The following is a 57671-nucleotide window of genomic DNA, read 5'->3' on the forward strand; positions in this document are numbered from 1 at the left end:
GATCGGTTCCCGGAAAACGCCGTTGCCCGAACTGGGCAGGCGGAGGTTCTGCGCGATCTTGGACGGTTCAGCGAGGCTTTGGCCGCCTATGACGCGGCGATCGATCGGTTCCCAGAAAACGCCGTTGCCCGAAACGGGCGGGCGAACTTGCTCGGATCCGTTGGCGAACTTGATCAGGTTGTTGAAATGCTTTCCGATGTCGCTTCTTCGCCAAAGAGACGGAGTGATTGGGTCGCAGTACACATTCTTGGAATGGCGTACCTCCAGGTAGGAGACCTGGATAAAGCGGACGAAATGCTGTCACTCGGTTTGACGAGTTGCCCGTTTTTGGATCAGCGATCGTATTTCTCTTCAGCCTATGCTGTCCTCTCGCTAACGATGGACAAAGCACCAGAAGCTGAAAACCAGCTTTCGGAGTTGGCGAATGCCAAAAACATTCCCCAGGCGATGAAACGGAATGTCATTCTGCTTCACGCGCACGCATTGGCCAGTTGCGGAAGAGTTGAACGAGCCAGAGAAGCCCTAAATAACCCTCAAATAGTCGATTTTGCAACCGAGCGGCAAAAGCGACTTGCGCGCTCGATAGATGACAGGTTTGGCTTGGAGGGCATCTCAAATAATTCTACTGAAGAGAATGGGATTCTGGACGAAAAGATCCTGTCCTTGGAGGTTCAACTAATTGGCGCACCGAATTTCGGAGTATCACGCCCGAAGAGTTTCGCAGTCTAGAACTACTGAATGACCGCTTTGCACCAACATATTAGTGGCGGTACCGGCAAGCTGCGGGTGGCGCAGCAATGGGAGTTCAAAGCGACCCCGATGATCAGTGGCGTTTGTCACGAAAGCCGACTCTGCCGACCAACATCGGTTGGGTTCTCGTTGTCCCGCGATCCTTGAGATTGTACCCCACCGGATTTCGCACACGCGGCGAATGTCGGGAAAGCGGGCTGCGTCTGCAGCAATCTGACCGGTCGGTGAATGGCTGGAGTGGGCCGATCGCTACGTTCGTCACAAAGGGCGGAAACCAGACTTTAGATGCGTCTGCTTAGTTTCCGTACTGGACGGGCAAAAACGGCCAATCAACCGCAAGTGGCCAGGCCTTCGATGCGGCACAGGCCACCAAGGGCAGCTGTGCGCAATAGCGGGAGGTGCAAGTTTGAGACCTCCGGGCTTTGAGTTGGCAACTCGCGCGGCCGTGTCGAACGCGATTGCCGCTTTTGGCCGTTGGTTAAGTGTCTTAATATGAACCAAGTCGTGCTGGTACTTTTTGTTTCTGCGAACTTCTCACAGTACAAAATGAAAACTCCTTGTCAGGGGAGCGGGCCGAAAACCAGCGTTTTCACGCCAATTCCCAAGTGTGTCATTGCCCAACCGCCATTGTAAGGCACCCCTCATTTAACCGTTCCCCGGCGCACCTTAGGCGCGCCGGGGTGAGTTTTAACTAGTGACCGAACTTCTTGATTTCACCTTTTTCAAGTCGTTCCGCGTAGCTATTAAGCTCCACGCGAACGAGCTTCATCAGGAAGTACAGAGCAAGAATGTTCACAACCGCCATGGCGAAAATCGCTGCATCAGAGAAGTCGATAACTGGTCCAAGCGACGCAGAGGCGCCAATCACGATAAAGATGCAGAAGATGATTTTGAACACCAGTTCAACGGTTTTCCCTTCACCAAAGAGATACGTCCAAGCCTTGAGGCCATAATAGCTCCAAGAGATCATGGTCGAAAAGGCAAAGAGGATTACAGCGATTGCCAGCACAAATGGGAACCAGCTGATTGTGGATCCAAAGGCCGCCGACGTCAGCGCAACGCCTGTGTTACCGTCCACTGTCGCGATGGCCGTGCCAGCCTCGTTGAGCATATAGACGCCCGTGGTTTCATCGATGATCAGCTGTTGCGAAATCACGATAACCAGAGCCGTCATGGTACAGATCACAACGGTATCGATCAGCGGCTCAAGCAACGACACAAAACCTTCGGTGATCGGTTCTTTTGTCTTTACAGCAGAGTGCGCAATAGCCGCAGAGCCAACGCCAGCTTCGTTCGAAAACGCCGCCCGCTTGAACCCTTGGATCAAGGCTCCGACCATGCCGCCAGCAACGCCCAGACCGGTAAATGCCCCGGCAAAGATCTGGCCAAAGGCCCAGCCAATCATGTTGTAGTTGGCAATCAAAATGATCAAAGCCGCACCGACATACAAAATACCCATCAACGGCACGACTTTCTCAGTCACTGTTGCGATCGATTTGATCCCACCAACAATCACCGCAAAGACAACAGCCGCAAAGATGAGGCCGGTGATCCAACCGGGATAGTCACCAACAATACCCGAGATTTGCGCATGCGCTTGGTTGGCTTGGAACATGTTACCGCCGCCCAAGGCGCCCAAAATGCAGAAGATCGAGAACAAGACAGCCAAGATTTTGCCGCCGGGCAAACCCAACTCGTTGAACCCTTTTGAGATGTAATACATCGGGCCGCCAGATACGGTGCCATCTTCGTACTCGTTGCGATATTTTACACCGAGCGTACATTCGGTGAACTTTGACGCCATCCCAAGCAGACCCGCGAGGATCATCCAAAAGGTTGCACCCGGCCCACCGATACCCACGGCAACCGCGACACCGGCGATATTCCCAAGACCTACAGTGCCCGACAACGCGGTTGCAAGCGCTTGGAAGTGGCTAACTTCACCCGCATCGTTTGGATCGGAATAGTCGCCTTTGACCAACCCGATGGCATGGCCGAAAAAGCGAAACTGAACGGCACCAAAATAGATGGTAAAAACCGTCGCCGCGATCACCAGCCACATCACAATCCACGGAAATCCAGTTCCGGGAATGGGGGCAAAAATGAAGGAAACAAAGGGGCCCGTTGCGGTTGCAAAGGCTTGGTTGACTTGCTCGTCAATTCCTTGAGCGAACGCAGCTGGTGCCGCCAGGCTGGCGATGGACGCAGCCAAAAGTGTTTTATAAGCTTTCATAACTAACCTCTATCCAACAACCGTGACAGGTACGCTTGCGTGCATGACCAAGTTTTGCGTTGAGCTACCGAAAATGCGCTTGGTGAAGCCATCATTGGACACACGCCCGACGATGATTTGGGACGCGCCATGTTCCGTGGCAATCCGGTTAAGGGTTTCAGCGACGTCTCCGTGCTGAACCACACCTTGGGCTTTGATACCCGCGTCTTTCAAGGCTTCGACAGCAGGTGTAACGACACGTGTCGTTGCGATATTGATCTCTTCATCGCGCCTTTTATGGCGTTTTTCGTTCTCTTCCGCCGTCTGGAAAGTGAATGGGGACCATTCGATGACATAGGTCACGATCAACTCGCAGTTTTCGATACGAGACGCGAGGTCTCGAGCGAAGGTTAACGCGCGTTCACCAGTATCCGTGCCATCCAGTCCAACTGTTATTTTAACTGTCATTGGTCAGGCTCCGTGTTGGTTCTTCCTTTGGTTGCCCACCCTATCAAACGTGGTTAATAGCGGTGGAAACACCTAAAAGAATAAGTGATTATCACTAGCTATTGGGGATGAATGCAGGGTATTAACTAAAAAATTACCCAAAATATGGCGTAAAATTAGGAAAAATCACCAATGAGCAGGGAAATCGACAGCATCGATGCCAGAATTCTTGAAGAGCTCGAATCAGACGGACGGCTTTCAATTGTGGAGCTTGCGCAGAGGGTGAATTTAACCAACACCCCTTGCTCAGAGAGGGTCAAAAGATTGGAGCGATCCGGTTACATCACCGGGTATCGTGCGATGCTGGATTTGGACAAACTTGGCTTGGGTCACCTGACCGTGGTGCAAGTTTCGCTTGCTGCAACTGGGGGGGACAACTCACTTGATGCGTTCGGCAAAGCGGTCCACTTGATCCCTGAGGTTGAGAGCTGTCTGATGTTGGCCGGGGCTTTTGACTATTTGTTGACGGTGCGTACGAAAGACATGCGGCATTTTCGCGAAGTTCTGGGCGACAAAATCAACAAGCTGCCCGGCATCCTTCAAACGAACTCCTTTGCTGTGATGGAAATTGTCAAAAAATAGCCGGAGTCTCTTGGATGGCATCAAGACGGACTCGTCGGGTGTTCGCTCGGAAAGCCAGCCCTAGTATTGCCCAAATCCGGTTGGGGGCGGTTCCATGGATATCGGTCGAGAAACTGACCGGTTTGGGCCCGCACCATTCAATTGTGGTTCGGTGGCGGACGTATTTTTAATCTTTTTTTCTGGTTAGGTGTTCAAAAAGTATACTTAACACCTCGCCTAACCAGAAGATGCAAGAGATGATACCGATGACTAATGCTGTTTGTCTCTCAATCATTCCTATATTTAACGCCACAACCACCAACAGCAATCCGAGGCTGAACCAAAAAACCGATTTAAAGAGTTTCGAACCTATCATTCGTCTTTTCATTTTGAAGACCTAGACAGCAAATCAAACAAGTGGCTCATCTTTTGCGTGTGATACTCTACAAACACTGTTCATTCCTTTAAAATGGGAAGCAGCGGTTGTTTTCGACGCCACAGGCCAGTACCCAAAGACTCCGATGTCCGCTTTGGACAGGCATTCGCCTTCTATAAGGTTGCGCTTGTGCAAATGTGGTTATAAAAATTTCTCTTTTGTGCTACGATGTGAACACACGGGAATTCATGTGTAGTTTTCTTAGGTAACACATTATGTTGGAATGGTCGATTAATGAAACTGTAAATCTGGTGATCTTGGGCGCTTTAGTAGCCTTCATTGGGTTTGTAGTTGTTTGCGTAAAACGCTCAAAACAACACGCGCCTCCGGTTCACTTTCCCCACAACCCTGTTCCGACAATCGACAAGACAGCGGCGATGCGCGCAAACGCTGAAGGTCAATCGGTCAGCGGAAACATTTGGGGTTAGTCAGCACACAAAAATCGTTTCTAGGTTCGTGCAGCACCGACTTCCCGATGTCATGTCCGCCTCGGGCTGGTACTAGTCACTGCGCAGCGGCGATCACACGTAATTTCGCTGCAGATGCTCTGCGCTGCCGCAAGGCGGCTTAGAGCCCGAGTTGCCACCGGAGAGGATTAGTGATCAAACCGATCATGCGGCCGGCATCCCTCTTCTTCCATGTTCGGTCGGCAGGCCCTTATCGCAGAAATGTATTGGATTAAAAAATCGGGGGCATCTGCCGCTTCGGAAGCTCTATTCAATCGTATCTCAGCTTCTTCGGCTCTGTCTGACGCCATAAGCACATATCCAACAATAGCTTCAAGAAATGGCTTGTCAGTGTCGGAAGCGCGTTCCAATTCACCGTCAGCTTCGGCCAAGAACCGTTCGAGAATATCGTCATTACCTAAAAAATCCTCAGTTTCATACCACATCGAATTAAGCAACAGTCCAAATGCTGTTGTTGTGCCTGACTGACCAAGATGCTCTGCAACACCGTATGCTCTTTGCCATGGGGGAAGTTGCTTTAGATGAGCAAAATCGGGCGTTTCTAAGAAAACCTCCAGGTCTGAAACCTGTTCATCGGAAAATTCCCGATATACTGGCAAGCCATTGGTCGGGCAGATAGGTAATCTTGTGACAAAATCGCAAGAAGTAAAAGGTCTGAAGGACATTGCCCTACCTTGAGTAGAACAACTTAACGTTCCAGTTATTGTGAGCTGCTCACCACCCACGGGACAAACAATGGTTTCGTCTATTGGCGTTCCCGACCAAGATAAACTTGGAGTAAGAAATAGAAAGCCGAACATGGCAACTGTGAAAAATTTCATCTGATATCCCACTCATTACCTGTCTATTCTGTAATGTGTCGAGAAATGGCAGCGAGATCAATCCCGCTCTTGAACCAATTGGTGGCCAAAGGCAGCTCCGTCTGGAATCCAACCTATGGCCAGGAGTTCCTCAATCAGGTTCTGACCGGTGCAACACAGCTGCGGCAGGCACAACATGGTTGGGAGCATATTTCCAAAGCGGCACAAAGATTGAAAATCGGCCCCGGCAAAATCATCGAAGCTATCGTTGACCACAAGATCACCCGCGTCGCCAATAGAATAGGCTGGGAAGGATTTTCTGCGATCCATGTCTGTCATGACGACGTCATAGCCGCTCTGCGGCCAGACCCACCCAAAGCAAAAAGCATAGAAGAATTTGCCAACACTTTCGGGATCAATCAGCCAGCCCACCTGAAGCGTATGATCGAGGACAGATTTGTTCAATCAACAATTCTGCGGAACCTGATCACCTAGGTCAAGCAGTCCTACTTTGAACACGAAGCTGCGTTCCATGCCAAGTTTGTGACCCCAAGAACCTTGGCCAAAGAAACCGATCAAACTTTGCAAAAGGTGTCCCAGCAACTTCGTACGGCTTCCGTTCACCCATTCTCGCCAAACGGAAATCACTAAGGACGCGTGTTTCTAAGGTTGGAAACCCAAGAACTACTGCCTTGATCATTGAATTTAAATAGAAATAGCAGCGTAGGATCCTTCCTGCGCTGCTATTCATGTTTCTAGTAAACCAGCGTTCTTCAGAAATCCGGAAGGCTTATGGTGTGACTCCCGGAAAACCTATGAAGTAACTGACAACTCGTGTTGTGTGCCCGTTAAATATTCCTGAGGCTGCACCTAGCCCATTGATTTAATTGGCAATAAACACTCTCTTAGCAAATACCGTTTTTTGGACCCATAGGCGCTGACGTCAGACGGCTTGTGTTGTGGTGGTCAAAAACAAGACGAGAAGGAATGCGGAAAAATTCGAATTGACTATATCTCGACATCCTCGCTTTGCAAAAGACAAGTGGCAGGCCGTAGAAAACAACCCACCACCCCATTGGTATCAATTGGGCATCGTGTCATATTCGATGACAAAGCCCTTGTTGTACCCACTGGGCATGCCACGTTCACCATACTGGGCGACGGTGTCCCAATAGTCGCCCCATGTGGGGACTGGCACGTTCAGCTCGCCGAAGCCCATGACGTTTTGCCGCCCTGCACCGTTTGGCTGAGTGTTGTTGCGCGGATCCCGATCGGTAACGCCATCATTCAAGTTTTGCGCCCAGTTGCTGTAGTCCCACGGTTCGCCTGACAGCCATTGCCACCCAGCCAGTGAGTCCTCGGTGTCCGACACCCGAACCCCGCCAAGAAAGGGGCCGATCTTGATGCGATAGTGGCTATCGGGAGTGTAGTCGTCAGGGAACTCCCAGAAGTATTTGTCATCGTCCACAAGACTAAAGACAAAGGCATTTTCTTCCGCACTTGTTAGAGAAGCAAGGTATCCTCCTTCACCCTGTGCGAGGATCGCAGCCTGCACCCAGCTGATGTTCATGCTGTTGACCAACACAACCTCGTAGTAATGCGTATCGCCCTCGGGTCGCTCGAAGCTCTGGACTGGTTCACGGATCAAATCGACGTCTTCGGGAAGCGCGTCGAAATTGTCGAAGATTGGGTAGTTGACGGTGAAAGTGGCCGGGCCGACCTGAACGTCTTCCATTTGAACTTCCCCCAGCGGCGGCGGCCCCGAAAGCTTGCCTTGGCCGGGCTTCGGTCCCCCTTGTACGAACATTCCGGTGTCGGGTTGATCGCTCAGGTCATAATACCCCTCGGCCGGGGTGTAATCCTGCGCAACGGCCTGTGTGGCTAGCAAAGCAGTGGAGGTCGCGAGCGCGATGAGGATATGTTTGGAGGTCATGTGAAACTCCTTTCGGTTGGATTTGATCAGTTGGCGCGGATTGCATCGGCGCGGGATTGCAGGCTGTCACGTATGGCGGCCTCGTCATCTGTGATGCCGTCCGCCAGAAGGTCGACGGCCTCCATCGGGTCGGCGGCAAGGTCATAGAGCACTGGCTCGGCCCCTTCGACTGCGACTAACTTGTGATCGCCCATCCGAAGCGCCCAACCAAAGACATCGCTGGTCTTGGGTTCGTACTCTGAGAAATGCTCGACATAGATATGGTCGCGCTGGGTGGTCCCGCCCGCCAAAACCGGCGCAAAGTCCACGCCATGTGTGGCAAGCGCATCGGCCCCGGTTATCCCAGCAATGGTGGTGAACAAGTCGGTCGTCTGGACAAAGGCATCCGTCCGCCCAGCGTCGATCCCCGGCCCGGTTACGACGAAAGGCACATGGGTGCCGCCTTCATAGATCGAGCCCTTGGCGCCGTGATCGCCATAAAACCCGCGCGTCACCTGATTTGGCGAGCCATTGTCGCCGATAAACATGACGATCGTATCGTCGTCCAGCGTGGAGAATAGGCGGCCGATTTCGCTGTCCAGTGCCTCAAGCATGGCATTGTAATAGGTTAGCTGATCGGCCTTGATGCTGTCTTCATCCGTGGGCAGATCGCCCGCCGAATGCAAATGCGCAGGTGGCAGGTGAAACGGTGTGTGAGGCGCGTTGTAAGCCAGCCAGAGGAACCACGGCCTGTCCGCGTCCTGCGCCCCGATCCAGTCAATCGCTCGGTCTGTAAAGGCGGTGGTGGCATATTCGGTCACGTCAATCGGAGTGCCATTGTCCACGCCGCGCCATTCCCAGTAGCTGGGGTTTGCCCCGCCCTTATAGAGCCCCCAATAGTCCGAAACCCCAAGTTCGGCAGGGTGGTTCATGCCTGCGTCGGCCCCTGCCAAATGCCATTTGCCAATCAGGTTGGCGCTGTATTCCGTGCCTTTCAGAACATCAAACAGGCTGGTTACATCCGGGGACAACCCGTTATTGCCATCGCTCGGTATGGCTCCGCCCGTGCCGGTGCGGAAACTGTATTGACCTGTCATGATCGTTGCTCGGGTGGGCGTGCAAACCGGTGCGCTATAGGCGTTGTCAAAGACCAGACCGCCGTCGCACATGGCTTGAATATTGGGCATCTTTGCCTGTTGGTTACCGACCGCATAACAGGCTGAGGCATCCAACCCCATGTCATCGGCAATGATCAGCAGGATGTTTGGTTGATCCGCCTGAGCCAGCATTGGCAGAGTGGCAAGGCACGTTGTCAAAAGAATTTTGCGAAGGGTCATGGTGGGCTCCTTGTCGGTATTAGTTACGGACGATCCAGTGGCGCAGTGCCGGTTCGGTGGTTTCACAATCGGTCAGCTCAAGCACGCGAGACATGAATGGCCCTGCCGAACGACTGGCTTGCCCGGCGGATAGGCAGTGTTCCGGTCTATCCTTGGGATGGATGGCACCACTTTCCGGGTCATAGTCAAAGCGCTGCTCAGAGGCGGCCTCATCGCAGGTCACGAGGGCAAAATCCGTGGGTTCCCCAGTTGTTCGGAGGCTGGCGCAGTAGTCCGGAAAGGCGACAGAGCGGATAAACCCGGTTTCGGGTTCAAAAGAGAATTGAACGTCACCGCCTTGCGGCTTGCAGGAATGCACCTGAAGATCGCTTGCGAAACCGCGCCCCAAGGTATCGATGCACCAACCCAGCTGATCCTTTTCATCAAGGTTCTCAGCTAGAAAGATCACCGGAGGCGGTGTCCGAAGATTGGGTGCCTCGGCTAGCGCTGGAGCGGCTAGCCCAGTCATGGCTGCCAGTGTCAAGGACGAGCATGCGGATTTCATTTTAGGGTCTCCAGTGTCGGGCACGGCATGTTCAAGGTGGCGGAGGTCGCCATCGCGGCGAGGTTCAGCCCACCAAGAATGATCACAGCGGCCAGTGGCAGAAGTCTGTTTCGGGAAATCATTGCAGCCAGCTCCTTGATGACACCTCTTGAACGTATCCATGCGCCGCTCCCGTCGCTCTGGCCATGGCGGGTTTGTCGCCGTCTGTCGCAAAACCCGCGCCTGATACATTTCGCGACAAAGTCCCGCGACAAGCGGCCTGACTTGGGCTTTTCCCGGCGGCTTGCACCCAATAGTCTGCGCCTGAAAGGGGACGGAAATGGACCGGACGCAACAGATCCTAATTGTCGACGATTCCCGTGACATCCGGGAGCCACTTGGGCTGTATCTGCGCAAGCAGGGGTTTCGTACCCGTCTGGCCGCGGATGCGACCGAGGCGAGACAAGCCTTGGCCGAGACCCGGATCGACCTTGCCATTCTCGACATCATGATGCCGGGCGAAGATGGGTTGTCCTTGTGTCGATGGATGGTTGCCCAAACCGAAATTCCGGTGATCCTGCTAACCGCGATGGCGAGCGAAACCGACCGTATTGTCGGGTTGGAACTGGGCGCGGATGATTATGTCGTCAAACCTTTCAACCCGCGCGAGTTATTGGCGCGAATCCGCGCCGTGCTCCCGACCAGCCAACACCAGCCAACGACACTCCGCGCCGCTTTGGCCCGTGGCGACATGATCCCGCGACCCACACCATCCAGCAAGACGTCAACGCCCCAATCACCCTGACGACCAATGAAAATCGATTACTGTCTGTATTTCTGGACCACCCCGGCATCATTCTTAGCCGCGCGCAGCTGACCGAACGGGTTTTGGAACGCGAAGAGAAACCTTTCGACCGGGCGATCGACAACCAGATCAGCCGCTTGCGCAAGAAAATCGAGCCCGACCCAGCGACGCCCCAATTGCTGATCACCGAACGCGGAGGCGGCTACAGGCTTGTGGTCAAGGTGAGCGACATATGATCCTGCGCCGATTCCTACCCTCTCGCTTGGCCAGTCAGCTCTTGGCTCTGATGATGGGCGCACTTGTTCTGGCTTTTGTCTTGACCGGTGTGGTGATGGTCAACCTGCAAACCCGGGCCGGAGACATGGCCCGCGTCACCATCGCCGCCGAGCGCACCAATGAGCTCCTGACAGCGATGAACGCCATCTCCCCGCAAGGACAGGCGGATTTCGCCAAAGCCGCCTCGACCCATACGACCCGGATCACGGTTTCGACCATCCCGATCGTGCGGGAAACAGCGCCGGATATCCGGTCGCAGGCTCTTTTCGATCTCATTGCTGCAGAGACTGAGAGTGACGCACGGGTTGCGGTCCTGTCTCGGGTTCAGACGGCTGCCACCGACGATCCACGAAATGCGGGGCGCAACCGTGAGGTCATTATGGTGTCGGTGCCGCTGGCCGATCCAAGTCGCTGGATGAACATTACTGTTCGTGAGCCGATTACTTTGCACACCAGCGCGGATCAGTCATTTTTGCTTGTGGCATTGACGATCATGGCCTTGCTGGTGGCAGGAGTGGTGTGGCTGTTCGTTCGGCGGTTAACCCGGCCCCTGACCGAACTGGCCCAAGCCGCAACCCGCGCCGCGCGCGGCGATCTTTCCACCCCAATCTCCGAGACCGGGCCTGTCGAGCTGCGCGAAGCAGCGGCGGCGTTCAATGCTATGCAATCCGAAATCTCCCGTTTCGATGTCGAACGCACCCGCACCATTGCCGCCGTAGGTCATGATCTGCGCACCCCCATGACCAGCCTGCGCATACGCGCCGAGATGATTGACGAAGACGCGTTGCGCGAACCGATGATCACCACGTTGGACCAGATGACGGCCATGGCTGACGGGTTGATCACCTATGCAAAGGACGGGCAAGAAGAAGACCGTGTGCCGGATCTCGATCTTGCAGAGCTGCTGGGCAAGCTCTGCCGCAACCGGGGTGTGTTGTTTCGGGCCACCGCCAACCCTATCGTGACTGCCGCGCCGATCAGCCTGAGCCGCGCCGTTGGCAATCTGATCGACAATGCCGTGCGGCATGGCGGCGGTGAGGATGTAGCGGTCAGCTTGTCACAAGACAAACAAGACGTGCTAATCACGGTGTCTGACCTCGGCCCGGGTATTCCCGAAGACCGCATGGCAACCATCTTTGAGCCGTTCACGCGTGTTGAGAACAGCCGGAACACTGTTACCGGTGGTGCAGGGCTGGGCCTGTCAATCGCCCGACGCATCGTCCGGGCACATGGCGGCGAGTTGCTCCTGAGAAACCGAGACCCGCTTGGGTTGGAGGCGGTGATCAAACTCAGGGGAGAAAACCCGTCGTCAGAAGCGCAATCATCATAGGAAACTCTGTCACCAGGACATTCTTTAAAGCTGACCTTTGCGCAGAGCGCGGCTAGCGATGACACCTATCATCAACCCATGTCCTTTCTGGGCTTATTCTGTTGGAAAACCCGCCTGCCGAAAAAACCGCTGCCACTCGTTAGAACAAGTGTTTTGCGGACGCGAGACTGGCAAACAGTATACTTACAATGACACACCTACGGGGCAGTGTTCCGACGATGCGCGTTCAAATGGCCCAAAACCGAATTTATCCCACAAAATAAGCACTTCCAAGTCATTCACGCCAAGCGCGGCTTTGGCCTCATTTTGGCAAGGAGGGGCGGAAAACCCGGACCTTCGTTGCGATGCCATATATGGTCGCTTTGTAGAAAAACGTTCAAGACCTAGGGCCATCCGCAATTCGTCATCCACTGAGCGTTGCTAGATTCAGATCGCGGTGCGACGGCTGAAACGGAGATTTCCTATTCCACATCAAGTTTGCGCGATTGATTGCTTCAGGACGCTTCGGGAGGAGGGCTTGCGCCGTTTTCCGCCTGATCCATGACCTCGCGCAGCTCGTCTTCGTTGCGATAGCCAATCAAAATCCCGGCCTTGGCTTCGGCCAAATCTGCATTGCGCCCGGCAATTTGTGCGTCTGACATGGTAGTGCGCTGTGATGTCCGTCGCGCCCAGTTAAAGAATAGTCGCTCCAACCGATCCAGCTCCTCTGCAAAAGCTAGGTCGGCACCCAGATCGGTGAATTCGTCAGGGTCAGTGGAGAGGTCAAAAAGCATAGGCCGAAACCCTTCGGCAAAAATGTACTTCCATCGTCCGTCGAAGAGCATTGTTAGCTTGGCATCTTGCACGTCCACGCCAAGGCGCTTGCGCACCTCGCGCATCGAATAGTCGTACTCGGACACCGCAAAATCCCGCACGTTGTCGACCTGTCCGTGTAGTATCGGGCGTAACGACCGACCCTCGATGATATGGGGCACCGATACGCCGCCAAAGTAGTCGAGGATCGTGGGCACAACATCGATCGCCTCGATCAGGGTCGAAGATTTCAAACCACGGGTTGCATCGGCCTCGGGGCTGGGATCGACAACGATCAGCGGGATGCGGGCCGAGGCGTCATGAAACAGTTCTTTCTCGCCCATCCAGTGATCGCCAAGATAGTCGCCATGATCGGAGGTGAAGACGATCATCGTATCGTCCGCAATCCCCTGTTCTTCGACAAACGCCATCAATCGGCCGATTTGATCGTCCAGTTGTTTGATCAGACCCATATAGGCGGTCAGAACCTTTGTCCGCGCTGCGTCATCGCAAAAGGCCTGCGAAACGCGTTCTTGCATGAATGCGCCATAGACGGGATGCGGATCGGCCTTTTCAGACCTGCGGCGCACCGGGTCCAGATGGGTCTCGGGTCCATACATCTGGTGGTACGGGGGCGGGACAATATAGGGCCAATGTGGTTTGATATAGCTAAGATGCAGGCACCACGGGGTGTCACCCGCGTCTCGGATGAAATCCATCGCCCGCCCGGTGATATAGGGCGTTTCACTTTCCTCGTCGGCGGCGCGTGCGGGCTTATCCGCGTTATCTAAGAACCAGCCGCTGAGGATATTTCCGTCATCGTCCTCGGCGCTGTTAGCAACGCTCTGCCAAGGGTTCTCATCTGGCCAACCACGCTCTTTCATGTGGGTGTCATAGGCGGTGTTGCGCGGATATCGAGGGCCATCTGGATGCAGCCCGTCTTCCCTCTCATAGGGTTCAAATCCACATTCCGACACCAACACGCCAATCTCGCTGTCGGGCGACAGGCCAAGGCGACGCATCCCTTCGACATCGGCGGTCATATGCGTTTTCCCGCAAAGCGCGGTCCGGACCCCCAAGGGACGCAGGTGATCGCCCAGTGTCATCTCGCCCACTTTCAGCGGGATGTTGTTCCAAGTCGACCCATGAGAGCTGACATAGCGCCCGGTGTAAAACGACATCCGAGACGGCCCGCAGATCGGCGATTGCACATAAGCGCGCTCAAACAACACGCCGCGCTTGGCGAGCCGGTCAATATGAGGCGTGTGCAGATGGGGATGCCCAGTGCAGGAGAGGTAATCCCACCGCAGCTGATCACACATGATAAAAAGAACGTTCTTGGACATGATGCCGGATCACCTGATTTTAAGGTCGGGACGTTTCCGTCCCGACTGTTCTTTTGGATGTTACATGCGGGCGACGTCGGGAACCGCCACACCCAGTTCCTCAAGCGCGCGTAGCGCCCCTGGGTGCAAGGGCATGTTGATATCGGCCACCGCAGCTTCCGGATTGACGGCCATTAACCAAGGTGCGCTGTCGCCCATGTCGGCAACTCCTGCGAAGAAAGACTTGGTCATGTCGTAGATCATCGCCTCGTCAGCGTCTTCGTTAGTGACAATACCGACGGTAACGCGCAGCGTCGTCACGTCACCCTCGTTTTGCTGGTTGTCACCATAAACACCGGCCGGAAGCGTGCCCAAGCCAAAGCCGGGACGGTTTGCCAACGCCTTGACGCCATCGGTTTCCAATTTGTCATCGGGGATACCCAAGAACCGGATCGGATTGGTCACGGCAATTTGTGTCAGCACCGGGCTTGGGGCGTTTGTCGGGTTGCAATAGACATCGAGGTTGCCATCCTGGAATGACGCCGCCGCCGCATCCCAGCCGAGCTTCACGGCTTCGTAGTCCTTGCCTTCTTCCAAACCTGCGACGGCTTGGAATAGGCGCTTCATCGTGGCAAAGGCCGCACCGCCCGGGGGGCCGAGGAAGACACGTTTGCCGCGAACATCGTCCAACGATTTGATCCCCGAGGATTCATAGACCGCTATATGGTAGACACCCATGGGAAAGTTCAGCACGGCGCGCAATTTCTTAGATAGGGCAGGGGCTTGGTCAAGCTTTGCGAACATGGCTTTCTGATTGGACATGAGGGCATGCAATGCCGGAGAGGTCATGCAAAACTGGGTTTTCCCCATGGCCACTTCTAACACGTGTCGCGTGGCTGCGCCGGTGGCGTTGATCTGGATTTCGTAATCCGGCAATTCGCGGTTCACGATGTTTGCAAAGGTTGTCATCACAAGGTTCGGGCTGGTGCCCGGTCCGAGCGTTGACATCCGCAACAGCTCTTTCGCCATTGCTACGCGAGGTAAAAGCGCAAGAGATGTTGCCGCCGCTGCGCTGGCCAGCATTGCTCGGCGGTTTAGTTTGGTGGCTTTCATGGATTGGTCCTCCTTACCGTCATGAAACTTGGTTTTTAGTCATCAGATCCAACCGGTCGAAATACATCAGGCCGATGGCGAGTATCGCGGCGAACCACGAAACGATGGGTCCGAAAAAGATGAGGCCAACTGCGAGGGAAAGCCCAATGGGTGTCATGTACCCCTTGCCGCGGCGGGGATAACAGGCGCGAGAAATCAGGATGGTGGCGAGTAAAACGAACAAGATCGCCTGAACCGATTCCAGCACAGGAAACCCGGTGCCCAGCAGCAAAGCCGGTTTGTAGATAAACGCAAAGGGGATCACAAAACCTGGCAGCGCCAGTCGCGACGCTTCCAATGCTGTGCTCATGGGGGCGGACCCCGCGATTGGTGCCGCCGCAAATGCGGCGAGCGCAACGGGAGGTGTGATGGCCGATAGGACGCCGAAATAGAGCACAAACATATGTGTATGAACGATCGGCACACCCAGCTTTTGCAGTGAAGGGCCCATGACCAGAACGATGATGAGATAAGCCGGTACCGTTGGCATGCCCATTCCAAGCAACAGGCAAGCGATGGCCATCAGGATCAGGGACAAGATCAACTGATCTTCGGCGAGGCTAGATAATAGTGAGGCAAAACGCAGGCCAACTCCGGTGAGGTTGAGCACGCCAATGACGATCCCCACGGCCCCCACGATAACCACTAATTGTGCCGAAATCAGCCCCGCGGACCGGATGAAGCGAAGCCAGGCGTGGCCGTCGAAAAGCAGGTCAGGCCGGATTGCGAACCCCATCACGGCCGCCAATGCAAGCCCGACGAACCCCGCATAGGCGGGCGAGGCACCGCCAACCATCGTCATCACGATTCCGGACAAAGCGATGGCAAAGATCGCCATCTGAACAAGTTCGCGCCAGTTAAACTGAACCTTTTCACGGGTCGGTTCTTCTGCCAGATCCATGTTGCGCGCTGCGCTGGAGATCGCGACAAAAAGGCCACCGTAATAGAGCAGCGCAGGCACAGCAGCAGCGGCACAGATGGTCAAGTAAGGAACGCTTGTGACATCGGCCATAATAAAGGCAACGGCCCCCATAATGGGTGGGGTGATCTGCCCCCCGCTTGAGGCGGCAGATTCCACAGCCGCTGCGAACCGTGGCGAAAATCCACGCTTTTTGATGAGGGGAATGGTGATGACGCCTGTCCCCACGACATTTGCCACCGCAGAGCCTGAGATTGTCCCAAAAAGCCCGCTGGCGACGGTTGCTGCAGCGGCGGGACCAGAGCGCAGCCGCCCGGTTGCGGCGAGCGCGAGGCGTACCAGAACCCGATCGATGGCCAGCAACTCAAGCAGCGCACCAAACAGAATGAAGATCAAAATGGTCGACACGACGGTGGCCATCGGCCGTCCAAAGACGCCGTCGAAAGAGAACCATAATACGGTTATGAGCTCGTCGGTAGAAATGCCCGCATGCCTAAGAAATCCAGGTGCCAAATGGCCAAAAGCGCCGTAGCAAAGCACCACTCCGGCGACCAACGCCATCACCAATCCGACAGATCTGCGTGTCAGTTCCACAACGGCAAGCAAACCCAATATCCCCATCCAAATGTCCTTGGAGGTCAGGAAATACAGCCCGGTTTCGATCTCTTCAGCGGCTCTAAAATATTGGTAGACGCCAAGTGATAGAGCGGCGGCAGTGAGTATCAGGAAAAAACGATTGAGGAGACTGCCCGACTTTTCGAAACTCGTGAGGATGACAAGCAGACCGCCAACCAACAGCATTCCGACCCGCAAAAAGGAATCTGAAAAGACACCAAAGACCGAGACGTAAAGAACGACGCCGATCACGATCAGTGACAATAGCAAGACGACATAGTCCGCGAGCGCAGACGTATTGAGTTTTGGCACGGTGTCCTCCCTTGCGCGTCTGTTCGCCACTCCCCGCTCTCCCGACAAGGTGTGCGACGCATGGAAAAAGTATTGGACAGCTACATCTTTGTCGAATAGCCGTTTCACTAGGTGGAACGCAGGCATGACAAAACTCAATCGATCAATCGACCGTGGGCTGGCTGTTCTTGAGGTCGTGCATACCTCTGGCACGATATCGCTGGCCGGTCTTGCACGCCATACGGACCTGCCCAAACCGACCTTGTTGCGTATTTGTGCCACGCTCGAAGCGCGTCGTTGGTTATTGCGCCGAAGCAACGACGGTTACTACCAGCTAGGCTCGGCTTTTCCGCTGGGCGACGGTTCACCTAACCTCACCGACCGGCTTGTTGCTGTGGGTAAGGATGTGATTGTGCAGCTAAGTCGCAAAACGGGACTGGGTGTTGATTTGGCCGCGGCGATCGGTGACGGCCGGGTTGAGATCGTCGACACAACTCGCGTTTTCAAAATGCATGGTGTTCATCCAGACAGCGTTGGTTTCCGCCCATCACCTGTCCTGTCGGCGCTGGGCACAGCCTTCTTGTTTGCGCTTTCGGGGGCAGATCGGGCGCAGGCGTTGCAAAATCTTGCCGACAAGTTGCCCCGCGAAGATATTCAGGCAATGCCCGGGCTTGCTCCTATTCTGAAGGGTGTTGCAGAACGCGGATATGCAATCCGACCCAAGGGGCATTGGGGCCGGGCCGTTGATTACGGCGCCTTGCCAGGGGCCATCGCTGTTCCAATATTCGCCAACAAAAACCCTGTCGGCGCCGTTAACCTAGTTTGGAACGCCAGTGAGCGTTCGGTGGACGCTGTGGCAAGAGATCACCACACTCGGCTTCAATCAGCTGCGCACATTATTGGTCGTGCTTTTGCCGAATTAGGCTGAAAGGTGAGCCTCCCCCTTTGAAGTGGTCCGCGCCTATAGTTAGGAAAGCGGAGGACCAGAGATGGCCATTAAGAGACCCAAGCCCGATGAGATTGTCGTGAAGTTAAGTCAGGTTGAAGTTCTGATGGGGCAAGGCCTGCCCCGGATTGATGCGTTCAGACAGATCGGAGTGACCGAACAAACCTATTACCGCTGGGAGAAGAAGTACGGCGGGATGGGCACATAACAACTCAAGGAACTAAAGCGGCTACAGAACAGAGAACGAGGGTCTCCGACGGGCTGTATCAGACTTAACATTGGACAAGCGGATCTTATCGGAAGCCGCGCGGGGAAACTTCTGAGCCCCTCGCGTCGCCGCGTCTGCATCGGCCTGGTCCGCATCCAGATGAACGTTTCCGAACGCCGTGTTTGTCGTGTCCTGAGCCAGCACAGTTCCACGCAGCGGCGGTTGCCGAAAGGCCGTACTGATGAAGATCGTCTGGTCGCAGACATGATCGAGCTGACACGCCAGTACGGCCGATATGGCTACCGTCGGATTGCGGCCTTGCTGAGAGATGCAGGTTGGCAAGTGAACGATAAGCGTGTCGAACGCCTATGGAGGCGAGAGGGGCTTAAAGTGCCAATGAAACAACCAAAGAAAGGGAGGCTCTGGCTCAACGACGAATCCTGTGTCCGCCTGCGCCCCGAGTATCGAAATCACGTCTGGTCGTATGACTTCGTGCATCACCGGACAGACGACGGCAGGGCTTTCAGGATGCTGAACAATCTGGACGAACACAGCGCGGCGTGCCTGCATATATCAGGTCGGACAATCACTGCCCGGCAGGCGAATGCGAAGCAATCTGCCGAGAGGGGGCCCAGTGTTCATCGCTGGGGCCGTCAGGGGCTGGATCAAAGCCGTCGGGGCGAAGACCGCATATATTGAACCCGGATCGCCCTGGGAGAACGGATACCGCGAAAGCTTCAACGGGCGAATGCGGGACGAATTGCTCAACGGTGAAATCTTCTACTCGTTACGAGAAGCCCAAATCATCATCGAAAGCTGGAGGAAATACTACAACACCAAACGACCTCACAGTGCTCTGGGCTACCGCCCACCGGCCCCCGAAGCCATCGTCCCGATGGAAACCAGGCCAATCATGCACTAGCATTCAAAATGGTCCACTCAAATGGGGCTGATCAATCCAGTGTGTCGAGGTACTCGCGAACTGCACGGGGCGCATCATCAGGATCAATGGCCTCTGGGTTCCAATCTGCTTTAGATGAGGACTTTTGACGATTAGCGTCGGCAGCAATAATGCTGGCATCGGCCGCATACCGTTGACCGCTTGCTAGACCTGCCTGTCTCGAATACATGACGCAACACATCGCTGTCTCGGAAACGCCCGTGCCGGTTCTTGGAAAATGTCGAGTGATCTGGAATTGGATCCGACAAATCCATCTTGCAGAACCAACGATAGGCGAGGTTCAGATGGAGCTCTTCGCACAGATGACGTTCTGACCGAATGCCCATGACGTATCCCACCAACAACATCCGCATCATCAATTCTGGATCAATTGAAGGCCGGCCAGTGGAGCTGTAAAACTCAGTCAGATGCGTCCGAACGCTGGACAGATCAATATAGCCATCAATAGCCCTCAGAACGTGATCGCCGGGGACGTGGCCTTCTATCGAGAAATCATAGAACAGAGCAGATTGTGCTTCCTGACGTGGTCCCATCATCGCGATCAATCTCCAACATCAATAAGACAATTGAATCAGCAGCGAAAACCCAAATCAACAAGAGTTTTTCAACAGAATAAGCCCAAACACGACATTCATTCACGCACCTGGCGGCCATGGCAATCGTACAAAATGGGCAAAGACCTGACCGTCCCTTCGCCTGCCGACAGTCACGCCTTCGCTCTGGAAAGCGGACCTTCGCAGCAAACAAAGCTGCACATTTCGCACATTCTTGAATGAGTGTGAAAACGATTATTTCTCTGCTGCGACATTCAAATTCTTGTTTCACTCGCTGCAAAGTCCCGGAGTGCTGCAATGATTTTCTGAACTGGGGTCACAAAAAAGGTTCCCCTTCCAAAGTTTCTTTTCCGGCAAGGGTTAGTGCTGCGGCAACGGCTAAATGCGTGGATGCGACGACTCCGTCGATCAACGTTGCGCCCGTTCTTTCCGTAAGTACGCCGTGATACATTGCCATACCCGCACAGCCCAGAACAACCGTTGCGCATTTGGATTGGGCTTTGGCTTCAACGATAGCCTGGGCCAATTGATCCAACATTTGCACCCCGCCCTGTTCAATAGCCAAAACGGCCAACCTGCTGGCGTGCACCTGTGCGCAGCTTCCGCCGAACCCTGAAGATTTGATATTGCCCTCGATCACGGGGACGGCCGCCTCAACGGAAGTAACGACACTGAAAACTCCGCCCAGCAACGACGCTATCGTATAGGCGGAATGGCCTATCCCCAGAACAGGACAGGTTGCGAGGTTGCGGGCCTCGGCTAGGCCTGTGTCGTCAAAACAGGCAATGACGATGGCGTCGGCTCCCAAGGCCTGAGCCTCGGCGACATATTCCAAGACACCGGGTATTGCCGCCGCCCCGTCCTGTGGACCTTCGATGGCGGCGGGGCCCTTGGTATTGGTCAGCCCGGATACCTTCACCTCCGGCACGGCTTTGGCGGCAACGGAAACCACGCTCTTTGTCATTGCCTCGGTCGCATTTGGATTGATGTAGACCAGATGCATCAGAGCGCCTTTCCGGCGTCAGATCCGATGCGCGCCCGGCGCTTCCCCAGGATCCAAACCACAAGCAAGAACACACCGATGATTGCCAATGAAAACAATGTGGTCAGTGTTCCAAGAGCATAGATGACTGGGGTGGTGACATTGGTGGTCATGCCAAAGATTTCCAGCGGAAGAGTGTTGTAACTGCCAGCGGTCAATAATGTCCGCGCAAATTCATCGTAGGACAGGGTAAAGCCAAACAGTGCAACCCCGATCAGAGAAGGCGCGATAATAGGCAGGATCACATGGCGAATGATCTGCCAAGGGGTTGCACCCTGATCGCGCGCCGCTTCTTCGTAGGATTTGTCGAACCGGTTGAACACCGCAAATATGATCAACAGCCCAAAGGGCAGTGTCCATGTCAGCTGGCTTCCAAATCCGGATGTCGCCCAGTGAACCTTGAATCCCAGTTGGTTAAAGATCAATCCAACCCCAAGCGACACAAGGATGGATGGGATGACCAGCGATGTGATGGTCAGATAGAACAGAACAGTCGAGCCAGCGAACTTCTTGCGAAAGGCCAAACCGGCTGAGACAGAAACCACAACGGTCGAGACCATCACCATGAAGCCAAGCGCCAAAGAGCGGCGGAACGACCCCCAAATGTCTCCGACTGCTTGCTGTTCAAATAACTCGCGGAACCAATTCAATGAGACGCCGCGCATTGGGAAGGTGAGACCGCCACCTTTGCCTTGGAACGACAAAACACCGATGGTTAGGGTTGGGCCGTAAAGGAACAGCAAAAAGACGCAAAAGAAGGCGGCTAGAAAGTAGAAGGACCTGGGGCGTTGTTCCATGTCAAAGCTCCTTACGAATGTTAACAAAGCGCAGCAACACGCCAATTACGATGAGAACGGTACAGAGCAACACAACCGCCGTTGCCGCCGCAGAAGGGTATTGCAGCAGCGCGATGTCGTTGGAAATCAATCGCCCGACATTGGCTTTTTGACTGCCCGACATGAAACGCACCGTGATGAAGTCACCCATCACCAATGTGACCACAAAAATTGTGCCAATCATGATGCCCGGCTTGGTTAGGGGGACAATCACGTGCCACAGGGTTTGCAAGCCAGAGGCGCCGTTGTCATAGGCCGCTTCGACGAGAGATTTGTCGATCCGCATCATCGTATTGAAAATCGGTACAACCATGAACAGCGTATAAAGGTGGACAAAGGCAAGGATGACCGAGAAGTCCGAATACAACAGCCATTCCAGCGGTTCATCGATGACACCCCATGAAATCAGGGTTTGATTGGCGATGCCATTGCGTCCCAAAAACGGGATCCACGAGATCATTCGGATAATGTTTGAAGTTAAAAATGGGATGGTGCAAAGCAAAAACAAAGCGGTCTGCATGGATTGGCTACGTACATGAAAGGCCAGAAAATAGGCCACGGTAAAACCGATGCTTAGAGTGAATACCCACGTGATAAATGCGTATTTGAAGGTGGCAAAGAAGACTTTGTACGTCACCGGCGAACTGAACAAAAACGCGTAGTTATCTAACTGAAACGCCGGATAGATCGAGAACTCTGTCGCGCCCCAAAAGCTAACAACAAAGATCATCCCAATTGGCACTACAAGAAAGGCGAGAAGCACGGCCATCAGTGGTGCGGCTTGAAAATAAGCAATACTATCGCGTGATTTACCCATGCTGGCTTTCTGGTACTATGAATGTTCTTGGATGTGGGACTGGCGCAGGTAAGATGACCCGCGCCAGAGCTGTTTTTAGGCCGCGATGAATTCGTTCCATTTGCGAACCATGTACTGGTTCTCGTCCATGACCGAATTCCAGCAGGCAACGGCACCCATGCGTTCTGTGAACGATCCGCCGTCGCGAACATCACCGGCCTTGGCCAGTTCGTCGCCTGTTGGCGAGGTGATGATATCGGTGGCGGGTTTGCCCTCGAACCAGTAGCCCCATTCGTTGTCGCTCATGAATTCTTTGGAGGTCTCTGGCACGGCTGAATAATAACCTTGGCGCATCAAGTAGCCACCGACCCAGCCGGACAGATACCAGTTGATGTATTCATAGGCCGCCTCCAGCTCCAAACCGGACAGGCTGGAGGACAGGCCAAGACCGCCACCCCAAGACCGGTAGCCCTCTTTGAGCGGCTGATAAACGCAAGGAATTCCGCGCGATTTGACCGCTGTAATGGCAGGTGACCACATGGATTGGATCACCACCTCGCCCGAGGCCATCAAGTTGACGGATTCATCAAACGACTTCCAGAATGCCCGGAACTGGCCGTTTTGTTTGGCCTCGGTAAAGATCACAAAGGTCTTGTCGATCTCTTCTTTAGTCATGTTGCCTTTGTCACCATACTGGATTTCGCCCATGGCTTCGCAAACCATCGCCATATCCATGATCCCGATCGACGAAATGTCGAGGATCGAAGCTTTGCCCTTAAATTCTGGGTTCAACAGCTCTGTCCAGCTTTCAATCGGGCGGCCGATCAGGTCAGGGCGAATGCCCAATGTGTCGGCGTTGTAGATTGTCGGGATCAAGGTCATCCAACCGGATTCAGTGTCGGCAAATGTTTTGCTGCCTGGCCCGTCGACAAAGCCAACTGTGTGTGGCGCGGTGCCCTGAGCGACGACACTTTCTGGTGTCAATTTGCCCGAACGGAATGTACCGGCGATTTTGTCGTAATTGGTGATCTTGGACGTATCCATCGCCTGCAAATTGCCTGTTGGCCAAACCTTTTTGCAGATCCAGTATTCGATGTCCGCAATATCAAAACTGTCGGGTTGCGTTGCGGCGCGCTGGGTAACGCTGTCACTGTCAAGGGCGGTCATTTCCAGAGTGAAACCAAGGTCTTCTTTCACTTTGGTTGCAACATCATTGAGGTTTGATACACCGGTGCCGAACTGGCGCAGGGTGATATTCTTGATCTCTTGGGCCCACACCATTGGCGCTGGCAAAGTGGAGGCAGCAACAGCAGCAGCGCCACCTTTCAAAACAGCTCGACGGCTATAACGCATTTTTGACATTGAGTTCGTTCCTTGTTGATTGCTTTGATTATTATTGGAGGCGGTGTAGCCGCCCCTCGTCCCAAGCGAGGTTGACAGTGTCGCCAGGGTTTTTTGGGAATTGGAAAAAGGCCGCTTCGGGCACGAGGGCGAGTACCTCTTCGCCTGCTTCAATGCGGGCTGTGACCGCAACATTGCCGCCTTGATATTCAACGGTGGTGACAGTTGCGTTTAGGCCTTGATCACCCAGCGATACGTCATCGGCGCGCAAGGCGGCCTTGCCCCCGTCCAGCGAGATCACATTGTGCCCCCCCATAAACCGCGCGACAAATTCAGTTTTTGGCGCGCTCCAGACATCTCGTGCGCTGCCCGCCTGTTCGATAACGGCGTTGTTCATCACCACTAGTTCGTCACCCAGCGCCAGCGCCTCGTCCTGTCCATGGGTGACGTGGATAAACGTGATCCCAAGCTCGCGTTGCAGCTTTTTCAGCTCGGCCCGCATCCGGATGCGCAAAAACGGATCAAGCGCCGAAAGCGGTTCATCCAGCAGCAACACCTTGGGCTGGGTGATCAATGCCCGCGCTAGCGCAACACGTTGCTGCTGACCGCCCGAAAGTTGCGCGGGCAGGCGATCTGCGAAGCTTGTCATATCGACGAGTTCAAGCAGCTCGTTGGACTTGGCATCCCGCGTGGCTTTGTCTACGCCCTTCATCTGTAAGGAAAATGCCACATTGTCACGAACGCTAAGATGCGGAAACAACGCATAGTTTTGAAACATCATTGCCGTGCCGCGTTTGGCAGGCGGCAAATGTGTCACGTCGGATCCCGCCAGAACGATAGACCCATCCGTCACGCTTTCATGTCCTGCGATCATCCGCAGCGTCGAAGATTTTCCGCATCCCGAGGGCCCCAAAAGGCAGACATAGGTTCCGGCCTTAAAGTGATAGTCTATCTTATCAACCGCTAGCGTGCCGCCATATTTTTTCGTCAGATTAACCAGCTGGAGATCGTTTCCGCCGTTCATACCCATTCCATCACCCGCCTAAGTTCGCCATCTGAATTCGTCTGTGTTCGCTTAAATCTCACTGCAACTTGTGGGGCCCAAGCTAGCGTTTGGCGCGATTTTCCAAGATCGAGACATGAGATTGCCGCTTATTTGTGCATGTGCAGCATGAATGTCTTCATTTCTGCGCACATAATTGTACACAATCTTGAAAACAAAACTGGCGCGCTTCCATGGTTGCCTATTAACCAAGCCGATTCCATTGTGGTCTCAAAGGACGGGACATGACCGAAGTGACAACGACACCACTCACAACCGAGCAATTGTTCACCCAGTTAGAGCTGGCAATTCACGAACATCGCCTGACCCCTGGTACAAAACTGGGGGAGGACGAAATTGCCGGCATCTACGGCGTCAGCCGAACAACGGTTCGCTCAGCTTTGCAGGCCCTTTCGCTGCAACGGCTGGTCGAACACAAGCGCAATCGCGGTGCCTATGTCGCGCAGCCTAGCCTTCGGGAGGCTCGGGAGGTGTTCGAAGCCCGAGCGCTATTGGAACCCCGCACCGCCCGTTCCGCGGCAGAACGGACCACCGCAGAGGACATTGCCAAGCTTCAGGTGCATATCGACGCCGAACACGAAGCCATGGCGGCTGGAAACCATGGGCGGGCGCTCTATCTGTCTGGCCAGTTTCATATCGAAATAGCTCGGATAGCCGACCAAGCCACAATCGAGGCCTTCATCACGCAGTTGATCTCGCGGTCTTCTCTCATTGTGGCTCTCTATTGGCAGCGCCGAACCGCAATGTGTGAAAGTCACGCCCATGATGCTTTGGTGTCTGCTCTTGCGGATCAGGACGGCCCCCGCGCGGATGAGCTGATGCGCAACCATCTGCTTGATCTCGTCGCCTCTTTGGATCTGCGCAACAAGACTTCCGCGCCCCTTTCCCTCAAGGATGCATTGGCACAATGACGGATCTGCGTTTTGATACCGCAACCCTGGCGGAGCTTGAAACAGCGCTCAGCTGGGCCGCGCGAGAGGGCTGGAACCCCGGCCAAGACGATGCCCAGGCTTTTATGGCGGCTGACCCAGATGGCTTCTTTGTCGCGCGGGTTGCTGGCGAAATCATTGCTGCAATCAGTGTGGTGAACCACAGTGAAACCATGGCTTTCCTCGGTCTGTATCTTTGCAAGCCAGACTTTCGCGGCCAAGGGGTTGGCTTCGCGCTCTGGCGTCACGCCCTGCGCCACGCCGGAAAGCGCTGTGTCGGTTTGGATGGGGTGGCGGAACAAGAACCCAACTATGCTAAATCCGATTTTGTCCGAACCGGCGCGACCACACGCCTGCAGGGCAAAGCACCAAAGGCAACAACAGAGGGGACCCGCGCTTTTGATGCGGCGCGTGATTTTGCGGCGGTTGCAACCCTAGACCGGTGCGCAAATGGGTATCACCGATCGAAGTTCCTTGCACAATGGGTGGCCGAGGGGGCAGCGACCCGTAAAACCGTTGTCCTTTCGCAAAACGGCAAAGTTTCAGGCTTTGCTACGATCCGCCTGTGCCAACAGGGTGCCAAGGTTGGTCCGATCACCGCCCCAGACATCCCAACAGCCCTTGCATTGTTGAGCGCCGCCGCAGCAACCTTTGACGTTACTGATGTGACGCTTGACCTGCCAAGTTCAGCCATTGAATTCCGCGAGGCCCTGGAAGGGCGAGGTTTTGTAAAAACCTTTGAAACAGCGCGCATGTATTGCGGCACTGCCCCTGAAGCTTCTTCTTTGAACATGGCTATTGCGACGATGGAACTCGGGTAACATTCAAATGGGAGCGCGTCGGAGAGTTGCAGTCGACTTCACAGTAACACAGGTCTGAGAATAGAGATGAGACCACCAATAGGGTACCCTCTTGATGCGATTTAACTCGGAACGCTCTCATGCATTCGGCGAGATTGAACCCGAAAGACAATGGTTTGTGAACGTCCGCTATGAGACGCCTGAGATTTGACATTCCCAGAAACCTCAAAGGGCAGGGTTAGGTCGTTCGTGGACACAATGACCGGACGTTGCAAAACTCACTATGGAAGCGGAGTTTGCAAAGTCAGGGCCTCACCCGCCATTTCAGCATAAACACGCTGCAACGCCGCAAGAAGACCGGTCATTGGCGTCTCTTGCAGCAAAGATTTGGGCAAGATGACGGCCATACGGGACAAACAAACCGTCGTCCGTTTCATCATGCAACTTTGGATTGGGAAGCAAATTGAGCTAATGCTCTGCTAACAGGCCCCGGGATCAGTGTATGAATACCCAACCTTCAGCATCACAGCCTCGGAATAACCCTTGGCAATACCCAGACTGGCAAGCACCTCAACGGTGTAATCATTGACGCAAGCAGTTGCCTTTTGAGTCTTTGTTACGTGAGTTTTTCTTCCGGCATGCAAACTGACACCGCTGACTTCGGTTCCGATCAAATTGGCTACTGCAGTACCAACCTCGCCCACAGCACTTAATCGACTACCAGTCATTTTCTCAAATCGAATAGTGCAGTTATAAAGCTGTTCTTTAGGTGGTTCCTTGAATGACGTTGGTCCAAAAAACACTCTAAAGCGCTTATCTGACGACAGGCGTCTTTCATTGGAGCCAACAATTTCACTGAGCTGCCAGTCACCAAAAGCGGATGAATCACCCTCTTTGATTGCATTTAAGCACAGTCCCGTGAGCATTCGTACGTCATAGCTAAGATCGGGCTCCTCCGCCCAAACAGGACTTGAAAAAATCCAAACCCACAGAACCATCGGAAACGTGACAATTGTTTTCAACCGAACTCGTTTGGTTCGAAAGCGTCTCTTCAAAATCATCAAACACTTCCTGTAGTTGTTTCTTAGTGTTTGCCCGCCAGGCTTCAGACTTACACGTCGCACTTCGCCTGGAGCGGGCTCTTGGCGCAGCTCTTTTTGGTGATAGCACGTATTTGCCCCAAGTCGGAACCGGGCATTCATCAACGTGCGGCAAAGGCCAACTTGGCTCAGAGAAGCCTTGCGGCGGTGCGGCAACGCGTGTGGGGTGAAATCACAAGCGTTGGCAGGGTGTCGGATGACCGGCATCAGCCCTTCCAAGTCATTCGTGTAGAGCGCAGCATTGACCTTGCTTTGATATCAAAGGGCGAATTGCCGACATTAGCTACAATTTGCGCCAAAGTCTGCTTTTCTTCGATCCAACCATTTTACGCTGATCTGAGCGTTTTTGCAGCAATCGGAGTGCATTGACGTCAGTTCAGAGGGACAGTGATGAGGCTCTTCTAGGTGTATTTCTGCTTTGCCTCTGATTGATGGCAAAGCAGAAATGGCCAACGCCTTTTAGCGCTTAGCTAATGATTTCACCAATCAACATCTGCGGTGCGACGTTTGTGAAGTTTGGGATGTCTGCAAGCACAGGGCCTGCAACTTCAAGTGCGGCCTGCAGGTTTTCCATAGCTGCGAAGACCATGGTCGCAACGACATAGAAACCAGCCGGGACATCAGGGCCGCCTGCAATGCCTTTTGAAATGCTCGTGCTTTGGATGTGTGCCCCCATATGTTCGCCAACAAGCGGGATATGGGTGGCTGTGTAATAGTCGTGATCAAAAGTTGCATCGGTGCTGACGGGATAGAGAACTTGCAATGAAACGGACATAGAATTTCCTTTACGCAGTAGCAGAGAACGGCGTTTGTAGATGTGAGGGGAAGTATTGGTTCGGTATCATATCGTGGGCCCGAACCAACTCAGGTCTTAGTTGTCAAACTGTGCAGCTAAGGCCCCCAAGCCGCCGTCATAGAGGCCTTGGATCGCGCCCTCCATGTCAGGAACGTCGGATTTGAAGGTTCCTTCCCACGTTACAGTTGTGGGGTTTCCCGCAGAGACAGACAGCGTTGAAACGTAATTTGTGATCGGCAAAGGCGCTTCGATGATCTTGTAGGTGTAAGACATGTCGGCTTGCGAAGACACCAGTTGCTCCAAAACAGGTGCCCCGTCGCCCAGCGTCAGCTGGCGGTGGACTGCCCCGTCACGCGCCTCAAGAGAGCAGCTTACAATACCCGGATGCCAATCATCGATGTCGCAAAAATCACCAATAGTGTTCCACACTACGGCAGAGTCTGCGGCAACAGTTACAGAGCTTTTGATAACATAGTCATCTGCGAAAGCGGCGGCCGAGGATGCGATAAGAAGCGCAGCTGCGAGGCTGAGTTTGGTCATGTCTGAAGTGTCCCTTTGGGTGCTGTCGGTTGATCCGATTGCTTGTGTAACCACCTAGCCATACCAACGACTGTGCCGCCATAGGGAGGTGTCCCTATAAAGGCGAGAAAGCCAGAGCATTGACCGAAAAACGAGCCGCGCATTGCCGTTAGCGATTGAGCCACTTGCGCTTGATGACGTCCCAGGCTAGCTCTTTTTCATCACTTCCCAAACCATGCTCGATCGCCAGTATCGCAATTGCGGCACGGCCCCGGACACCTGTTTTCGTGTAAATCGATTGCACATGGTGGTCCGTGGTTTTGGCCGAAATACCCAGACGCGCGGCAATTTGGGGTGTTGTCTCTGAGCGCGCCAAGCAGGCAATCACCTGTGCCTCTCGACGAGACAAGCCAAAAGGCAAAGCCTTGCGCGCAGTCTTGGCTGGTGATCCGGCGGCTTGCAAAACAGCGGCCACTGCGTTCGGCATCAAAGCACCGGATTTGCTTTGTTCCGTCAGGTGGTCAGTCGCCTCTTTGGCACTCATCGCAGGGTGCCCAGGGCGGTCAAACACCAATTCGTCATACAGATTGGCCGCGGCCAGAACATTTTCACGCATTCCTTTTTGTTCCATGTGGCGATGGTACCCAGAACCGTCAAAACGCTCTTCAGCAGAGCTTGGCAACATGCCAAAGGTGCGAAAGGGATCGCCATGGGACAAGATATATTCGGTCTGAAACGAGTGGCTTTCAAACTCAAGCCGTTCTGCATGCGACAGATCTGCGGCTTTGTTCAGCAACCGATTGTCGATCGCACATTTTCCAATGTCATGCAGCAAAGCAGAGTGGCGCAACTCCATCAATGGCTGTTCAGCAATGCCCACGATTTGACCGGCGCGCCCAGACAAGGCCGACACGCGGCGGCTATGCCCGCCCATCCATTCTGATTTTTGGTCCACAAGATCAGCCCCGATCAAAGACAGGGCCTCGCAATGTTCAATGCCAAAAAAAATAGGGCTTCCCGGTTCCGCGGCCACAAACACATCAAACTCAGAGCCGTCCTCCAAGGGTGCAAAAATCACATCCCAGTTTGCCAAAAGATGCGCACACATTTGCGGATCCAAATCGCGCCCCGCCCGGTTAGCAATTTCGTCTTTTGCGGCTTGCACGCCTCTGAGCCGACAATACAGGGCCGCGACATGACCGATGCTAACGGCTCGAACCGGGGCAGGAATATCTTCGGTGCCGACCTTGCCAAGCCCGCCGTCCCAGCGCGCGTACAAATACGGCATGCATTGTAGCACATTGGCTGGCACAGGCAGTCGGGCCGCAAAGGTTCTGGATTGTTCACAGTGGATTTCGACAATGCCTTTGATGGCATCGTGATGCTCTAGGATGGTGCCAAAAGCTGCGTCACGCGCATCAGGGGCGGCATCCAATGCAACGCCGGCTTTTAGAGCAGCCTCCAATGCCGACAGATCAAGCCAATCACACAGCAAAAACGCAAGACTGAACCTGCGGTCATCCCCCAAAGCCATGCTACCCGCTTCGGGTCCACTTGAGGTGCACCCCAAAAATCGAAACAAAGATGTATAGTATGTTGCCTTGCAGGTCTTTTCGTCGAGCCCATATGACCGCGCCAACCCCGTGGCGATCACCGAGCCCGTCAGGCACGCGCCCCTTGGGCGCCCCGTCGCGCAGTCGCCCGCAATTGCCAATGTCCCGATCGCTTCTGATAAACGCATATGTATTCCCGTTTTAGTCCAATGGATGCAAAACTGGGAGCCATTCCAAATGATGCGTCTTAAACAAGACAGTTTTTGCTCTGTGCTATTTTAAGGCTAGGCCCATCAATGAGGAGCATTGCAACTTTAATCTCCCCTTTCGGAACCTTTGTGGCAGATTGCGGTATTTTTGACCTCAACGAGACCGCCGCGCATTTTTGACAACGTCCGCTTTGGAAGGGACACACGGCGAACGGCGGCTGTGGGCCGACACCGGAACTTCAGGCAAACAGAACCTCAAGTAGTTTCGATGCTGACCTGCTGCTGCGGTACCGCAAGTCGGGTTTGAGCCCAATTTGCAAAATGCTGCGCAGCGCGTGAGCGGCGGTTGTGCGTAATAGCGACCTTTGCAAAGTCCTGCAGGCCACCTTGATGGGGCGAACGGCCCAAGGACAAAGCCGCTTTCGCGGCAATGGCGCTTGGTCTGATCGGATCAGCATATGCTTGGTGTACTACAAGGCCGAGTGCCCATACTCGATCCACGGCATTTTGCCCCCTGATGAGGCCTATGCCTTCAAAACAGAACCAATGAGATTAGCAGCCTCAATGAAAACCTGATCCATCTTTACAAGACTGAAAACTGGTCGAAAATCTAGGACCACCTCTTAGACAAACGAAATTGGGCCTCCCAAAGGCGGCCCTGAGATCCGGTGTCCACTTAGAGTATCTCGCTCGCGGGTTGACCTTTATAAAGGCGGGGAAGCGCTGTCTCAATCGGTCCGTGGCATCATTCCGCAATCTATCGTTGCTGTTTTTCTAGTGCCAGGTGAACTGACGCGGTGGATGCCTCCACCCGACGGCATCGAATGTGCCAAAGTGATTTTATTTGAACCAAAAAGAGGGAGGCATCCATGTAAGTGGAATCGGCACAAGAACATTGATCTTCCCCTCCAGAACCATGGAACGGCTTGCATCTTTGCGCATCATTCCAATTCCTAAATAAATCTTTCAAATCCCTCCAGCGGTTCATTTTGCCCTGGATAACCAACGGAGGTATTTCGCAATTCTGTATCACCAACATTGATTGTTGTGGGATGTTGCATGTGTCCAAATAGCCAACGTCGAGGTTTGAATGTCATGATGATTTCCTCCAAATCTGAGGCATAACATGGGCCGTATGCAGGCTCTGCGCTTTAGGCCCTTTGATGCGGCGCGTTATGGGAGATCAGGGTTGTTTCGCCGTCAAACGGTTCCGAAAGGCGCTCTAAAAGCCAACTTCGATGCTCAACATGAATGGCTGCCGTTTGCGCGGGCGTTAGGCGGTGAAAAATGTTCCGCGCCACTTTGATGTAGTGATAGACGCTCATCACGCAGCTGGCCGTCCGCATATTCACCGCGCGATCACCATATACTTCAAAATCCGTCCAGAGCGTCGCACACAGAATGCGACATTTTCCTGAGATCAATTCGCTCTTCTGTAAGAAGGAAACCCCATGTTTTCGGCGATTTCCGCAAGCCATGGAATGCATCGGTTCCATTGTTTCTGGGCTTTATTTGGGAGATCACCTGCAACAATTCAGTGCGTGATTGCGTCAAACGCTGCATCAGGCACCCGAGAAAATGGATTCAGTCCTCGGTTCAGGTGCATTTCCAAATGGAGATCGGCGAGGAGGATGCATTTCATCTGCTTGCACCAGTCATTGGGTGATTTCTTGCCTGATCCGGGGTATTGCATCCAAGACGGCTGAAGAGAATTATTTTGTATTCAAGCGAGGTCATCAGATGTCCTAAACACAATTTCCCTATCACCGTGAGCCAGTGCTGCAAAGAAGATCAATAAGAAGAATTACGCCCGACATTGAATTCTGAGGGTGTCGAAATTTCCGACACGTTTGTCGCAAGTCGGACTGTTGTTTGATCGCTACACAGACTGCGGGAGCCTTCAAAGCTAGCAAGCGGCATCAGTCTATAATTTCCCCGAAGAAGACGATGTGCGAAGCGAACGTGCCTTGTAAGTACTCATTGCTAGATAACGGCGAAGCATTCACAATTAGTGGTGCATAATTGGGAAAATCACAAAATGCGGTTCATCGTTTCAGCTGATACACATCTGGGCTCCCCGATCCGTTCGGTTGCACTACGTAACCCAGAATTGGGAGAACGGTTGAAGCAAGCCAGCTTTGACACGTTTCGGCGTATCGTGGATATGGCGATTTTAGAGGCCGCAGACGCTTTAGTCTTGGCTGGCGATATCTTTGACAGCGATTTTCCCGATCTAAAATCAAGGGCGTTCTTGATTACCCAGTTAACGCGTGCTGGCACCGCTGGCATTCCCACGATTCTTATTCGCGGCAACCATGACGCACTGTTGGATCACACGGCTCACGGAAGCCTTGGCCCCGATATTCACTTGCTGCACAAGGGAAACCCAACTGTCGAAATCGGGAACGTCATGTTCCACGGGCTATCATTCGACAAAAGCCATTTGGCAAAGAGCCTTTTACCAGATTACCCGGAGCCTGTCATAGGGCGGACAAATGTCGGTTTAATGCATACATCATTGGGAGGCTCACCGGGTCACGATCCTTACGCGCCGTGCTCTGAACAAGACCTTTTGGCGTATGGCTACGATCTTTGGTGCCTTGGGCATATCCACATGCCTTTTGAACGCAGGTCGGGTTCCACGCTGGCCGTCATGCCCGGCATCCCTCAGCCTCGCCATTACGGAGAACGTTCCGGTGGTAGTGTAGCAGCGGTGACTGTTGGCGATGGTATTCCACAATTGGAGCGCCGAGACGTAGGGCATCTTAGATTTATGGAAGCCAAACTGGATCTCACAGAACTTGGCGACCAGTCAGAAGTCTTGTGCAAAATTGATGCGGCATTGAAGGCCGCCCAAGATCCATTGCGCATCACGGCTGTCCGACTGCAGGTAACAACTGCACGCCATACGGATGATGATTTGCAGGCTCTGGCGACCGAGTTATTGGAGAGCATAGACGATGTCTTCCTCGACAAAGTTAAGGTATTGCCTCCCAAAAATCTAACCGATGACAAGGTAAATGACTTAGCAAGGCTCATGCGTGCCGAGGTGCAAGAGGACGGGTTCCGCCAAGCTTGCGCTGAGATGCTTGATGATATGCGCAACGCTCTACCTCCAAATATTCGGGATGCATTGCCTGAAGATGAGATCACTGAACTGCTCGAAGAGGCGATAGACGAAGTGTCTTTATCCTTGCATGGAGTAGACACGCAATGAGGCTGAACAGGCTTGATCTGACGCGTTACGGGCGCTTCAAAGATGCGCAGATAACATTGCCGATTCCGCGGGCCGACGCAAGCGACGTGACGGTAATTTACGGCCCCAATGAGGCCGGAAAATCAACCGCATTCACCGCCTATCTTGAGCTACTGTTTGGCATGAAAGCCCGGGACCATCCGTATGATTTTCAGTTTAAGCGAAGCGATCTTCTTGTCGGGGCTGAACTTACTATTCCGAACCGGGGCACGATGACCCTTCAGCGCAACAGTAAGAGAAACCAATCACTGCTGGATCAACAAGGGCGCCCAATCGAGGAAACAGTATTATCTGCGGCACTGCATGGACTGAGCCGCGACGATTATATCGAACGGTTCTCTCTCAATGACGTTGGGCTACGTGAAGGCGGCGTTCGTATCGCGAATGCGCAAGGCGATCTGGGTCAGCTGCTGCATGCGGGAGTATCGGGATTGACGACTATTGCCACCACACTTGAACAGATGACCGCACATGCGGACAGGTTTCACAAAAAGGGTGGTCGTGGAACAGAACTAAAAGTTGCAAAAGACCGACTTGCCAAAATCAACCAAGAACTTCGCGCATCCCGCCTTACACCAGAGCGAGAACGCACACTAGCGGCGGCCAAAGACGATACTGAGAAAGAGTTTGAAATAGCCGATAAAAGTCTGGAAGGCGCAAGGCTACGCCAGAACGCGCTTGCAGCAGCACAGACTTGGCACGATCAGACGGACACTATCGGCCAAGTCGACTCAAAACTCGCTGAATTTCCCGATGGTCCTGAGTTACCTAAAGGTGCCGAGGCCGCGGTTGCCAGTCTTGTAATAACGATATCTGACAAGTCTTTGCGCGCTTCGGACGCGAAGGACGCCCTCGAAGCTCTAAGAAAGATCATCAGTGACAATCCAGAAGATCCTTTGGCGACCGCATTGAGGCACGAACTTAGGCAACTCGACCAGCTTACTTTCGATAACGCCCCGCTGTTGGCACGCGCAACGACTGCAGCGTCCGACTTGGATAGACGGATCGCAGACCGTGAGGCACTGGGGGCGAAAATCAATGAGGCCGTAGTTGCGCTCGATATGGCAGAGGTGCCCGTAGAAACCCTCGTACTGACATCTGACGAGATCGACGACTTGGCCAAGGCCGCACAGTCCGTCGTTAACTTGGAAAGGGACGTGATTGCGGCGGCAGCGGCAGCTACCCGGGCGCGAGACCAACTCGATGAGGCCCCGCCCGAACCACAGGACCTGTCCCAACTTCAAACTGCGTGGGACAAGTGGAGCGCCGTGGCGGATATCACATTAGCAAAGAACGCGGTGGCAACTGAGACGGCACAATTGGCGACCGCAGTTGCAGGTTTGCCCGCATCTTGGGCGGACTTGGTAGCAGTGGGTCTGCCGGCCCGGGAAACCTTACTCGATCTTGCCGGGGCTCTCGCGACAGCTTCCGCCGATCTGGGCTCCAGCGAAGCCGAGCTTGAAACCCAAGAAATCGCCTATGAATTAGCGCAGGCAAATCGACAAACATACGAGGCAACGCCAGCCACTATAGATGCGATTGCGATAGCAGAAACGCGGCGCAAGCGCGATGCAATCTGGGTGGAACACCGCAGCACCTTGTCGGCCGAATCCGCGATTGAATTTGAGGGTGCAATGCACGTTGATGACGACGCTCAAGCCAGCTTTGCAGCGGGTCAAGATGCGCGTGGGCAACTTATCACGGCACGCCGCGAAGAGGCTGCTGCCAGAGTTCTGCGTGACAAGGCACAAGAGCGCTTAAATCGCGCCACCGAAAAGTTTGGTGAACTAAAGAGACAAGCCGCTGCAAGCGCTTCAGCACTTGGCCATGCACCTGAAACCAATCCTGCGGCATTTACAGATCGGCGCACGACACTTCTGCAAGCCGCTGCAATTGAAGCAAAAATAAAGAATGCCCAAGCAGATTTGGATATTCAGAGCGCCCGCCGTTCCGCCGCCTTGCAGGAAATGAAGAAAGCAGCAAATGCGGTGGGAATTGACTGCGCTGACAACGATCTACCATCCGGTGTTCAAGCTGCATTGACGCTTCAAAACAGCGTGCGCCAGGCGTGGAACCGTTGGAAAGAAGCAAAAGAGGTTAGTGCAGACTTGGAGCAAGAGGCGACAGATGCAACAACCGACAAGGCAGCCGCGCAGAAAACTCTACAGAGCCTGATCAATACGCTACCTTTGGCCGGGCGCACAGCTGGCGAAATCATTGCCGCCTTGCCAAACCTGCGACGTCTGAGCCAGCTACACGCAGAGCAGGCAAAACTGATTTTGCGGATCGAGACTCTTGAAAACGCCATCGCACAGCTCGACGCAACCGCTTTGCGGATCATGGCTGTGACTGATGCAGTGAACGATCCTAAAGTAACGTCACTGGAAGTGATAGAACAGGCCCGCATGCGGGTCACAGCAGAAGAGCGTGCAACAGAGAAAAGAACCGCGGCACAGGCCGAAAAGGCGAAAGAAGAAACGGCACGCAAACAGGCGGTAACCGCGATTGCCGATGCCCGTATGGAGCTTGCGGAGTGGTTCACAGATCAAGGCGCAGAAGACCTGGAACCTACCCAGCGTGTGGCCGTCCTTTCAGAACGCGACAGCCTGCGCGACACACGCAAAGCTCAAGATGAGTTGCGGACTTCTGCACGCGTTGGCGTAAACGAGGATCTGTTTGTAGAAGAGCTAGCAAAGCTTCCAGACGCCAGTCGTGCCGCCGCAGTGGAACAGCTTCTGAAAGACGCCCAGCAGGACCGTGACCAAGCGTTTGCTGCGCATCGTGAGGCCGTGCGTCTTTACAAGGTGGCTTTTGATGCTGACAATCAAAGTAACCTCACAACTGAGCAAGCGACCATCCTCGAAGAAATCCGTAGAGGTGTGAGAAAAACCGCCGTTGCGCGGCTCGGAGTATTGGCAGCAAAAGGCGCTTTGCGTCGTTTGGCGACTGAACGGCGCGCCACAATGCTGGGTGACGTCGAACAAGCCTTTGTTGCAATCACCGCACCTGACTGGAGCCGCGTGGACGTCTGGAGCCAATCCGAAGGCGAAAAACTGATCGGTGTAAAGCCAGACGGCAGTTCAGTTTCGGTTGAAGACATGTCAACCGGAACGATGGGCCAGCTCTATTTTGCGCTTCGCGTCGCTGGATACCGTAGTTTCGCACGCGATCTGGGGCCGCTTCCGATGATCTTAGATGACATAATGGAAACCTTTGACGATGATAGGGCGAAGGCTGCATTGCAGCTCTGTTGTGACATCGGACGAAGTGGGCAGGCTATCATTTTCACTCACCATGCGCATCTGGTTGACCTAGCGCGGGACGCAATACCAGACGTCAATGTCGTCGACATGCCAGGCTGAGCAATTGATATTAGGATAACTTGCGACGCCTACTAGGTATACACCTATTACTCCAAGGTCATGCCAGAAAGCTCGAGCGATCACTTTTCTACCATACGCAAGCTTTGGTGCGCTGGAAAACGCGACCATAAATGCTTAATGCATGCGATGCTGCTTCGCCACGCTCAGTACTTCAGACACATAGAAATTTTTTTCTATAATTTGAGAATTTTGGGGATCTAAGCCGTTAAGCGTTGCTGTAAGTTTGGGTTCCCATTTAACGTGGTGAGCAGCCCCACCTGAGTGGTCCAATTTGAAAGTCAGTGCACGACAGGTCTTAGGTCCATCTGAATGATGGCTTCCGGCGCAGGCGGGCGATAGCTCAATGCACAGTGGGGTCGTTTGGTGTTGTGGTGTTTCCCCCTGCGTTCAATGATAATTTGGGCTTCGCGTGGTGAGTAAAAGACTTCAACGTTTAGCAAATCGTCTCGCATTCGGCAGTTAAAGCTTTCGCAGTATCCGTTCTCCCAAGGGGCACCAGGCTCGAAGTAGGCCGTTTTCACACCAACAGCATTGATCCGATCTCTGAGTGCTTCTGCGATGGTAACACCTTCGGAATGATGCTGATTGAGAGGCTATGGCCGCCTGTGCGCAGCACCAAATAGCGCAGCAGGTGGTCATAGCCGTGCCTCAGGTCCCTTCAGTGGTTGTGCACAAACCACACCGCAAAAGAGACCGACTATGACCGAGATCTGTACCGCACAGAACGCGCCCATTTTGGTGGCGATTGACATCGCGAAGGCGCGGCATGAAGTTTTGATTGCCACTCCAGGAATGAAGCGATGCCGTAGGTTGACCGTGGTCAACCAGCTAAACGTCTTCAACCGCTTGATCGCATCATTGGCCAGTTTCGGCCATCCCGTCCGAGTGGCGTTTGAGGCCACCGGCAATTATCACCGCGCCATAGCCTATCACCTGGCCTCAGCAGGCTTTGAGATGAAGCTGGTTTCTTCGGTGTCATTGGCCCGCACACGTGAAGCCCTTCATAACAGTTGGGGCAAAAACGATCCCAAGGGTGCTCAGGTTATCCTGCACATGATGGAAATCGGGAACACCCAGTTCTACCATGCCCACTGACGTGCTGCACCAATGACATTCAGGAGCTGTCCAAGACGTATGACATCGTTTCGAAGCTCAGGGCCGAACTTTGGCACCGCATTCTGACGCAATATCTGCCGCTGTATTGTCCCGAGGCGGACCGCTTTCACCGCAGCTCACGCGGAGATTGGTTTTTTGCCTTTCTGGAACGCTACCCGTCACCTCACTTGATCTCAGGGATGGATAAAGATGCATTCATCGCTGACGCTTGGAACGTCGTAGGCCGTAAAGTTGCAAAAGAACGTTTGCTTACAGATATCTATGAGACTTCTAAAACATCTGTGGGCTGACCTATCCGTCGAGATTCAGACGCCATTGGTATGTTCCGTTTAGCCCTTGGCCAAGGTCGTGGGCTCATCGCACAGCGTAATTAGATTGAATGCCGTGCGGTAGAACTGCTCAAAGATCTTCCAGACTATCAGCTGCTGACATCGGTCCTAGGGATCGGCCCGATTAACGCCCTGACATCCTTAGCAGAAGCCGGCGACTTGCGCCGTTTCAACCATCATTGGCAGTGTTGAAGTTCTGTGGCATGGATCTCGCGACCATCCAGTCCGGCACGTTCCGTGGCCAGACCAAGCTCTCAAAATACGGAAACCCTCGCTTGCGCCGCACGCTGTGGATGGCCGGACAAGTCGCCATTTTTCAAAAAACGAACAGCTTCCGCGACAAGTTTGAGCGCTACATTGCCAAGGACCGTCACAACACCCATTTGCGCCGCAAGGTCAGAAGGGTCATTAAAGCAAGCGAATTGCCCGATCGGACGTGTCCCGAATGTGTTTTTCAATGAGCTCGCAGGCAAGATCCGCGTCGCGGGCCACTGTGGCATTCATTATTTCGCAATGCTCTTCGGACTTTTTCCCGCCAAGGCCGTCTGGTGCGCGCTTTGTCACAAATCGATAGCGATCAAGCTGATCGAACATGAGGGAGCGAAGTCGAAACAGCCATTTTCCCTTGCAGGCGGCGACGAGAGATTCATGAAACTCGCGATGTCGTTCTACCCACTCTGAATGGCGTTCCATGCGGCGTTCCCAAGGGAGCCCTTCGATAAGGCTGAGCCGATGATGCACCGCAACAATGTTGGTTTCCCAATCTTCGCCGCCATGTTCGATGGCCTCGCGTAGTGCACGTTTTTCGAGGGTAATGAAATGATCCGTAATTTCAATAAGTTCTTCGGCTGAAACAGGTGCCACGCGGAAGCCTTTTCCGACTTCAACTGTGACAAACCCTTCGGACGAGAGTTGCGACAAGGCTTCGCGTAATGTGCCTATTCCGACGTTATACCGTGTTTTCATATCTGCGAATTTGAGCCGTGTTTCAGGCTCAAATACACTGCTGATGATGTCTGTGCGCAGGCGCGTTAAAACATCACGTTCCCCGTTGGCGTCCATTTTCGGTGAACGGCTGCTTGTCGGGTTTGAACTTTCAAGCGTCATGCATTTCTCCAAGCTGGAATAGGCACGTTGCTGGCGCAAGTGCTGCGCAACTTTAGCACGCATCTAAGATTGTCGAATATCTTACGCAATCGGGAAACAACATAGCAATCTAGAAAATTAGTTTATTTTTCACACTTTCATCGATACACGTATTTTCATCAATACGATTATTTTCGAAAATATAGGAAATAGCAGATGAAGTTTGTTTCTTTCAACTTAGATGGTCGGGCCTCTTGGGGGGCAGTAACTGAGCGGGGGTTGGTTGATGCTGGTGCGCAAATCGGCGGTCAATACCCTGATCTTAAATCGTTTATTGCTGCAGGAATGCCAGTGGACGATCTCCAAAATCTCGAGCCCTCCTGTCTGAAGCTAGGCGATGTGGACCTCGCTCCGGTGATTCCGAAACCCGGCAAAATCGTTCTGGCGGCTATCAATTACTGGGAAGCAGGGGAGCGAACCGATCAAAAACCGCCCTATCCTGTGCTCTTCTTGCGTCTGCCGTCCTCGCAAATTGGTCATGGTCAACCCCTTATCCAGCCGCGGTTTTCGCAGAAGTTGGATTTCGAAGGTGAGTTGGCTGTCATTATTGGCGAGGGGGGGCGACATATATCATCCGATGACGCGATGGATCATGTTGCGGGCTACTCAATCTACAACGATGCCAGTGTGCGGGATTGGCAAAAGCATTCACATCAGTTCACGGCTGGTAAGAATTTTAGCGGTACCGGAGCTTTTGGACCTTGGATGGTTCAGGCGAACGATCTGGGCGACCCCAAGCAAGGGGTAGGATTGGTGACGCGTGTCAACGGCGTGGAAAAGCAGCGCACGGTTACGTCACGGATGATCTTCGATATTCCATATCTGATTTCCTACATCTCGATCTTTGCGCCACTGGAGGCGGGCGATGTCATTGTGACCGGGACATGCACCGGCTTTGGCATCACGAGGCAACCGCAAGAGTTTTTAGCCCCTGGAGATGTCGTTGAGGTTGAGATCGAAGGGATTGGCTGCCTTTCAAACCGTGTCGAAGCGGAACGGTGATGTGGTGCCGTGGCGGGCTTCCGCACAGAATTTCGTTCCAAAATGTCAAAAGTTTCGAAAATCCATTGCAAAATGGAAAATCACTGTTAAACAAAGAATACAGCAGTAAAGGGAAGGTGTGGCCATGAGCTATCTGGTGAATTCCGTGGGGCACATTCAGTTGAATGTGGTGGATGTTGACGCGATGGTGCGCGAATCCTGTGACATCCTTGGGCTGCGCGTGACGCGCGAAGGGCCGGGATTCGTTTGGCTGTCCTCAAATGGTCGGAGCGCCGAGCTGGTTCTGCACGAAGCGAGCGAGAACGCGACACGTTTGATTGGGTTTGAAGCGGTGTCCGAAGCGGCCGTTGCTGAGGCTGCAAGCAGGGTTGAGAGCGCGGGCTGCAAGCTCGTTTCAACGGAACCAAGCCTCGATTGTTGCGTGACGGGTATGCGATTTGTAACGCCTCAAGGGCATACATTCGAACTGCACGGGCCGGTCGAAACGGAAATATACGGAGGTCGCTACCCTACGGTTGGCATGGCCCCTTTGCGCATTGACCACGTCAATATTACGTCACCTGAACCTTCTGAAACCCGCAATCAATTCGAAACCATTATGGGCATGCGACTGTCTGAGCGTATGGTTGATGATGGTCTGAGCTGGATGCGGGGGGCGAACCGCCTCCATCATATTCTTGGCATTGTCCGCGGAGACACCGGTCTTCACCATTACTCATGGGAAGTGGCCGAGTTTTCGGACTACTGCTTCTTGGGTGACCGGCTGGATACCATCGACAAGAACTTCATCTGGGGGCCAGGACGTCATCGGCCCGGTGACAATACCTTTGCTTATTACATCGATGCCTGCGGTGCGATGGTCGAATGCGCCGGCAACATGGCTTTGATCAATGATGATGATCGGAACGAACCGAATGTCATCACTGCCCTCAAACGCCCGGAAAACGTGCGCGTCATGAATGTCTGGGGCGAGCCAGCACCTTTGCCTTGGCGTGAGCACCAGTTCCCCTGGGCCGCTCCCGAAGCTTGAACACATATTGAAGGAAGTAGAACGTGACAAAACTCGGAATTCTCGAAGGGTCCTTGCGACGCGCGTCGCTCTCTCGTGCGGCAGGTCGTGCGGCTGCTGGTCTCGTGCCTGAGGGCATGGAGGCGGTGGCGCTGCCCAATCCGGGCACCTTGCCGTTGTTCAATCAAGATTTGCTGGACGATGGCATGCCCGACAGCGTGGCCGCATTCATTGCAGCGGTCGATGCGGTGGACGCCTTGTTGATTGTCACGCCGGAATACAACTGGTCCATTCCGGGCGGGTTAAAGAATGCAATCGACTGGTTGTCGCGCGCAAACCCCAACCCTCTGGCGCATAAGCCCGCTGCGATTTGGAGCGTTTCCCCCGGACTTTTGGGCGGAGCACGCGTCCATGAAGGGCTGCGCCACACCCTGTTGTCCCAAGATATGATCATCATGGCCAAGCCAGAAGTTCAAATCGCGGGGGCCAAAGGCAAGCTGGACGTCGAGGCGGGGCGGATCACCAATGTCGATTCCGAGGCGTTCCTGCGCGGGCACCTCTCTAGTTTTGACGCCTTTTGCAAGTCATGGGCTGGCAAGTGACCGCCTGCGTTAACCCACAAGAAAGAGGAGCATGCTCATGGAATATCCGCTGACATTCATGTCTGATGGCCTAAAACTATCCGGGGTTTTTCATGTGCCCGAGGGGCGCAAACCCGGGCAGCGCCTTCCAACATTCATTGTCCTGCACGGGTTTGTGGGCACTAAGGACAAGTCTCATGTTGAGCTTGTTGCCCGCATGATCGAAGAATTGGGATACTGTGTGTTTCGGATTGATTTCCGTGGCTGCGGTGAGTCCGAGGGCGCACGGGGCGAAGTTCGGTGCCATGACCAAGTCGCAGACACACGTAATGCGTTGAGCTTCATCTCGGAACGAGAAGAAGTTGACCCAGAGCGCATCGGTCTAACCGGGCATAGTTTCGGCGCCGCGGTTGCGATTTTTACCGGCGGTGTCGACCGACGAGTAGCCAGTGTTTTGTCCTTGTGCGGTTGGGGGGATGGCGAACGCAAGTTCCGCGGCCAACACCCCACACCCGAGGCTTGGGAAAAGTTCACCAATATTCTTGACGAAGGGCGCAAACACAAAGCCGAAACCGGCGAAAGCAAGTGGGTGTCACGGTTCGACCTCGTGCCAATCCCGGAAGAGTTGCGAAAAAATCTGTCGCCTAAGGCACAGTTTGAAGTGCCGGTTGAGACTGCGATCTCGATGTATAACTTTCGCGCCGAGGATGTGGTGGCTGATATCGCGCCTCGTCCGCTTTTGCTGTTTCACACCGCTGGCGATGTGATTACGCCCATGGAACAGTCGATAAGCCTGTTCGAAAAGGCGGGAGAGAATGCCGAATTGATGATCCCGACCGGTACGTCGCATTTTCCGCTATCGGATGAAGATGCCCCATATACGCGTGTGTTGATCGCCGCATGGCTGCAGAAATTCTTTCCCACACCGCTGAGCGTTCAAGCATGATTCTCTTTCGCCCAGATGACCTTAGGGACTATGCTGCTGCTCTTCTAACGTCGGCGGGCTACTCACTGGCACACGCGCAGCAAGCGGCTGATATCCTTGTCTGGGCGAATGCACGTGGCACCAATTCACATGGCATGCTGCGCATTCCAAGATATGTCGAAATGGTGGAGCAGGGGTTGATTGCCCCCTCGGCAGATCCGAAAATGGTGCGTGAAGACGGGGCAATGTGTGTGCTCGAAGCGGCCAATGCACCGGGCCCGTCAGCGATGGTTCAGGCCATGGACGCCGCAATCGACATTGCCAGCCGCTTGAATATTGGTTGGTGTTCCGCGCGCAATATCACGCATGCGGGGGCGATCGGCTATTTTGCATTACGGGCCGCCGAGCGGGGTTACATCGGAATCGTGATGACCGCCTCTGGCCCTCTGATGGCCTATCACGGGGCTAAAGTTTCGGGCCTGTCGACCAATCCGATTTCAATCTCTGCGCCGTCGCAAGATTGGCCTTTGTTGTTGGATATGTCTACTTCGACGGTGGCGCTTGGTAAAATCATGCAAGCCAAAGACGCGGGCACATCGATCCCCGAGGGATGGGCGATTGACGCAGACGGCGCGCCAACAACGGCCCCATCTGACATGGCCACTCTGACACCTCTTGGGGGGCCGAAAGGCTCGGGGCTGTCTTTGATGATAGAAGTGTTGGCCAGCGTACTCATTACAAATCCGGTGATATCTACCGTTCTTGGGGGCGGCAAGGGGGCCATGAATGGTGTGGCTTTGGCGATTAAGGCAGATGCCTTTGGAGACCCGGGGGTCTTTGCGGGACATATCGCGGACCTAAGCCACCGGCTTAAACAGCTGCCCAAAGCGCTTGATACCAAGGAGCTTTTACTTCCAGGCGAGCGAGGATTTCGGCATGCCGAGACATGCCAGCGTCAGGGTGTCCCGATGGCCGATGGCACGATGGAGCGGCTTGCCAGTTTGGCTGACAAGCTCGGCGTTGACCAACCTAATGCATTTGAGCCGGGCAAAGCAGCGCGATTAGGGGCGTAGATTGCCGATCATCTTGGAGTTTTTGGGAGGGAACCTTGGCAGAATTTGACGATCAAACAGACCAAAGCACAGTGAACCGTCTTGTGCGCGGGGGCGTTCTTTTGATCGCCGGTCTTGTCATGTTGTTCTTTGCTTGGGGGTACCCAACAGGAACGATAAACCAGATGGGTCCTGGTTTTATTCCACAGACAGTTGGGGTTTTGATTTCCGTTCTTGCCGTCGCCATCATCGTAATAGATCTGCGAAACCCCGAACAAGAAGACGTTGGGCAAATGCATTGGCGGGGGCTTATCTTTATCTCAGCCGCGATCGCGATTTTCGCCATTTTGGTGGATGTCGCCGGGCTTGTGCCGTCGATGTTTCTTGCTGTGGCTGTCTCTATCTGCGCTGACGATGACGCCCGCCCAATCCCAACTTTGATTTATGCCAGTATCGCAACGTTGTTTGGGTGGCTGTTGTTCTTGGTTGCTCTCGGCCTCCCGATCCCAGCGTTTTGGAGATAGCAATGCTAGATCAGTTCCTTCTCGGATTGTCCGTTGTACTTCAACCCACTGTGTTGATCTATGCGTTTTTTGGGGTGTTTCTGGGCCAGCTCATCGGCGTTTTGCCCGGAGTTGGGGCAATCACCGCGATTTCACTCTTGCTTCCGGTGACCTTCTACCTAGATGCCACAACATCGATGATTTTGCTGGCGGGGATCTATTATGGGTCTCAATACGGTGGGTCGATCGCCTCAATTCTGATGAATTTGCCGGGCACGCCTTCGTCTGTGGTGACTTGCCTTGAGGGCTATCCTTTGGCGCAAAGCAATCGGGCTGGTCTGGCTTTGTTTGTGGCGGCCTTTTCCTCCTTTGTTGGGGGGATGGTCGGTGTCGCGATCCTTGTGTTGGCCGCGATCCCTATGACGATCATTGCCTTGAAGTTTGGCGCGCCGGAATATGCGATGCTTGTGATTTTGGGGTTGTTGGCGGCCTCGATGATCGGGACGGGATCGCAGATTAGATCCTTTGCTATGGTTGTCCTTGGGATCGCCTTGGGGTTGGTCGGGGCTGATGCGACAACCGGGTACTACCGTTTTGTTGCTTTGCCTGAGCTTGCCGACGGAATTAGCCTTGTGTCTCTGGCTATGGGGCTTTTCGGGGTCAGCGAGATTATCCGCAACGCGTCGAAACGCCGGCCGGCCAACGCGCCGCATTTGTCGATCAGCATGCGAGACGTCATTCCAACGCGCGAACAGGCGCGCTCACTTGGGATGCCGATCCTGCGCGGGTCCAGCATAGGCAGCTTCTTTGGTGCATTGCCAGGCACGGGTGCAGCCATTGCGTCCTTCATGGCCTATGCGATGGAAAGACGGTTTTCGAGATCACCTGAGAAGTTTGGCAAAGGCCACCTTCCCGGTCTGGCAGCCCCTGAATCCGCCAACAATGCAGCCTCACAAACCGGATTTATCCCAACGCTAACCTTGGGCGTTCCGGGCGATGCGGTGATGGCGTTGATTGTCGGGGCGCTGATCCTGAATGGGATCATCCCGGGGCCACGATTGATGGTTGATCAGCCTGACCTGTTTTGGGGCGTTATCGCCAGCTTCTTTGTCGGCAATATCATCCTGCTGTTGATCAACATTCCCCTTATCAAACTCTGGGTGCTGTTGCTGCGCATTCCTTACCAAAAACTCTATCCGATCATCGTGGTGATGATCTGTGTCGGGGTCTATTCGCATCGTACCAGCGTGACGGATGTCGTGTTGACACTGGCCTTTGGCATCCTTGGGTACTTGATGAAGAATTACCGATTTGAGCCAGCACCCGTGCTTTTGGGCTTTGTTCTTGGGCCACTTCTTGAAGACAATTTCCGCCGCACCATGCTGCTCTATGGGGGTGACTTTTCGGTCTTTGTGACGCGCCCTATCAGCGCTGTTTTGGTCGCGGGGTCCGTTTTCCTGATCGGTTTTGCGATTTTCTCAAGCGTTTCAAACCGGAACAAATCCAACCGCGCGACAACATGAGCGTACGGTGCGCCTTTTCTAGCCCGAGGCGACATCGACAAAACAAACAGGGCTTTTCGAACTGGGAGGAAGAACATGATTAGAAAACTACTTACAGCGCTGCCACTTGCCGTGGCTTTTGCAATGCCGGTGGCTGCAGAAGATTTCCCTGATCGGTCCCTGCGGATTGTCCATGGGTTTGGGGCCGGTGGGAATGCCGATACGGTGTCCCGGATTATAGCGGAAGAGATGTCCAAATCTCTGGGTCAACCGGTTGTGGTTGAATCGCGTCCTGGCGCTGGTGGGACAGTGGCCTCTGGCTATGTGTCGAAAGAAGATCCAGATGGATACACGATGCAGTTGATGGTCGGCGGTCATGCCGTTGCTGCGGCACTCTATAACAGCCTTCCTTATGAATCTGTTGATGGGTTCACCTTTATCTCAACCCTTGGTCAGTTCCCGTTCATGGTTGCTGCAAGGTCAGGTGAATATGCCTCAATGGAAGCCTTGATCGAGGCGGCCAAAGCGTCGCCGGGATCCATCAAAATCGGGCATTCTGGTGTCGGGTCGACCCAGCACCTTACCGGAGAGCTTTTGGCGCTGCGGACCGGGGCCGAATTCTTGCACATCCCCTACAAGGGGGGCGCAGCCGCGTCGACGGCGCTGATGGGTGGTGAAGTTGATGTTGTCATCGATACAGGCACGGTGATCCGCCCACAGGCCGATGCAGGTGTTTACGACATTCTTGCGATCACTTCGGGCCAGCGTTGGCCTGATGCGCCTGATCTTCCTACCGTTGCAGAAACGGTTGCACCTGACTTTGACGTCGTATCATGGACTGGAATTGGCATGCCTGCCGGTGTTCCAACCGAGATTTCCGACAAGGTGCGTGGCGCTGTTCACGCAGCATTGGCCACGCCAGCCGTCAGCGACAAAATCGCGTCGCTCGGGGCCAAGCCTTCGCCGTCAACCGGTGAGGAAATGACCAATCTGATTGCTGGTCAAATCGCAGTTTGGACAGATGTGATTGCGACCGCTGGCATCGACAAGCGCTAAGCGAATTTGGCCCACCGGTTTCGCATCGGTGGGCCATTAAACCGGACACAAGAGGACCTGCATCATGACGACGCCCAAGCCCGAGGACCTATACGCCAGTATGTTGCGGCAAACTCTTTACGTCATCACAACCTCACCGGCCCGCGGCCCCGGAATGCAAGACGTCCTTGCGCAACATCTTGACTATCAAATCAAAATGGAGCGCGACGGAGTGCTGTTTGGCGCTGGGCCGCTGTTCAAGGACGGCGAGACCGCCCCTTATGCCGGCATGATCATCGTTCGTGCAAAGGATGAGGATGAGGCTCGTCGGCTTGCGGACATCGATCCGTTTCATGCCGCAGGTTTGCGAACATACACGCTAACACGATGGATGCTGAACGAAGGCGCAATGACCTTTTCGGTGCGCTATTCGGACCAATCCGTCGTCGTAAAATAACGTCAATTAACGTCAATTAACGTCAAACTGGGAGACCGCGGTGTCGGACCAAAAGCAAAATTTCATTGGTGGGGCTTGGGTTTCAGGCGAGCCAGCTGAGAACGTCAACCCATCGAACACTGCAGACATCGTTGGTCTTTACGCCCGCGCAAATGTGGCCCAAGCCAACGACGCGATTGCGGCCGCCAAGGCGGCATTTCCGAGTTGGTCACGCAGCGGATTGATGGAGCGTCACGCCATTTTGCGCCGGGCATCTGATGAAATCCTTGCGCGCAAGGATGAGCTTGGGCGGTTGTTGTCCCGCGAAGAGGGCAAGACCCTTGTAGAAGGCATCGGTGAGACCGTTCGCGCGGCTCAGATTTTTGATTTCTATGCCGGCGAAGCCCTTCGGTTGAGTGGCGAAAGCGTACCGTCGGTTCGCCCCGATGTTGGCGTAGAAGTCACCCGAGAAGCGGTTGGCGTGGTCGGTATCATCACCCCTTGGAATTTTCCGATTGCGATACCGGCGTGGAAACTGGCCCCCGCGATTTGCTATGGCAATACGGTTGTCTTTAAACCGGCCGATCTCGTGCCCGGGTGTGCGTGGGCTTTGGTGGATATTTTGCAGCGCGCGGGTCTTCCGGGTGGCGTGTTGAACCTTGTCATGGGGCAGGGATCAGTCGTGGGGCAAACAATTGCGCAAAGCCGCGATGTCGACGCGCTGACCTTTACCGGATCACAGGGGACGGGGGCGGCACTTGCCTTGGAATCCGCCAAGTTGATGCGCAAATCCCAAATGGAAATGGGCGGCAAAAACCCCTTTGTCGTTCTGGCTGATGCTGATCTTGATGTGGCCGTTGATTGCGTGACTCAAGGCGCGTTTTATTCGACTGGGCAACGGTGTACGGCCTCGTCCCGGATCATCGTACAAGAGTCCATTCATGATCGCTTTTTGGAAGTTTTGACCGAACGTGTCACTGCCTTGAAGGTTGGAGATGCGTTGGACGCAAGCACTCACATCGGCCCAGTGGTGGATGAAAGCCAGCTGGCGCAGAACGAAGACTATATCCAAATTGGACAGGCAGAAGGCGCACGCCTTGTTGTGGGTGGTGAGCGAATATCCGGAGCAACGCAGGGGTTTTACCAACGTCCTGCGCTGTTTGCAGAATGTAGCAATGACATGCGCATTGCGCGTGAAGAGATATTTGGCCCAGTCGCGGCGGTCATATCAGTCAAAGACTATGATGAAGCGCTGGCCGTGGCTAATGACACCGATTTTGGCCTATCCGCGGGCATCGCGACATCGAGCTTGAAACACGCAACACATTTCAAGCGAAACTCAGAGGCTGGCATGGTGATGGTCAACCTGCCAACCGCTGGTGTTGACTTCCACGTCCCGTTTGGAGGTCGCAAAGCGTCGAGTTTTGGAGCCAGAGAGCAGGGGCGCTATGCTGCTGAATTTTATACAACAGTCAAAACGGCCTACACAATGGCCTAGCCCATAAACGCGCTGTAAGTTGAGGCTATGCCGCCCTGCACATGGCGTAGCCCGCGCTTTTGCAGAGCTGTTTGGCCGGGCCTCAGAACCTCATCCATTTGACGTTCAGACAACAGAGTAGAAATCAGAATGAACAACCCCATCACGCCGGGTGCTCTTTCCGGCATCAGAATCCTTGATCTCACACGCATCCTTGCGGGCCCATGGGCGACGCAGATTTTGGCCGATCTTGGCGCTGAGGTGATCAAAATTGAGCGCCCCGATGGCGGGGATGACACGCGCAGTTGGGGGCCGCCAAATATCACGGACACCAAAGGACGGGATCGTGGGGCCGCCTATTTTCACGGCGCAAACCGAGGCAAGAAATCAGTTGTTGTCGACATGGCCCACCCGCAAGGGCAGGAGGTTCTACGGGCCTTGGCCAAAACCTCGGATGTTGTCATCGAAAATTTTAAGGTTGGCGGGTTGGCAAAATACGGGCTGGATTATGCCGGGTTGAAACAGGTCAAATCAGACATCGTTTACTGTTCGATTACTGGCTTTGGCCAAACGGGCCCCTATGCCGATCGCGCCGGTTATGATTTCTTGATACAGGCAATGGGTGGCCTGATGAGCGTCACCGGACAACAAGATGGCACGCCAGGAGCCGAACCGATGAAGGTCGGCGTGGCGTTAACCGATGTGCTGACGGGGCTTTATGCGGTCATCGGGATTTTGTCTGCGTTGCGCCATCGCGATGCCACGGGGGAGGGCCAGCATATTGATCTGGCGCTTTTGGATGTTCAAATCGCGGCTTTGGCCAACCAAGCGATGAACTATTTGGCGACGGGGGTTTCGCCCAAACGTCTTGGTAATACTCACCCCAGCATCGTGCCGTATCAAGCGTTTGAAACCAGCGATGGGCATGTGATCCTTGCTATTGGCAATGACGGGCAATTTGCACGGTTTTGCAAGGTGGCGGGTTTGCCGGGCTTGGCCGAGGATTCACGTTTTGCCACCAACCCTGAACGTGTTCGCAACCGCGAAACGCTCATCCCGATTTTGCAGGGTGTTATGTCGGGGCGAAGCATGGATGATTGGATTGCAGCTTTGAATGCGCAAAGTGTTCCGATCGGACCAATCAATGATTTGGAGCGGGTTTTCAACGACCCACATGTCAAGGCGCGCGGCATGCAAACAAAACCCGTTGCCAAAGATGGTGCCGAACTTTTGGGTGTCGCTTCGCCTTTGAACCTATCGCTCACCCCGCCCATTGCGCCAAAGGCTGCACCGGAATTGGGCGCGGACACATTTAGCGTTTTGTCTCAGGTTCTGGATCCGGATGCCTTTGATATCAACGAATTGCAGAAGGTTGGTGCTGTGCTGCTGGGAGGCGGAAAATCGTAGCACGCTTGTCCCCGAGGAACGCGGTTGCGTTTGCATGGGAAACAACCTGGCATGTCGAGATTCAAAATCAGTACACTTCCCAAATCCAAATGATAGTGCAACGGCGCTATCAAGAACTGCCCCGACGCAGCACGAAAAGTGTGATCCTTGGCCGTCATGGCAAAGGCGACACCGACCTCACGGACGGCACCGCAACTGCTATGTTGCCCGGTCACTGATCGCTTGCGGCTGGGCATATGAAACCGTCGAAGAAGCCAGCCAAACCTACGCAATCATCAAGCGGCTGGATTTTTGCGATGAATTGTTCATGACGCACGACAACCAGCGCAACATTGCCTCGGTCCAACCCTGGGTAATCAAAAATGTCTGGGCCATAGTTAAGATCGGGGCAGAATACCTTTTCGTATTCGATCAAATCGTAGCGCTCTTTGTTCGGGCAAAAGCAGCTTTGGTAACTTTTTGATCGCCACATTCTGGTGGGCAGTTCGCAACACAACGCGAAGGTCAAAAACGCTGTCGATATCAGCGCCTCGCGCAGTGACTTTCACAATGGGCCTATTGGTGTCACTCGCTAAAAATCTGCATAGCGCGGCAACCTCGCCATCCGCCGATCTGACATCGCCGTTACCAGCAAAAGCAAAAGCAAAAAGCCGTTAGCGCCCATCGGCCTTGACCGTGTGACCCAGATGCATGGGCTTGCCGTCGCCCAGCGTTATGAAAGGGGCAGAGTGAAACCGCATTCCAACCCTTAGGCCTTTTGCACGGTGCTGGTGCTCGTCCGCGGCTGTGATCAAGAATGGGGCATAGGTCGTCTCAACACCCGCAGTTTATTGACCGTGCTTTTCAAATAACGTTGGAATGGGGCGGCTTGGGTGGCGTCTTTGGGTTTGGAGCTGAACAGGCGTGCCATGTCGCGGTCGAATTCGAATGGCTCCGTTGCTTTGGCGCAGCGTTTTTGGGAATAGCCACGCAACAGGGCAGGGGCGGCTTGGCCACGCAGCACAGCGGCCAATGTCCAGCCGAGGTTGAACGTATCGGCCTTCGAAACATTCATGCCCTGATCAGCCTTTGGGCTATGGGTATGACAGGCGTCTCCTGCGATCGTTGTCTTTGACATCATCAAATGAGTCACCAACGCGCTGACCAAATTGCATAGGCTGATCACCAAGCCACATCTTTGACATCAAGCTTATCAGGGGACAGGATATCGCGAGCTTCGGAAAAAAGCATATGTGATGTGACACCGCGATCCGCCGCACATTCATCCCGATAAAGCGCGTCGAACTCGATATACATGCGAACCAAGTATCCACCTTTGCGCGGGATAATGAGAAGGCTGCCAAGGTGTGCGGACAGGATTGCGGCTTTGAGCCGGATGTCGGGGGGGGCTGATGTCAGCGCCTATGGGGCCACATAGGGTGATTTGCTAAGAGAGGTTTTGTTGCTCATCGTAACCACCAAGGAGTGGACGATGAGAACGACAAGTAAGAGCTCAGGCGAGAATATCGTCAAGGATATCAAACGCGCCACGCGCAAGCATTAGTCATCCGAAGAAAAGATTAGGATCGTGCTGGATGGTCTTCGCGGCGAAGATAGCATTGCTGATCTGTGCCGCCCTTTGCCCAACAGGGTCATGCAAGGGATGATCCAGAGAGGGGCGAGGGCATATCGCAGGGCGTTTACTACAAGTGGTCTAAGGATGTCATGGACTGCTGAGGGAGCGCCATCGGTTCGAGTAACCGATAACAGGATAAGAAGCGGCTAGCAGGTGACACAGCGAGGGCTGCAAACACTGATGAGGTCAAGGAACTGCGTCGCCAGGCAAAGGATCTCAAAGAGGTGGTTGCGGTATAGACGCTTGTACTGCGGCTTCTAAAAAAAAGCATGACAGGCGATGGGGGCGACCACGAATGTGATACCCTGCATCTGAGACGTTGGAGATCATACGGCGGGTCGAGGAAAGCCACCTGTCGGCACGCCTGAAGCTGGCCAAGCTTAGCATTCCGCGCACCACGTTCTATCGTTGGGGTACGACCGGTACCTTCAGCGCGGTGAATCTGGACTGAAGGATCAATCTCCCAAGCCAAAACACGTCTGGAATCGGGTGCCCGACCTGGTGAAGCGCAAGGTTGTCGACTTCGCCTTGCAGGAGACGGAACTGTCACAGCGCGAGCGAGCGGTGACGTTCACTAATCGGGAGCGCTATTTTGTCTCAGAATCCACGGTGTGCCGGACACTGAAGGCCCATGATCTGATCACAAGCCCTGCGGTCATCGTGCCTAGGGCTGCCAACGAGTTCAAAGAAAAGACAACTGGGATCAATCAGCTTTTGCAAACAGACTTCACCTACATCAAGGGCTGGGGCTGGCTCTATCTCTGCATTCGCCCATTGACCTCGGACCAATGGCGGACAAGGGCTCATTCCTCGACGACTACAGCCGCTGCATCGTCTCATGGAAGCTCTGCTACCATCGCCCGGCAGGGTATTGCACAGCAATGTTCCGAGAGGGAAACAGGTGGGCTGAAGACGTTACCGATACGTTGGAGCTCGCCCTAAAGGCGTCTGGTTGCGACCAGGTTCACGTCGTCCACAAGCCACGTCTGCTCAGCCCCTTTCGGGATTATGCTGCGCATAACCCTGTCGGGCAGTGGACAACGGATCTAGCTACGTCTCAGGGGATTTGGCTGAGTGGTTGCAGGACAAGGGGATGAAGCACTCTCGCGGTGCGCCATATCATCCGCAAACCCAAGGCAAAATACCTCTCGTGACATTGCCGCGCAATGCACTGCCAGGCGGTGGAACGCGGGCACCAGACCTTAAAACACCGCATCTTGCTAGAAAACGACTTCCTGCCAGGTGATCTTGAAGCCAAGATCGAAGCCTTCGTCGACCACTATAACCATCAGCGCTACCACGAGAGCCTGAACAACGTCACACCCGCTGACGTCAACTTCGGGCGTAACCAAGCCATTCTAAAGCAACGCGAAAGGACCAAACAAAAGACACTCGAAGCGCGACGCTTGCATCACCGCCAGCACGCCTCACAATCAAACCAAACAGAAGAGCCAAACTCTCTCTTAGTTTAGGCCGCCTTTGGACCCAAAAACTCTGATGACGCACGAGTCTGGGCCTCACCCAGCCATTTCAGCATAAACACGCAGCAATGCCGCAAGAAGACTGGTCATTGGTGACCCTTGCAGTGAAATTTGGGCTAGTTGACGGCCATGCAGGACTTAGTGGCCACTCAATAATCTAGCCAAAAGTTCTGACTGCCATAACAAGGTAGATGCAGATAGTAGCCGTCATCGCAACGTCGCGCCAAAAAGGCTCACGTATCCCCGCGTCTTTTCTCTGACCTGCTCCGTATCCCGTCATGATCCTCTGGCCCACCCAAAAAAGCCTGTAAAATATGCGGGGTATTCGAGGGTAATCTGCCAAGCGCCCACAGAATAATTCGACCGATTGAGGATACAGGACATGGGCAAGTGCTGAAGTGTAAACCAATAAACCGAGTGTAACGGCAAGTACGAGTATCAAGGCTAAGGCTTCTCCTGAGGTTCAAGCAACGCATAACCAAATATCCAAGGAAAGTCGATCAGGGCTCAGACCTGCCTTTTAGTTCTGAAACAGGTCTTTTTGCGTTTTGAAGGTCAGCTCTGGGGAAATCGAGGTGAAGTATTGGCACCTGCGGCAAAGAAAAGATCGCAGTCCCCCGATATTGGTCATTTTGGGCTGACAACGGTCATCTGGTGGTCGGGTCTTTCGTTACAGCCCGGCTGCCGCACCGCTGCTTTTAGCTCAATTCAACGAAAGCTGCGGCCGCAACGAATGTCTGATACGCTCCATCGTGAGATTGGCCTCGGAGTGAATATCTTGCTCAAGCTAATCGTTAATAGCTTTTGAGCACCGTAGAATAACCCTTCCGGTTTTTGGGTCTTGAAATGGTTTCGCGACACAGATGAGGGACGTGCAGTCATCTCGGAGTGGTCAAAATCATTGCATATGGACAGGGTTTGATGGACCCCGACGACACGCCCCAAACGATCGCGCTTCAAAAGACATCCTCGGATATCCATCTTTGGCCTGAAGAGAGATACTTGGCGGCCCTTTTTGTTTCCGAAGAGAGTTGTCCCCACCCAATAACGATTAAGGTGAAGCTGCCAGTGCACAAAGTGGACCAATCGCCGACAATTGAAAGCACGTGAAATCTTGGGGCATCACATCTTTATAGAGGGAGAGATGGCCCGTTGCCTATGTCCTGAAATCCGCACTTTGGACGCCGCCATCCGGATCAACGACAGACCTAGTGATTTGAGAAACAACCTTTGGCGTATCTCGTCGATACAACGCTACACGTCGAATTCTTTTAGCGAATTAAGGGGGGGAAGCGCCACCCAAATGGATGGCGCTTTGGTCGTTTTGAGCCGGTTACAGGATCAAATCGGAGGCATCCAATGTCGGTGCCCCATCGATATCAATCGACATATCTGATCCGCCCACGCCGTCGAGGTCGACATACAAGCGCCCTATGGTACTGTTATAGCGCACTTCGCCGCCTGCGCCTGAATAGCTACTGACAAAGGTCAGGCCGGACATGACACCGCTGAGGTCAATTTGATCCACACCGTGGGTGAAATCAGTGATGGTATCGCGGTCAGACCCATGCGGGCTATGGCTTTCGGATGAGAAGACAAAGACATCAGCACCGTCGCCGCCGCTCAGCCTATCAGCACCAGAGCCACCAATCAGCGTGTCGTTGCCTCCGCCGCCAAAGAGATTGTCATCACCCGATCCGCCATTGATATTGTCGGCACCGAGGTTGCCGGCCAAAAGGTCTTCGCCGGTGCCACCATAGAACCGGTCATCCCCATGCGATCCACGCATCGTGTCGTCACCGTCGCGCCCAAGCAAAAGGTCGTTCCCGGTACCGCCAGAGGCCCAGTCATCGCCGTCTTCGCCATTCAATGTGTCGTCGCCATTGTTGCCATAAAGCGTATCGGCATCGTCGCCGCCCAAGAGGGTATCTTCGCCAGATCCACCAACAAGAACGTCTTCGCCTTGATCACCACGAAGGGTATCACTGCCTGATCCGCCATAAAGCCGGTCATCGCCAGCTCCGCCAGCCATTTGGTTCTCGCCGTCACCTCCACGCAGTCGGTCATTGCCTGACCCGCCTGACATGGTGTCGTTGCCTTCATCGCCCAACAGGCTGTCATCGCCAGAGTTGCCGTAGATCTGATCATGACCGTCGCCGCCTTCGACTGTGTCGTCTCCGCCTTGGCCAACCAATCTGTCACTCCCGATAGAGCCTTCGATGACATCATCATCATCGCCACCATAAACGCGGTCGTTGCCCGAGCCAGCTAGCAAGACGTTTTCCCCGTCACCGCCGCGCAGCGTGTCGTTCCCGTCCGAACCATACATGGTGTCGTCGCCTTCGTCGCCGGTCATGCTATCGTTGCCCGAACCGCCGGACATCCGGTCATCGCCGCCTTCGCCATTCAAGGAATCATCGCCATCATTTCCGTAAAGGCGGTCATTTTCTTCGCCCCCGGACATGCTGTCATCGCCATCACCGCCGCGAAGGGTGTCCTGACCTGCATCGCCATTTAGCCTGTCATTGCCGCCATTCCCAAGGAGCGAGTCGTTGCCGTCTCCACCTTCGATGTTGTCGAATTCGCTGCCACCGCGAATGGTGTCATTGCCGCTATCACCGCGCAAATGTTGGTAGGTAGAAACACCGGACCCATCGATTGTGTCGTCAAAGACAGACCCTCTGATATCATCAATATTGATCAGGGTATCGGTATCACCAAAACCGTCGATAACGGTTCCCGCGGCAAGATTGGCGTTAATCCCGTTGGTCGCGCCATCGTAGTGATCATTGTTGTAGCGCGCAGAGGAATGCCCCCCACGTCCGTCCAGCGTGTCGTCACCGGCAAGACCAGCAAACCCTTCCCAATAGTCTTCGTCAGAACCAGTGAAGGAGTCGTTGCCCGATGTGCCCTGGAAATAGTTGGTATAGGTGAAGGTATCAGAGATGCGACCATCGCCACTTGTAACCGTTCCGGAGCCATCGGTCCCGGACGCCGTAATCGTTACGCCTCCAACGTTAACATCACTATAGCTTATGTCGATGCCATCACCCTCGGCCCATAGGCCGGCATGCCCAAGGATTGTATCATTCCCAAGGCCAGCCCGAACATAGTCGCCCCAACCTTGGCTGCTCGTGCTGCCGCCGGAGGTGTCGAGAAGATCGTCACCATCCCCACCAGACAAATTGTCACGACCCGCGCCGCCACGAAGCGTGTCGTTCCCGTTTCCACCACGCAGCCGGTCGTTCCCGTCTCCGCCGTCAAGGCTGTCATCTCCGCTATTGCCTTCAAGGCTTTCGTCCATCGCGCCGCCAATCAGCGTATCGTCGCCATAGTTCGAGCCGCGAACCTCTTCGACATTCATCAATGTATCCGTGAACGCAACACCATCCCACGTCCCGGTCGCTGTGCCAGTGCCCAGGTCGACGTTGACACCACTGACATCGCTGCGGTCATAACGGATCACATCCCAACCGTCGCCGCCATCAAAGGTATCGTCACCTTGTTCGCCGATAAAGCCATCAGACCGCGCCGAGCCCATGACGCTATCGTTGTTGTTGGTGCCTCGAATTTCCAACCGACCGTCGCCGCCGCTTAGAACGTTGATTTGTTCGACATTGCCAAAACCGTCATTGCTGATGACGCCTGTGGCCAAGTTTGCGACAAGACCAAAGGTTGGATCAGCGTCATTGCCCCAATTGAAACTGATGCGGCCGCCGTTTCCAATATGAATATTGTAGGTATCTACACCTT

The 57671-nt window shown here is 54.2% G+C and carries 50 protein-coding genes and 6 pseudogenes (1 of these 56 running past the window's edge); 26 read left to right on the forward strand and 30 right to left on the reverse strand.

The window, feature by feature from the left end:
• A partial coding sequence (locus tag Q1A43_RS20450; RefSeq protein ID WP_299938373.1) for a tetratricopeptide repeat protein occupies positions 1–729 on the forward strand: 729 nt, incomplete at its 5' end.
• Positions 730–1441: 712 nt separating this feature from the next.
• Here Q1A43_RS20450 and Q1A43_RS20455 read toward each other — a convergent pair.
• Positions 1442–2983 carry a sodium:alanine symporter family protein gene (locus tag Q1A43_RS20455; protein ID WP_299938376.1) on the reverse strand — a complete coding sequence of 514 codons (1542 nt, stop codon included), beginning with the start codon at positions 2981–2983 and terminating at the stop codon, positions 1442–1444.
• Between the two features lie 9 nt (positions 2984–2992).
• A complete protein-coding gene (locus Q1A43_RS20460; protein WP_299928727.1) occupies positions 2993–3430 on the reverse strand; it encodes a universal stress protein in 438 nt (145 codons plus the stop codon).
• A gap of 171 nt (positions 3431–3601) precedes the next feature.
• On the opposite strand from Q1A43_RS20460, the gene Q1A43_RS20465 reads away from it, so the two are divergent.
• A complete protein-coding gene (locus Q1A43_RS20465; protein WP_299938378.1) occupies positions 3602–4051 on the forward strand; it encodes an Lrp/AsnC ligand binding domain-containing protein in 450 nt (149 codons plus the stop codon).
• Between the two features lie 1010 nt (positions 4052–5061).
• On the opposite strand, the gene Q1A43_RS20470 is transcribed toward Q1A43_RS20465, so the two are convergent.
• From Q1A43_RS20470 to Q1A43_RS20495, 6 genes are all read right to left on the reverse strand, one after another.
• A complete protein-coding gene (locus Q1A43_RS20470) occupies positions 5062–5754 on the reverse strand; it encodes a hypothetical protein (RefSeq protein ID WP_299938380.1) in 693 nt (230 codons plus the stop codon).
• Between the two features lie 57 nt (positions 5755–5811).
• Positions 5812–6198 (reverse strand): hypothetical protein, encoded by a 387-nt coding sequence (locus tag Q1A43_RS20475; RefSeq protein ID WP_299938382.1) that lies wholly within the window; start codon positions 6196–6198, stop codon positions 5812–5814.
• A gap of 616 nt (positions 6199–6814) precedes the next feature.
• Entirely contained in the window at positions 6815–7666 is an 852-nt protein-coding gene (locus tag Q1A43_RS20480; RefSeq protein ID WP_299938385.1) for a hypothetical protein, read from the reverse strand.
• 26 nt (positions 7667–7692) lie between these two features.
• Positions 7693–8982 (reverse strand): sulfatase-like hydrolase/transferase, encoded by a 1290-nt coding sequence (locus Q1A43_RS20485; protein WP_299938388.1) that lies wholly within the window; start codon positions 8980–8982, stop codon positions 7693–7695.
• 19 nt (positions 8983–9001) lie between these two features.
• Positions 9002–9526 carry a ricin-type beta-trefoil lectin domain protein gene (locus tag Q1A43_RS20490; RefSeq protein ID WP_299938391.1) on the reverse strand — a complete coding sequence of 175 codons (525 nt, stop codon included), beginning with the start codon at positions 9524–9526 and terminating at the stop codon, positions 9002–9004.
• Positions 9523–9648: a hypothetical protein gene (locus Q1A43_RS20495; RefSeq protein ID WP_299938394.1), complete on the reverse strand. Its 126-nt coding sequence runs from the start codon at positions 9646–9648 to the stop codon at positions 9523–9525. Before Q1A43_RS20495 ends, Q1A43_RS20490 begins: the two co-directional genes overlap by 4 nt.
• Positions 9649–9845: 197 nt before the next feature.
• On the opposite strand from Q1A43_RS20495, the gene Q1A43_RS20500 reads away from it, so the two are divergent.
• From Q1A43_RS20500 to Q1A43_RS20505, 3 genes are read left to right on the forward strand one after another with little or no spacing between them, the layout of a single operon-like run.
• Entirely contained in the window at positions 9846–10310 is a 465-nt protein-coding gene (locus Q1A43_RS20500; protein WP_366944283.1) for a response regulator, read from the forward strand.
• A gap of 32 nt (positions 10311–10342) precedes the next feature.
• Positions 10343–10546 carry a helix-turn-helix domain-containing protein gene (locus tag Q1A43_RS22505; RefSeq protein ID WP_366944285.1) on the forward strand — a complete coding sequence of 68 codons (204 nt, stop codon included), beginning with the start codon at positions 10343–10345 and terminating at the stop codon, positions 10544–10546.
• Entirely contained in the window at positions 10543–11916 is a 1374-nt protein-coding gene (locus Q1A43_RS20505; protein WP_299938396.1) for an ATP-binding protein, read from the forward strand. Before Q1A43_RS22505 ends, Q1A43_RS20505 begins: the two co-directional genes overlap by 4 nt.
• Positions 11917–12410: 494 nt before the next feature.
• Here the strand turns inward: Q1A43_RS20505 and Q1A43_RS20510 are convergent, their stop codons facing one another.
• From Q1A43_RS20510 to Q1A43_RS20520, 3 genes are read right to left on the reverse strand one after another with little or no spacing between them, the layout of a single operon-like run.
• Complete coding sequence (locus tag Q1A43_RS20510; RefSeq protein WP_299938398.1) at positions 12411–14054, reverse strand: sulfatase-like hydrolase/transferase; 1644 nt, start codon at positions 14052–14054, stop codon at positions 12411–12413.
• Positions 14055–14114: 60 nt separating this feature from the next.
• Entirely contained in the window at positions 14115–15146 is a 1032-nt protein-coding gene (locus Q1A43_RS20515; protein ID WP_299938401.1) for a TAXI family TRAP transporter solute-binding subunit, read from the reverse strand.
• A gap of 19 nt (positions 15147–15165) precedes the next feature.
• Positions 15166–17031 (reverse strand): TRAP transporter fused permease subunit, encoded by a 1866-nt coding sequence (locus Q1A43_RS20520; protein ID WP_299938403.1) that lies wholly within the window; start codon positions 17029–17031, stop codon positions 15166–15168.
• A gap of 124 nt (positions 17032–17155) precedes the next feature.
• On the opposite strand from Q1A43_RS20520, the gene Q1A43_RS20525 reads away from it, so the two are divergent.
• Both Q1A43_RS20525 and Q1A43_RS20530 read left to right on the forward strand, forming a co-directional pair.
• Positions 17156–17938 carry a helix-turn-helix domain-containing protein gene (locus tag Q1A43_RS20525; RefSeq protein WP_299938406.1) on the forward strand — a complete coding sequence of 261 codons (783 nt, stop codon included), beginning with the start codon at positions 17156–17158 and terminating at the stop codon, positions 17936–17938.
• Positions 17939–17999: 61 nt separating this feature from the next.
• Positions 18000–19086 (forward strand): annotated as a pseudogene (locus tag Q1A43_RS20530) (IS3 family transposase).
• 34 nt (positions 19087–19120) lie between these two features.
• Here the strand turns inward: Q1A43_RS20530 and Q1A43_RS20535 are convergent.
• The 6 genes and pseudogenes from Q1A43_RS20535 to Q1A43_RS20560 form a co-directional block, all read right to left on the reverse strand.
• Positions 19121–19661: pseudogene (locus tag Q1A43_RS20535) on the reverse strand (transposase); the annotation flags it as partial.
• 334 nt (positions 19662–19995) lie between these two features.
• The gene (locus tag Q1A43_RS20540; protein WP_299938409.1) at positions 19996–20682 is read right to left on the reverse strand and encodes an aspartate/glutamate racemase family protein; all 687 of its coding nucleotides are present in this window, start codon (positions 20680–20682) and stop codon (positions 19996–19998) included.
• Positions 20682–21518, reverse strand: a complete 837-nt coding sequence (locus Q1A43_RS20545) for an ABC transporter permease (RefSeq protein WP_299938411.1) — start codon at positions 21516–21518, stop codon at positions 20682–20684. Before Q1A43_RS20545 ends, Q1A43_RS20540 begins: the two co-directional genes overlap by 1 nt.
• 1 nt (position 21519) lies before the next feature.
• Positions 21520–22374: an ABC transporter permease gene (locus tag Q1A43_RS20550; RefSeq protein ID WP_299938414.1), complete on the reverse strand. Its 855-nt coding sequence runs from the start codon at positions 22372–22374 to the stop codon at positions 21520–21522.
• Between the two features lie 75 nt (positions 22375–22449).
• Entirely contained in the window at positions 22450–23715 is a 1266-nt protein-coding gene (locus tag Q1A43_RS20555) for a PotD/PotF family extracellular solute-binding protein (protein ID WP_299938416.1), read from the reverse strand.
• A 31-nt stretch (positions 23716–23746) separates the two neighbouring features.
• Positions 23747–24718 (reverse strand): ABC transporter ATP-binding protein, encoded by a 972-nt coding sequence (locus tag Q1A43_RS20560; protein ID WP_299938418.1) that lies wholly within the window; start codon positions 24716–24718, stop codon positions 23747–23749.
• Positions 24719–24981: 263 nt separating this feature from the next.
• On the opposite strand from Q1A43_RS20560, the gene Q1A43_RS20565 reads away from it, so the two are divergent.
• Both Q1A43_RS20565 and Q1A43_RS20570 read left to right on the forward strand, forming a co-directional pair.
• The gene (locus Q1A43_RS20565) at positions 24982–25668 is read left to right on the forward strand and encodes a GntR family transcriptional regulator (RefSeq protein ID WP_299938421.1); all 687 of its coding nucleotides are present in this window, start codon (positions 24982–24984) and stop codon (positions 25666–25668) included.
• Positions 25665–26507, forward strand: a complete 843-nt coding sequence (locus Q1A43_RS20570; protein ID WP_299938423.1) for a GNAT family N-acetyltransferase — start codon at positions 25665–25667, stop codon at positions 26505–26507. Before Q1A43_RS20565 ends, Q1A43_RS20570 begins: the two co-directional genes overlap by 4 nt.
• Positions 26508–26767: 260 nt before the next feature.
• Here the strand turns inward: Q1A43_RS20570 and Q1A43_RS20575 are convergent, their stop codons facing one another.
• The 5 genes from Q1A43_RS20575 to Q1A43_RS20595 form a co-directional block, all read right to left on the reverse strand.
• Positions 26768–26926 carry a hypothetical protein gene (locus Q1A43_RS20575; RefSeq protein ID WP_299938425.1) on the reverse strand — a complete coding sequence of 53 codons (159 nt, stop codon included), beginning with the start codon at positions 26924–26926 and terminating at the stop codon, positions 26768–26770.
• Between the two features lie 39 nt (positions 26927–26965).
• Positions 26966–27793 carry a hypothetical protein gene (locus tag Q1A43_RS20580; protein WP_299938427.1) on the reverse strand — a complete coding sequence of 276 codons (828 nt, stop codon included), beginning with the start codon at positions 27791–27793 and terminating at the stop codon, positions 26966–26968.
• 259 nt (positions 27794–28052) lie between these two features.
• A complete protein-coding gene (locus Q1A43_RS20585) occupies positions 28053–28361 on the reverse strand; it encodes an EthD family reductase (protein WP_299938429.1) in 309 nt (102 codons plus the stop codon).
• A gap of 96 nt (positions 28362–28457) precedes the next feature.
• A complete protein-coding gene (locus Q1A43_RS20590) occupies positions 28458–28922 on the reverse strand; it encodes an SRPBCC family protein (RefSeq protein WP_299938431.1) in 465 nt (154 codons plus the stop codon).
• Between the two features lie 148 nt (positions 28923–29070).
• Positions 29071–30642 carry an HD domain-containing phosphohydrolase gene (locus Q1A43_RS20595; protein WP_299938433.1) on the reverse strand — a complete coding sequence of 524 codons (1572 nt, stop codon included), beginning with the start codon at positions 30640–30642 and terminating at the stop codon, positions 29071–29073.
• A gap of 369 nt (positions 30643–31011) precedes the next feature.
• Between Q1A43_RS20595 and Q1A43_RS20600 the strand changes: the two genes are divergently transcribed.
• Complete coding sequence (locus tag Q1A43_RS20600; RefSeq protein WP_299938434.1) at positions 31012–31239, forward strand: hypothetical protein; 228 nt, start codon at positions 31012–31014, stop codon at positions 31237–31239.
• Positions 31240–31616: 377 nt separating this feature from the next.
• On the opposite strand, the gene Q1A43_RS20605 is transcribed toward Q1A43_RS20600, so the two are convergent.
• A complete protein-coding gene (locus Q1A43_RS20605) occupies positions 31617–31760 on the reverse strand; it encodes a hypothetical protein (protein WP_299938437.1) in 144 nt (47 codons plus the stop codon).
• A 941-nt stretch (positions 31761–32701) separates the two neighbouring features.
• Between Q1A43_RS20605 and Q1A43_RS20610 the strand changes: the two genes are divergently transcribed.
• On the forward strand, positions 32702–33880 hold the full coding sequence (locus Q1A43_RS20610; protein ID WP_299938439.1) for a DNA repair exonuclease: 1179 nt from the start codon (positions 32702–32704) through the stop codon (positions 33878–33880).
• Positions 33877–37281, forward strand: coding sequence for an AAA family ATPase (locus Q1A43_RS20615; RefSeq protein WP_299938441.1), 3405 nt, complete (start codon positions 33877–33879; stop codon positions 37279–37281). Before Q1A43_RS20610 ends, Q1A43_RS20615 begins: the two co-directional genes overlap by 4 nt.
• Before the next feature lie 299 nt (positions 37282–37580).
• Here Q1A43_RS20615 and Q1A43_RS20620 read toward each other — a convergent pair.
• Positions 37581–37862 (reverse strand): annotated as a pseudogene (locus Q1A43_RS20620) (transposase); the annotation flags it as partial.
• A 139-nt stretch (positions 37863–38001) separates the two neighbouring features.
• Here Q1A43_RS20620 and Q1A43_RS20625 point away from each other — a divergent pair.
• Positions 38002–38397 carry a transposase gene (locus Q1A43_RS20625; RefSeq protein WP_299938444.1) on the forward strand — a complete coding sequence of 132 codons (396 nt, stop codon included), beginning with the start codon at positions 38002–38004 and terminating at the stop codon, positions 38395–38397.
• Between the two features lie 482 nt (positions 38398–38879).
• Positions 38880–39208: pseudogene (locus tag Q1A43_RS20630) on the forward strand (transposase).
• Here the strand turns inward: Q1A43_RS20630 and Q1A43_RS20635 are convergent.
• A complete protein-coding gene (locus Q1A43_RS20635) occupies positions 39156–39854 on the reverse strand; it encodes an FCD domain-containing protein (protein WP_299938447.1) in 699 nt (232 codons plus the stop codon). The pseudogene Q1A43_RS20630 and the gene Q1A43_RS20635 sit on opposite strands and share 53 nt — an antisense overlap.
• A gap of 195 nt (positions 39855–40049) precedes the next feature.
• On the opposite strand from Q1A43_RS20635, the gene Q1A43_RS20640 reads away from it, so the two are divergent.
• The 11 genes from Q1A43_RS20640 (at position 40050) to Q1A43_RS20690 (ending at position 50822) form a co-directional block, all read left to right on the forward strand.
• On the forward strand, positions 40050–40895 hold the full coding sequence (locus Q1A43_RS20640; RefSeq protein ID WP_299938449.1) for a fumarylacetoacetate hydrolase family protein: 846 nt from the start codon (positions 40050–40052) through the stop codon (positions 40893–40895).
• Between the two features lie 124 nt (positions 40896–41019).
• Positions 41020–41925: a VOC family protein gene (locus tag Q1A43_RS20645; RefSeq protein WP_299938452.1), complete on the forward strand. Its 906-nt coding sequence runs from the start codon at positions 41020–41022 to the stop codon at positions 41923–41925.
• Positions 41926–41948: 23 nt separating this feature from the next.
• Positions 41949–42506 (forward strand): NADPH-dependent FMN reductase, encoded by a 558-nt coding sequence (locus Q1A43_RS20650; protein ID WP_299938455.1) that lies wholly within the window; start codon positions 41949–41951, stop codon positions 42504–42506.
• 37 nt (positions 42507–42543) lie between these two features.
• Positions 42544–43431 (forward strand): alpha/beta fold hydrolase, encoded by an 888-nt coding sequence (locus tag Q1A43_RS20655; RefSeq protein WP_299938457.1) that lies wholly within the window; start codon positions 42544–42546, stop codon positions 43429–43431.
• Positions 43428–44483 carry an Ldh family oxidoreductase gene (locus Q1A43_RS20660; protein WP_299938459.1) on the forward strand — a complete coding sequence of 352 codons (1056 nt, stop codon included), beginning with the start codon at positions 43428–43430 and terminating at the stop codon, positions 44481–44483. The genes Q1A43_RS20655 and Q1A43_RS20660 overlap by 4 nt, the downstream gene beginning before the upstream one ends.
• Before the next feature lie 35 nt (positions 44484–44518).
• On the forward strand, positions 44519–44986 hold the full coding sequence (locus Q1A43_RS20665) for a tripartite tricarboxylate transporter TctB family protein (RefSeq protein ID WP_299938461.1): 468 nt from the start codon (positions 44519–44521) through the stop codon (positions 44984–44986).
• 2 nt (positions 44987–44988) lie between these two features.
• Positions 44989–46488 (forward strand): tripartite tricarboxylate transporter permease, encoded by a 1500-nt coding sequence (locus Q1A43_RS20670; RefSeq protein WP_299938463.1) that lies wholly within the window; start codon positions 44989–44991, stop codon positions 46486–46488.
• A gap of 75 nt (positions 46489–46563) precedes the next feature.
• Complete coding sequence (locus Q1A43_RS20675) at positions 46564–47523, forward strand: tripartite tricarboxylate transporter substrate-binding protein (RefSeq protein ID WP_299938464.1); 960 nt, start codon at positions 46564–46566, stop codon at positions 47521–47523.
• Between the two features lie 64 nt (positions 47524–47587).
• Complete coding sequence (locus Q1A43_RS20680; RefSeq protein WP_299938465.1) at positions 47588–47959, forward strand: YciI family protein; 372 nt, start codon at positions 47588–47590, stop codon at positions 47957–47959.
• A gap of 40 nt (positions 47960–47999) precedes the next feature.
• Positions 48000–49436, forward strand: a complete 1437-nt coding sequence (locus Q1A43_RS20685) for an aldehyde dehydrogenase family protein (RefSeq protein WP_299938466.1) — start codon at positions 48000–48002, stop codon at positions 49434–49436.
• Positions 49437–49565: 129 nt separating this feature from the next.
• The gene (locus Q1A43_RS20690; protein WP_299938468.1) at positions 49566–50822 is read left to right on the forward strand and encodes a CaiB/BaiF CoA-transferase family protein; all 1257 of its coding nucleotides are present in this window, start codon (positions 49566–49568) and stop codon (positions 50820–50822) included.
• A gap of 211 nt (positions 50823–51033) precedes the next feature.
• Here Q1A43_RS20690 and Q1A43_RS20695 read toward each other — a convergent pair whose 3' ends face one another.
• The 4 genes and pseudogenes from Q1A43_RS20695 to Q1A43_RS20705 all read right to left on the reverse strand — a co-directional run bounded on the left by Q1A43_RS20695 (position 51034) and on the right by Q1A43_RS20705 (position 52118).
• The gene (locus tag Q1A43_RS20695) at positions 51034–51294 is read right to left on the reverse strand and encodes a hypothetical protein (RefSeq protein ID WP_299938469.1); all 261 of its coding nucleotides are present in this window, start codon (positions 51292–51294) and stop codon (positions 51034–51036) included.
• Positions 51200–51616: pseudogene (locus tag Q1A43_RS22510) on the reverse strand (hypothetical protein). The gene Q1A43_RS20695 and the pseudogene Q1A43_RS22510 overlap by 95 nt, the downstream one beginning before the upstream one ends.
• Positions 51613–51987 carry an FAD-dependent monooxygenase gene (locus Q1A43_RS20700; protein WP_366944284.1) on the reverse strand — a complete coding sequence of 125 codons (375 nt, stop codon included), beginning with the start codon at positions 51985–51987 and terminating at the stop codon, positions 51613–51615. The pseudogene Q1A43_RS22510 and the gene Q1A43_RS20700 overlap by 4 nt, the downstream one beginning before the upstream one ends.
• Positions 51984–52118 (reverse strand): hypothetical protein, encoded by a 135-nt coding sequence (locus Q1A43_RS20705; RefSeq protein WP_299938474.1) that lies wholly within the window; start codon positions 52116–52118, stop codon positions 51984–51986. Before Q1A43_RS20705 ends, Q1A43_RS20700 begins: the two co-directional genes overlap by 4 nt.
• 175 nt (positions 52119–52293) lie before the next feature.
• Between Q1A43_RS20705 and Q1A43_RS20710 the strand changes: the two are divergent.
• Positions 52294–53909: pseudogene (locus Q1A43_RS20710) on the forward strand (DDE-type integrase/transposase/recombinase).
• Positions 53910–55251: 1342 nt separating this feature from the next.
• Here the strand turns inward: Q1A43_RS20710 and Q1A43_RS20715 are convergent.
• Positions 55252–57671 carry the 3' portion of a calcium-binding protein gene (locus tag Q1A43_RS20715; RefSeq protein WP_299938476.1) on the reverse strand. It continues 826 nt past the right edge of the window, so only the last 2420 of its 3246 coding nucleotides appear in the window; the start codon falls outside the window, past its right edge — the gene reads right to left on this strand; it ends in the stop codon at positions 55252–55254.

Source organism: uncultured Pelagimonas sp. (assembly GCF_947498515.1).
Taxonomy (GTDB): Bacteria; Pseudomonadota; Alphaproteobacteria; order Rhodobacterales; family Rhodobacteraceae; genus Pelagimonas.

Bases quoted from the DNA above. Each gene is read 5' to 3' on its own strand.
- Q1A43_RS20645 (WP_299938452.1), top strand. From the start codon at position 41,020: ATGAGCTATCTGGTGAATTCCGTGGGGCACATTCAGTTGAATGTGGTG.
- Q1A43_RS20655 (WP_299938457.1), top strand. From the start codon at position 42,544: ATGGAATATCCGCTGACATTCATGTCTGATGGCCTAAAACTATCCGGG.
- Q1A43_RS20560 (WP_299938418.1), bottom strand. From the start codon at position 24,718: ATGAACGGCGGAAACGATCTCCAGCTGGTTAATCTGACGAAAAAATAT.
- Q1A43_RS20470 (WP_299938380.1), bottom strand. From the start codon at position 5,754: ATGAAATTTTTCACAGTTGCCATGTTCGGCTTTCTATTTCTTACTCCA.
- Q1A43_RS20615 (WP_299938441.1), top strand. From the start codon at position 33,877: ATGAGGCTGAACAGGCTTGATCTGACGCGTTACGGGCGCTTCAAAGAT.
- Q1A43_RS20595 (WP_299938433.1), bottom strand. From the start codon at position 30,642: ATGCGTTTATCAGAAGCGATCGGGACATTGGCAATTGCGGGCGACTGC.
- Q1A43_RS20510 (WP_299938398.1), bottom strand. From the start codon at position 14,054: ATGTCCAAGAACGTTCTTTTTATCATGTGTGATCAGCTGCGGTGGGAT.
- Q1A43_RS20610 (WP_299938439.1), top strand. From the start codon at position 32,702: ATGCGGTTCATCGTTTCAGCTGATACACATCTGGGCTCCCCGATCCGT.
- Q1A43_RS20575 (WP_299938425.1), bottom strand. From the start codon at position 26,926: ATGATGAAACGGACGACGGTTTGTTTGTCCCGTATGGCCGTCATCTTG.
- Q1A43_RS20690 (WP_299938468.1), top strand. From the start codon at position 49,566: ATGAACAACCCCATCACGCCGGGTGCTCTTTCCGGCATCAGAATCCTT.
- Q1A43_RS20660 (WP_299938459.1), top strand. From the start codon at position 43,428: ATGATTCTCTTTCGCCCAGATGACCTTAGGGACTATGCTGCTGCTCTT.
- Q1A43_RS20705 (WP_299938474.1), bottom strand. From the start codon at position 52,118: ATGTATATCGAGTTCGACGCGCTTTATCGGGATGAATGTGCGGCGGAT.
- Q1A43_RS20460 (WP_299928727.1), bottom strand. From the start codon at position 3,430: ATGACAGTTAAAATAACAGTTGGACTGGATGGCACGGATACTGGTGAA.
- Q1A43_RS20605 (WP_299938437.1), bottom strand. From the start codon at position 31,760: ATGACATTCAAACCTCGACGTTGGCTATTTGGACACATGCAACATCCC.
- Q1A43_RS20580 (WP_299938427.1), bottom strand. From the start codon at position 27,793: ATGCCGGTCATCCGACACCCTGCCAACGCTTGTGATTTCACCCCACAC.
- Q1A43_RS20585 (WP_299938429.1), bottom strand. From the start codon at position 28,361: ATGTCCGTTTCATTGCAAGTTCTCTATCCCGTCAGCACCGATGCAACT.
- Q1A43_RS20640 (WP_299938449.1), top strand. From the start codon at position 40,050: ATGAAGTTTGTTTCTTTCAACTTAGATGGTCGGGCCTCTTGGGGGGCA.
- Q1A43_RS20675 (WP_299938464.1), top strand. From the start codon at position 46,564: ATGATTAGAAAACTACTTACAGCGCTGCCACTTGCCGTGGCTTTTGCA.
- Q1A43_RS20480 (WP_299938385.1), bottom strand. From the start codon at position 7,666: ATGACCTCCAAACATATCCTCATCGCGCTCGCGACCTCCACTGCTTTG.
- Q1A43_RS20485 (WP_299938388.1), bottom strand. From the start codon at position 8,982: ATGACCCTTCGCAAAATTCTTTTGACAACGTGCCTTGCCACTCTGCCA.
- Q1A43_RS20590 (WP_299938431.1), bottom strand. From the start codon at position 28,922: ATGACCAAACTCAGCCTCGCAGCTGCGCTTCTTATCGCATCCTCGGCC.
- Q1A43_RS20490 (WP_299938391.1), bottom strand. From the start codon at position 9,526: ATGAAATCCGCATGCTCGTCCTTGACACTGGCAGCCATGACTGGGCTA.
- Q1A43_RS20680 (WP_299938465.1), top strand. From the start codon at position 47,588: ATGACGACGCCCAAGCCCGAGGACCTATACGCCAGTATGTTGCGGCAA.
- Q1A43_RS20505 (WP_299938396.1), top strand. From the start codon at position 10,543: ATGATCCTGCGCCGATTCCTACCCTCTCGCTTGGCCAGTCAGCTCTTG.
- Q1A43_RS20540 (WP_299938409.1), bottom strand. From the start codon at position 20,682: ATGCATCTGGTCTACATCAATCCAAATGCGACCGAGGCAATGACAAAG.
- Q1A43_RS20625 (WP_299938444.1), top strand. From the start codon at position 38,002: ATGACCGAGATCTGTACCGCACAGAACGCGCCCATTTTGGTGGCGATT.
- Q1A43_RS20555 (WP_299938416.1), bottom strand. From the start codon at position 23,715: ATGTCAAAAATGCGTTATAGCCGTCGAGCTGTTTTGAAAGGTGGCGCT.
- Q1A43_RS20545 (WP_299938411.1), bottom strand. From the start codon at position 21,518: ATGGAACAACGCCCCAGGTCCTTCTACTTTCTAGCCGCCTTCTTTTGC.
- Q1A43_RS20550 (WP_299938414.1), bottom strand. From the start codon at position 22,374: ATGGGTAAATCACGCGATAGTATTGCTTATTTTCAAGCCGCACCACTG.
- Q1A43_RS20670 (WP_299938463.1), top strand. From the start codon at position 44,989: ATGCTAGATCAGTTCCTTCTCGGATTGTCCGTTGTACTTCAACCCACT.
- Q1A43_RS20465 (WP_299938378.1), top strand. From the start codon at position 3,602: ATGAGCAGGGAAATCGACAGCATCGATGCCAGAATTCTTGAAGAGCTC.
- Q1A43_RS20565 (WP_299938421.1), top strand. From the start codon at position 24,982: ATGACCGAAGTGACAACGACACCACTCACAACCGAGCAATTGTTCACC.
- Q1A43_RS20455 (WP_299938376.1), bottom strand. From the start codon at position 2,983: ATGAAAGCTTATAAAACACTTTTGGCTGCGTCCATCGCCAGCCTGGCG.
- Q1A43_RS20525 (WP_299938406.1), top strand. From the start codon at position 17,156: ATGACAAAACTCAATCGATCAATCGACCGTGGGCTGGCTGTTCTTGAG.
- Q1A43_RS20495 (WP_299938394.1), bottom strand. From the start codon at position 9,648: ATGATTTCCCGAAACAGACTTCTGCCACTGGCCGCTGTGATCATTCTT.
- Q1A43_RS20635 (WP_299938447.1), bottom strand. From the start codon at position 39,854: ATGACGCTTGAAAGTTCAAACCCGACAAGCAGCCGTTCACCGAAAATG.
- Q1A43_RS20500 (WP_366944283.1), top strand. From the start codon at position 9,846: ATGGACCGGACGCAACAGATCCTAATTGTCGACGATTCCCGTGACATC.
- Q1A43_RS20570 (WP_299938423.1), top strand. From the start codon at position 25,665: ATGACGGATCTGCGTTTTGATACCGCAACCCTGGCGGAGCTTGAAACA.
- Q1A43_RS20515 (WP_299938401.1), bottom strand. From the start codon at position 15,146: ATGAAAGCCACCAAACTAAACCGCCGAGCAATGCTGGCCAGCGCAGCG.
- Q1A43_RS20695 (WP_299938469.1), bottom strand. From the start codon at position 51,294: ATGTGGCGATCAAAAAGTTACCAAAGCTGCTTTTGCCCGAACAAAGAG.